The organism is Corynebacterium sp. Marseille-P4321, from assembly GCF_903645305.1.
Classification (GTDB): Bacteria; Actinomycetota; Actinomycetes; order Mycobacteriales; family Mycobacteriaceae; genus Corynebacterium.
In genome coordinates, this window is record NZ_CAHJXO010000002.1 from 230540 (window position 1) to 288210 (window position 57671).

Sequence of the window (57671 nt, forward strand, 5' to 3'; positions counted from 1 at the left end):
CAAAACTTTCCCCGGCATTTCCCCGCCATTTTCCCTTACGGGATGTGGCCTGCGCGTCGGAGCGGTCGGCTAATCTATTCCGGATAAATCCCCCGCGCAAGGAGTACACACGTGTCCGAGAATTTCTGGCTCGTCCTAGCCATCGTCCTGTATTTCGGGGTGATGGTGGCCATCGGGTTCTATTCGTGGCTGAAAACCAGCAAGTACGACGATTATGTGCTGGCCGACCGCGGCCTCAACCCGCTTGTGGCGGGGCTTTCCGCCGGCGCGTCCGACATGTCCGGCTGGCTGCTCATGGGACTGCCCGGCGCGCTGTTCGTCGCCGGGATGAGCGAGCTGTGGATCGTCATCGGCCTGTTCATCGGCACCTGGGCCAACTGGAAGTGGGTCGCGCCCAGGCTGCGCTCCTACACAGAGGTGGCCAATAACTCGATCACGCTGCCCAGCTTCTTTGAAAACCGCACGCACGACACCTCCCGGATCCTGCGCGTGGTGGCGGCGTTGATCATCATCTTCTTCTTCACGTTCTACGTCTCCTCCGGCATGGTCTCCGGCGGGCGGTATTACGAGTCCACGTTCGGCGGCGAGTACATGACCGGCATGCTCATCGTCGGCGCGATCACCGTGCTCTACACCTTCATCGGCGGCTTCCTCGCAGTGAGCTACACCGACGTGGTGCAAGGCGTGCTGATGTTCCTCGCGCTGATCACCGTGCCGGTGATGGCGCTTGCGGCAGTGGACAACCCGGGCGAGATCTTCTCCTACGCCACCGCGAACCCGTACGGGCCCTGGCCGGAAGGCAACCCGACGTACTTCAACATGGTGGCCGGGGTCTCCGCCGCCACCATCATCGGCAACCTCGCGTGGGGCCTGGGGTACTTCGGCCAGCCCCACATTGTCACCCGCTTCATGGCGCTGCGCTCCCCGGCGGAAGCGAAGTCGGCCCGCCGCTTCGGCATCGGCTGGGTGCTCATCTGCTACATCGGCGCCGTCTTCACCGCCCTGGTGTCCACCGTCTACTTCGGCACCACTTCGGCCAGCGTGACAGACCAATCCGGCTTCGAGACGATCTTCCTCGACCTCGCGCGGCTTTTGTTCCACCCGCTGATCGCCGGCATCATCCTCACCGCGGTGCTCGCGGCGATTATGTCCACCATGTCGTCGCAGCTGCTCATCACGTCCTCGGCGCTCATCGAGGACCTCTACCGCATCTTCAAAAAGGAGCCGAGCCAGACCAGCCTGCTGGTACTGTCCCGCTCCATGGTCGTGCTCGTCGCGGTGGTGGCCATGCTCATGGCGTTCAACCCCTCGGACACGATTCTGGGGCTGGTCGGCTTCGCCTGGGCGGGCTTCGGCGCGGCGTTCGGCCCCGTGGTCGTCGCGTCGCTGTACTGGAAGAAGCTCACGGCCCCTGGCGCGATTGCCGGCATGGTGGTCGGCGCGGTGACGGTGTTTGTGTGGGGCACCTTCTTCGGCGACATCATCTACGAGATTGTCCCGGGCGTGATTTTCGCCGCCATCGCGATGGTCATCGTCTCGCTGGCCACGAAGCCGAAGCCGGGCGTGGACCAGGAGTTCGACGACGCGGTCGCCGCCACCGATTACGCTCTTGCGCACCCGGAGGTCACCTTTGAAGATGCGCTGGGCAAGGTGCGCCGCGTGAAGTAAGCAGTTGCTTATCGACGGCTCCGCTTCAGGGAACCGGAGCCATACAGCCAACGTCTAATACCTATGACTTGGCTCCTTCCTGCATCTTGGCAACGCATCTACCTGGCAGTCCTCATCGTGGCCACCACGGCCGTGGTGCCCTTCCCTACTCCCCGCTCGCACATCGAGGCGCCCTTGGTCCCGCAGCGCGCCACGGTGGTGGGCTACGACCGTGCGGAGTTCGGCCCCGGCTGGGGCCGTGCGAACGGCGGCTGCACCACCCGGGAGGCCGTGCTCGCCGACGCCTACGGGCAGGAGTGCGCGGTTACGTGGATGGCCTGGGACACCGCCGAGATCGCAGACCCGTACACCGGCCAGCCGATGGCACCTGCAGATGTAGAAATCGACCACATCCTTCCGGTCTCCGCCGCATGGGACCTCGGCGCGCACACGTGGGCCCCACACGAACGGGCGGCGTTTTACAACGACCAGCGCAACCTCATCGCCGTATCCTCCAAAGCCAACCAGGCAAAAGGCGACAAACTGCCCAGCGAGTGGATGCCCACAGATCGGCGTGCGGGGTGTGCGTACGGGAGGAGGCTGGTAAACGTCGCCAAGCAATATGCCCTGCCGCTGCCCGAAGCAGACCTGAAGGCGGTGCGCCGCGCGTGCTCCGGAATTGCGGGGCTTGCCGCGCGGCGTGAACTGTGACGATTGTCTGCCCGTGCCGTAAGGTGGGGCCACATGACAACTTTCTTCACCATTCTCCACGTCGCGGCGGCGATTTTGCTGCTCGGCCCAGTGGTTGTTGCCACCTCCATGTTCCCCCGCGCGGCGGCTGAGGCGCGCTCCGGCAGCGAGGAGGCTACCGGCCGCGCCTCGGTGCTGCACCGCATCTCCAAGACGTACGGCCTGCTTTCCGCGCTGGTGCCGCTTCTGGGCTTGGTGCTGCTGGCGTTCGACTGGGAATCGCACAAGTCGAACTACTGGCTGCACACCGCGATCATCCTGTCGGTGATCGCGTGGGCGCTCCTGCTGTTCATGGTGATCCCGCAGCAGCGCAAGATGATGGGCAACCTCGGCGCACTGCCGGCGGCCGACGCGGACCCGGCCGATGCCACCTCGGACTTCGAGGGTTCCAAGGCGAAGGCGAACGCTGGTGCCGGCATCTTCAACCTGCTCTGGGTGATCATCCTGGTGCTCATGTACCTGCCCGCCCCGGCGTAACCCTACGTGCGTGCGGCCCAGCTTCCGAAGGTGGAGGCTGGGCCGTTTTCGTTGGTTGGGTTTACATGAACATGTTGGCCAGCTGGGCGAGGATCGGGATGACCACCGTGGCGATGCCCAGCACGATCGCGATGATCTCCCCGGCCGACAGCCCGGTGTCACCCACCGTCCCGCCGCTGGAGAGATCCGACTGCGACGAGGAGTTGGAGCTACCCATCTCGGAGCTGGCGTTGTTGGCAGAGCCGATGATCTCGTCGATCGCCCCGCCCTTTGTCAGGCCGGCAGTGCGCGTGTAGAGGTTCTCGGCTTCCCAGTCGCTGAGCTTGCGCCCGTCGCGGGGTGCCGCCATCCAACCCATTTCCTTGCCCTTCCAGCGGTACAGGCCGATGCGTGCGTCGCCGGATTTACCTTCGTAATTCGGGCCGATGGAGATTACGCCGAGAAACCCGCGCCCCGGTGCCCACACCGGTCCACCAGAGTCGCCCGATCGCGCGTTCTTCGCCCGCACTGTGAAGCTCTCCCCCGCACGGCCGAAGTAGGTCCCGCATTCCACATTTTCGGTGTTCATGTGGGAGGTCTGGCCGTGCCAGCAGACTTCGTCGCCGCGTTCCATCTCGTCAAGCGTGAGAACCGTATTCCCGGAAAATCCGTTTGACCCCAGCTTCACACCTGGGTCCCACTTGATAATGGCCCAGTCGTTGCTGTAGCCGTGGTCGTAGTTCTCAGACGGGTAGAACGTACCCATCGGGCGCGAGGTTCGGTTCGTCTGCCGGTCGATGAGCGCCACCCGCTGCCCCTTCCGGCCACAGTGCGCGGCGGTGTAGCTCACGCCGTTGACATGGTCGTTGTACCCGATGGTGCACGTGGAGAATCCGGTGGTGAATGCTCCTCCCTGTACGGGAACCGTCGGCGCAGCGGCGAGAGCGACGGCAGGCTGGGCGAGAATCGTGGCGGCTGCGACTGCGGCCGTGGCGTTGCGAAGAGTCTTCATGATGTGTGTCCTGGTGAGAGTTCTGGAACTAGGGAGCGGTTACATGAACGCCTGAGCGAGCTTGAGCACGATCGGCAGCACCGTGACCAGCACGGAGACGACGATCAGCACAATCTCCCCAGTCGACTTCTCGGAGCTCATCGCATCCGCATTACTGGACAGCGAATCCGTCTTCTCGGAAGACTTCGAAGATTTACCGTTCGGCGTTGGTTCGGGCGCAGGCGTCTGCGGGCTGGGTGCCTGGGGGCTCAACGTCTGCGGGCCGGGCGCCTGCGGGTTCACCCCGGCCCCAGGATTGTCTGGTGCTGACGGTGTCGGCGGGATCGACGGCACAAAAGGTGCAGGGCCCGAGGGAAACACTTCGTCCCATGGGAAGTCCTCAAACATCGGGTCATCCGGATCAAGCACGGCCCAACCAGGTGGGAGAAGATCTTGAACCTTCTGGTTAATCTTTGAAGCCTGTGCTTGAAGCAAGCCCACCTTCACGGGGTCTAGCGCCGCACCGTCTCGGGGAGCAGAACCCCACAGCACCGGGTCGCCCTCAAGAGCCATTCCATTAATAACGGGTGGAGCCCCAATCCCTGTCTTCGGAGTACCGGCCGAAACGACTCCGATGAAACCGCGGTCCTTGACCCAGATCGGACCACCAGAGTCACCCGGCAGTCCATCCGCGATGTCGGTAACGAACGATTCCTCGACGCTTCCCACGTACGAACCGCATGAGTCTTTGTTGGAGTCCCTGTGGGTGGTCTCACCGTGGTAGCAGACCACCTCACCCCGTTTCACCTGATCAAGAGTGAGCATGGTGTCTCCGGAGTACGGATTGGCCCCCAGCGTCACGCCTTTGTCCCAGATGATCTCAGCCCAGTCGTTCCCCAGCTGGCTGCTCACGTAACGGCTCGACGGCGTAATGGTTCCTAGGGTCCGGGATTTCTGCCCCGTACGCGTATTCACAAGCCGCACGCGATTGTTAACTCCGTTGGCGCAGTGCGCTGCGGTGTAACTGACGCCCCTGGCGTGGTCGTTGAAGCCGAGCGTGCATTCACTTGTCATTCCGATCGAAATGGTCATCCCCTGCACCGGTTGGGTGGGAGCGGCGGCGGATGCGGTGACCGGGCTCAGGACTGCTGCAGCGGTGGCCACGGCGGCCAAGCTTGCGCGGAACTTCTTCATTTGTGGAACCTTCTTCGGGAAGTAATGACTTCCTTATTCTAAGTCGCTCAACCCCTAAAAGACTTCACTTTTAGGGGCTAGTTGTGGCGATAAGGATCACACTTGAAGCGTTTGACGCATTTGCTTATCGACGTCTACCTCATCTGCATAAAGGCCGCACCAGCCAAACCAACGGCCGCGATGATCGCTACAACGATGCCGATAATCGCGCCGGTAGACAGGCTCGAGCCACCAGCGGAGGCGTTGCCCGTCGTGGCGGCCGTGTTTGGTGTAGTTGAGGTGGTCGTCGTTGCGGGAGCAACAGCGCTGGTAGAGGTAGACGCCACAACTGTCGGCGACGTTGACTGCTGCGGGGTCGGAGTCGGCGCGACGCGGGAGGTGGACGTCGGGGTCGGCGCGACCGGGTTGCGCGTCTCGTTATTTTCTGAAGTTGCCGCGGGCTTGGTTGTGGGCGCCACGGGTGCCGGAACCATCGGCGGGTAATCAGGAAGGTCGATCCGGATGTTCAGGTTATCCGGCAATTCCACGCCGCCGGCTTTGAGGGATTTCTTGACGTACTCCTGCTCACCCATGCGCTCACCGTCAAAAGGGGCAGCACCCCAAAGCACCGGTTTTGCCACCTTCTTTTCATCACCGATGGTCAGAGTAAAACCAGTACCGCCCACGGTCGACCCACCGGAAACGACGCCGATGAAGCCACGACCCGGGATCCACATTGGCCCGCCCGAATCACCGTGCGCAGCGCTTTTAATATTGGTGACAAACGATTGACCACCACGGTCGGAGTACTCGCCACACTCCACGTCATTCGAGTTCTCGTGGGTTACCTCGCCGTGGAAACAGACCTGCTCGCCCGCCCGCACATCATCGAGCGAGACGATCGTGTCGCCCGAGTAGACGTTGCCCCCGAGGGTCACCCCCTCATCCCACTTGATTCGACCCCAGTCGTTGCCCAACGGGAACTGGAAGTTTTCGGACGGCTCGAACGTACCAAGCATTTTTGAGCGGATGCCCGACTTCGTGTCTACCAACGCCACGCGGGCGCCTTTCTGAGCGCAGTGTGCAGCTGTGTAGCTGACGCCATTCCCGTGGTCGTTGTAACCGATCGTGCATCGCGTATTGTCCTCGAAAACAATGGTCGCGCCCTGCACAGGCTGGGTGGGCACGGCCGCGGACACGGTAGCGGGAGTGACAAGGAGAGTCAGCGCGGTAAGCGCTGCGGCGACACGGCGGAAGCCTTTCATTTGAATCTCTTTCTCGGGAATGCACAGACACATGCATCTTATCCTCCCGAGAAAGAAATCGCGACAACTTAGAGCATTGCGTAGAACACGTGAATAAGCAGCGGCGGAGCGACTACAACAACCGCGAGGACGATGAGCAGGATCTGCCACCACGTCAGCTCTGAGCTCCCGACCGTCTCGGCGGGCTCACCGGTGTGCGGGTCGGGATGATTGGAGGCGTGGGAAGCGGAGCCGTCGATAAGCTGCCCGCTCTGCTCGATTCCCGCCGCGGGCGCTGCGCCAAGCAGCACCACACTTGCGCATGCCGACGCCACCGAGGATTTCGCTTTCCGCATGTCTACCTCCGTTCCGAATAGCGACCATCCCCAATGTAGGCCACTGCGTCTACGCTGAGTACATGTCTCACTCTCGATCCCTCTCCCCCGCCCGCGTCGCCTGCGCCACGGTTCTGGCCAGCTCGCTCGCCCTCGCCGGGTGCTCCCAAGAAAGCGCCGACACCGAGCTAGACGAGCCCGCGCTCAGTGCCGCAACGACGGAAGCCGCCGTGGACGACTCTGCCGCCTCGACCACCGCCACCGGCGGGAAAGCGACCACCACGGAGGCAGCGGCATCGGAGGACACCACCACCTCAGAAACCGAAACCGCGAACGCCGATGGTGGGATGCGCAACTCGCAGGACTTCCTGATCGATGACGAGGCGGTCCCGGCCTACTTCTTCGAATTCGGCAACGGCAACACCTGCGGCTGGCTGGACGCGATGGACTTCCTCGAGTGCTCCATCGGCGGCGACGGCGAAGAACCACAAACCATCGGGTGGGTGCCGGATGAGTTCGTCGCAGACAACACCGCAGGCGGGCTTGCCGACGACACCAACCCGGAGACACTCAACCCGGGCGAGAGCGTCGTCTTCGGCCCCTACACCTTCACCTACGACTCGGGCGGCACCCTGCACGGCGAGCGCATGGGTCGCACCTTCACCGTCAGCCCGGAAAACGTGGTGACCACCACCGGCTAGCCGTAGTTCACCACCGTCGGCCCGGCCAACCCGATGCCGCTAAGCACGCGAAGGATCGCGTCCACAGCCTGGCGGATGACCTCCGCAACCGGTCCCGTGAGACCAGGCAGGAACGTGTTCTGGGCCCACAGGCCGACCAGGCGGATTTCGGGGACTGCGGCGCCATCGCGAGGCACCATGCCCACCACAAAGTCCCTTGACTTCACACCCGGAATTGGCAGGGAGCGCCACTTCGCCGACGTCACGCCCACGAACCCGCGGCCCGGCACCCACATGGGCCCGCCGGAATCACCTGGCCTGGTCAGTGGCGCGTCGATAAAAAACGTGTTGTCGGCGGAGCCCGCGAAGCGGCCGCAGGTCTCGCCGCCACCCGGGTGCGAAGTCTGGCCGAAATAGCAGACGCGCTCGCCGATGCGGATGTCGTTGGGATGCACCCACGCGTTGCCGGTGATGTGGTTTGCCCCGATGCGCACCGACGGGTCCCACTGGATGGCGGCCCAATCGTTGCCCAAGTGCGAGTCGTAACGCTTCGAACGGTAGAGCGTGCCCACAGGGCCGCTTCGCGCACCCGTACGCGGGTTATACAGCTCCACGCGGGACCCTTCCGCGCCGCAATGCGCGGCGACGAAGCTTCGGCGCCGCGCTGGCTCGTTGAAACCCACCGTACAAATCCCGCTGCCGTGCACTATCACGGATGCGCCCTGGCCCACCATCGGAGTTTGCGCCTGTGCCGGGGCTGCGGTGATGCTGAGCACGAGGGCCAGGGCGGCGCCGATGCGGGTGAAACGGGCCGGTGTAGTGATGCGCATGCGGCGGGCTCTTTTCCGGGGACGTGGTTGCGGTGGTGCGCGCATCACACTACCCGCCGGGCAGAAGCACAGCGGCGTTGGTTGAATCTCGGTGTTTTTCGGCTAGAAGTCGATATGGATAACGCCAAGCAGGAACGGCGCGGCCACCACACCGAGTGCAGCAAGCACCCCGATAACGATGCCGACGATCTCGCCGGGCGAGTACTTGCTAGACAACCGCGAATCCTCGGCGATGTCTGTCATCTCCGAGCTGAGCCGGCTGGAGAGGTCGGGCGTTTCTGGGTCGTCAGGAGTGCCCGGCTGCGGTGAGTCGGGCTTTGGGTGCTCGGGCTTCGGGCGCTCGGGCTTGGGTTGGTTTGGCCCCGACTCGCCCGGCTTCGACTGCTCGCGCTCCGCTCGGCGATCATCGATCCGGGAAGACAGGCTCTGGAACGCGTTGACGGCCGAACCGACACTGACGGGAACTCCCCCGATTTTGACGGTCACGTCAGCATCAACCGGTCTCGTCTGCGCGTGTGCCGGCGAGGCAATTAGAGTGCTGCCGACGGCCAAAGACACTGCGAGAGCTACTGCGGTACGGGATGAGTGAGAGGACACGGGCGCGCGCCTTTCTGCAAGAAAACTAGACATTCTCAAGCTACCGCATCGATCCATGGCGTGGGTCCGAAACCGGGCACCAAAAAGCCCGCCACGCACGTGGTGTGCACGGCGGGCTCAACGCGGCAGGGCTCAACGCATCCCCCAACGCAACGGCCTCAACGCCCCTCTCGAGCGTTAGTCGCGGTCGTAGCGACGTCCGCCCCGGCCGCCCCGGCCCCCGCGATCGTCACGGTCGCGGCCGTACCCGCCCCGGCCACCGCGTCCTCCGCGGCCGCCCCGGTCACGGTCAAAGTCGCGGTCACGGTCACGGTCGCGGCGGTCGTAGCCTCCGCGGCCCCCGCGTCCACGTCCACCGCGGTCGCGCGGCGGCGCACCGTGGTCGCGCTGGATGTTGATCAGCTGGCCGGAGATGCGGGTGTCCTCCAGGCGGTCGAGCACCGACTGGTCCAGGTTCTTCGGCAGCTCCACAAGGGTGAAATCGCCGCCGATGGTGATGCGGCCGAAGTCCTTCGAGTTCAGGCCACCCTCGTTGGCCAGCGCACCCACGATGGCACCCGGGCGCACGTGCTGGCGCTTGCCCACGTCCAAGCGGTAGGTGTCGAAGTTGGCGCTGTCCTCGTGGCCGCGCCCACCACGCCCACCGCGCCCGCCACGATCATCACGATCACGGCCACGCCCACCGCGGTCACGGTCGCGGCGGTCTTCGCGGTCCCAGCGGTCGCGGTCGCGGCGGTCGCGCTTGTCCTTCGGCGGCTCCTTCATCAGGAACTCGTCGCCGGCCAGGGCCTGCGTCGCAAGTGCTGCCGCGATGTCGTCCATCGGCACGTTGTTGTTCGCGGAGTACTCGCGGACCATCTGCTTGAACACCTGCAGGTCCGCTTCCTCCAGGGACTCGGTGATGGAGTCCATGAACTTGGTCTTGCGCGACTCGTTGACTTCGTCGACGGTCGGCAGGTCCATCTCCTCGATCGTCGCGTTGGTCACGCGCTCAATCGAGCGCAGCATGCGGCGCTCGCGCGGGGTGACGAACAGGATCGCCTCGCCGCTCCGGCCGGCACGTCCGGTGCGGCCGATGCGGTGCACGTAGGACTCCGTGTCGTTCGGGATGTCGTAGTTCAGCACGTGGCTGATGCGCTCCACGTCCAGGCCGCGGGCGGCGACGTCGGTGGCCACGAGGATGTCCAGGCGGCCGTCGCGAAGCTGATCGACGGTGCGCTCGCGCTGCTGCTGCGGAATGTCGCCGTTGATCGCTGCGGCGGAGAACCCGCGGGCACGCAGCTTCTCGGCGATTTCCTCCGTCTCGTTCTTCGTGCGCACGAAGACGATCATCGCTTCGAACTCGGTCACCTCAAGGATGCGGGTGATGGCGTCGAGCTTGTTGCGGTGCGCAGTGAACAGGTAACGCTGCGTGATGTTGGTGTTCGTGCGGGTCTCCGACTTAACGGTGACCTCTTCGGGGTCGTTCAAGTAGTCGCGGGAGATGCGGCGGATCGCGTTCGGCATGGTTGCCGAGAACAGCGCGACCTGCTTGGAATCCGGTGTGTCCTCCAGGATGCGCTCCACGTCTTCCTGGAAGCCCATGTTGAGCATCTCGTCCGCCTCGTCGAGCACGAGGAACTCGAGGTTGGAGATGTCCAGCGAGCCCTTTTCCAGGTGGTCGATCACACGGCCCGGGGTGCCCACGATCACCTGGGCGCCGCGGCGCAGCCCGGAGAGCTGAATGCCGTATGCCTGGCCGCCGTAGATCGGCAGCACATGGATGCCGCCGAGGTGGTCGGCAAACGACTGGAAGGAGTCGGAAACCTGCAGAGCGAGCTCACGCGTCGGTGCGAGCACCAGCGCCTGCGGGTAGCGCTTCTTCGGATCGATGTTGGACAGCACCGGCAGCGCGAACGCCGCGGTCTTGCCCGTACCCGTCTGCGCGAGGCCGACCACGTCGCGGCCTTCCATCAGAAGCGGGATGGTCTGCGCCTGAATCGGCGACGGCTGCTCGAAGCCGACTTTCTTCACCGCGACAACTACCTCGTCGGGCAGACCGAGGGTTTCGAAGCCGTTCTCGGGCTCCGCAGGTTCGGCGTCCCCGGTCGGCGCCTCAGCCTCAGCCTCAGCCTCAGCCTCGGCGGGAGCTTCGGCCTCCTCCAGGTCGTCGATCTTGATTACTTCGTTGGCCACGGTATCGTCGTCAAGCTTTGTGCTCTTCTCCGTGGCGCCGGTCTCAGCATCGCCCGCATCCCTGGTGTCCTCCACGACCGACTCAACGATCTCGGCCGCGACATCCTGCGGGGTTTCCTGATTTTCCGACTGGTTCACATCCGGCTCAATCTCGCCGCCGGTGGCGTTTTCGGAATTGCTCATTGCCGCTCAACCCTACGCCAGCACACCCGTATTCTGCTATTTTGAGCATTTGCCTATCGACGCCTCCGGGGAGCACTCCTCCACACCAGCCAACCGGCATCACCACCGGGCGTAGCATGCTGCGCATGACTTTCACCCCGCGCAAGCTCGCAATTGCAGCCGCGCTGAGCACCACAGCACTGTTTGGCACCGCGTGCTCCGCCGCCGATACGGAGCTCGCCGAGCCCTCCGCGACCGCATCAACCAGCGTCTCCGCCCACGGCACCGCGCCGGTGTCCGAGGTGGAAGAAGAAGCAGAAACCGCCGCGATGCTTGTCGACGAGCAGACCTCCGCCACGGCCGCACCCGCGCCTGCCGACGGCGGCCTCGTACCCCAGAACGCATCGCGCTTTGAGGCGGGCCTGGGCACCTACAACGTGCGCTTCTCCGAGGGCAACTGGTGCTCGTATTCCTCCATGGCAGGCAAGCTCGAGTGCGGGTTGGAACTCACCGGCACTCTGCCACCGTCCACGCAGCGCCTTGACATCGGCGGGCTACATACCATCCAGTACAGCCAAGACCGGGGCTTCTACTGGGGACGCGCGCTCGTAGGCACCATGCCAGACAAAGGCGACGACCTCGCCCCGGGTGAGAAGCTGGAGGCCCCCGGTGCGCTCTTCGAGCATCACCCGGACGGCACACTGCGCGTCGAGTTTGAAAACCACTGGTTCACTGTCTCCCCCGACGGGCAGTACGCCTCCGACACGTTCGATCCCGCGCAGTAATTCAGCCTTGGGCGCACAGCATGCCCAGTAGTGCTGCAACTAGAGCAGCTTGAACGGAAGGAGCGTCTCCGGGCCGAAGTAATAGGCCGGGTAGGAGCCGAGCTCTTTATCCCCCACCTGCCCGGAGTTCACGGCGACCAGGCCGCGACCCGGGATCCACATCGGGCCGCCAGAGTCTCCCTTACGCGTCGCGGTCAAACCGTTCACCACAATCTTGTGGCCGCGCACTGAGTGCAGCGGCGCGCACATTACCCGCTGGGTGGTTGCACCTACCGTGCAGACCTTCTCGCCAGGTCGCACAGCATGCGGGGCAACCATCGCGTCGCCCGAGAACGTGTTTTCACCCGCGCGGCCGACGGTGAGCTGGATGTAGGCGTAGTCGTTTTGTATCTTCGGACCGGGCGCCACTGCTAGCGACGCCACGTTGCCGATGTAACGGCCGTGCGCATCAGTCACCTTTTGCCCCGGGTAGAACGTGCAGTGCCCGGAGAAGATCGCCCGGTTCCTGTGTTTATCCACGTAACCCACAGTGCAGGCTCCGCGCGAGAACGAGGTGAGCGTGTACACCCGGTCACCCTGGTTCACTACCGGGCGAATGTCTGCCTGTGCCACACCCGCGCCAGCACTGGCGGCGAGGCCTGCGGTGAGCACCGCGGCAGCGATTCGTTTGAGCAGCTTCATAGCGTTTCCCTCCCGGCACGAAGACGCGCCACCACGGCAAGAGGTCTGAGAATCAAGAGACCTAAAAACAATGACATTTGAAACTTTAGACCGTCGATAAGCTCACCGCTCCCGAATGGGGATCTCTCCCCAGTGCGACGCGCCACACCACGGCCGCGCGCCTACCCTTACACCCATGAACTTCCGCAACACCGCGCGCGGCGCCATCGCACTGTGCGCCACTATCGTTCTCACTGGCTGCGACTCCCCCACGCCCGAGGAGGAAGCACTACCCGAGCCGATTCCCGTGACGTACACGGACGTCGACGCTGACCGTTTCAAGGAGGGCACGGGCTACGTTGTCGGTGGCGCGTCCGGAGTGCTGGGCTGCACGACGCTTTCCGACCCGAGCTACCCGATTACCTGCCAGATCGACTTCCACAAGCCGCTTCCCCCAGTCGAAGACGACGGCGGCGTACCCGGCGAAGTAGAAGCAAACATCGCGATTTTCAGCACGTCCGAGGGGCGCTTCGTCACGAACCACTCCCCAGGCTCACAGGGATACGCCACCCCGCCGACGCCATTGGAGAAGGGCGAGCGCGTGAGCTTCGGCGAGGCCACACTGACGCATCTTCACGACGGCGGCTTCCGCGTCGAGTACGCCGGCGACGCCTTCGAGGTGCACAACGGGGTGTACAAGCACGACTAGGTGCGGCTCACTCACTCGAACGTGGGCCGCAAGCGTTGAGCTCCTATTTCCCGCCCAGCTACTCCCGCCTCAAACAAGAGCTCAACGAAACCCCACACACCCGCGCCCTACAATAAAATGTATGCGCATTTCACGATCCATCACCGCCGCCCTCGTGGCAATCGCCCTCCCCCTCGCCGCCTGCACAACCGAGGATGAGCTCGCAGAACCGAAGCCCGTCGAATCCTCAAGCACGCAGACCGAGGCAGAGAAGTCCACAGAGGCCGAGGCGGAAGAGGAAACCGAGCCAGAAGAGGCCGCGCCAGAGACGTACAAGGATGTGGACCCCGCCATCTTCGACGAAGGCGGCGCTTACGTCGTCGGCGGTTCCTCCGGGGTACTCGGCTGCATGGCGAAACCGGGCACGGATTACCCATTCAATTGCCAGATCGCGTTTGCAGACCCGGTTCCCCCTGCAGAAGACCCGGACGGCTCGAAGTTCGGCTACCCACCCAACATTGCTTCCTACGACGAGCCGACCGGCCGCTTCCGCCCCGAGTTCTCGCCCGGTTCGCAGGGATACATGACCCCGCCGACGCCGCTAGAGCGGGGCCAGCGCGTGACTATCGACGGCGCCACGATGACACACCTGCACGACGGCGGCTTCCGCGTGGAATACAAGGGCGACTCCTTCGAAGTGCACAACGGTGTGTACTCCGGGACGCCAGCGCCAGAGGAGAAGCCCGCGGCGAAAACAGCATCCGGCACCGTGAACAAGGGTGAGCAATGCGGCACCTACACCCGCTTCGGCGAAGAGATGGGCGTGTATGCGCTTGAAGACGGCACCACGTGCGACCAAGCCATGAGCACACTGAAGGCATACTTCGTCGCTGCCGAAAACGGTGAGATACAGGGCACCGTCACTGCGTGGACAGACCCGCAGAACGGCTGGGGATGCTTCGGACGCTACCTGCTTCCGGGCGATACCGACGAGCCCGCGAACCGGAAGGTCTCCTGCGGCGATACGCAGATGAACGGCACGAAGGCGTTCGAAGGATCCGGTTCAGTGGCGCTGCTCGATCCGGCAGACGCCGCCCGCATCTAACCCCCCCATCGGGGGCACGGATGAATCTAATTCATCCCCAAAACTGGCGCGATTCGTTCATGCGTGTATATTCCCAACCATGACTTACAGCAACGCGTCTCAGAACCCGGTCGCCTCGGCCGTGCGTTCCGCGTTGCCGGGTACCTCCACTACCCAGCCGGCCCGTCTGCATCATCATCTGTAGCGCGGTGCCGGCCGACTCCAGCCCCCTGCGCTAACAGCCTCTGCTGCTCCAAGCGCAGGGGGTTCCTGTTTAGCCAGAGCCACCAAAACGGCAACCACAAGGGCTTATGTCGTTCGCGCCGTGCTCCCGGACACCATCCAAAACCGTCCCCGTGGCACGCCCTTCGAATGCGGAGCCCACAAACACAGGATGGTGAACCGGGAAGAAGCCGCCCAGACGGGCACCACTTCGAAAGCGTCGAAGCATCACTTCAAAGTTTGCAACATATCCACTGCCGTTTAAGATTCCATGCATATTTTGCCACTGCATGCAATAAACAGCATTGGGACGCGGAATATCAGTCAGATTGCAGGTGCGCCCTGCAACCCACATGAAAGTTCAAAAGGTCATGGCAACTATGACGGCTCCAGCCGAACGTAAACCGATTACCAAACCGCGTGGTCTCACGCACCGCCACATTCACTTCATCGCGCTCGGTTCCGCTATCGGCACGGGCTTGTTCTACGGCTCCGCCGGCGCGATCCAGGCAGCTGGCCCCTCCGTCCTTCTCGTTTACCTCCTCGGCGGCGCAGTGGTGTACTTCATGCTCCGTGCGCTCGGCGAGATGAGTGTGCGTAACCCCATCCGCGGCTCGTTCGCCGTGTACTGCCGCAAGTACCTGGGTGGCCTCGGCGGCTACATCACCGGCTGGATGTTCGCGTTCGAGATGATGATCGTGTGCTTGGCAGACCTCACCGCCATCGGCATCTACATGAAGTTCTGGTTCCCGGACACAGCCGCCTGGGTCTGGATCGCCGTAACCCTGCTGATCATCGGCGCCGCCAACCTGGCTACGGTGCGTTGGTTCGGTGAGCTGGAGTTCGCGTTCACCATCATTAAGGTCACCGCAGTGATGGCGATGATCCTCGGCGGCGCCGCGATCCTCGTCTTCAACCTCGGTCAGCAGCCCGAGATGACCGGTATCTCGAACCTGTGGAACGACGGCGGCTTCTTCCCCAACGGCATCCAGGGCATGATCGCGTCCTTCATCCTGGTGCTCTTCGCCTTCGGCGGCACCGAGATCATCGGTGTGGCTGGTGCTGAGGCGGAGGATCCGAAGCGTTCCATCCCGAAGGCCGTGAACACTGTGCCGCTGCGCATCCTGCTGTTCTACGTGCTGGCGATCTCCATCATCCTCATGCTCAACCCGTGGCGCACCATCACGGGCGAGGAGTCCCCGTTCGTGCAGATCTTCTCCACCCTGGGCGTGAACTGGGCTGCCGGTCTGCTGAACTTCGTGGTGATCACCGCCGCGCTGTCCGCGATTAACGCCGACCTGTTCGGTACCGGCCGCGTACTCACCGGTTTGGCGAAGGAGGGCTTGGCGCCGAAGAAGATGGCCCGCACGGTCCGCGACGTTCCGGTGATGACGGTGGCTTCCCTCCTCGTGGTGCTGGTGCTCGGCGTGTTCCTCAACGCCGCGTTCCCGAACGTGTTTGAAACCATCGCCGCACTTGCCACCTTCGCCACCGTGTTCGTGTGGCTGATGATCCTCTTCGCCCAGGTCGCCATGCGCAAGCAGATGACCCCGGCCGAGGAGGCGCAGCTGGAGTTCGCGGTGCCGTTCTGGCCGTACGGGCAGTACTTCGCCATCGCATTTATCCTGTGCACCTTCGGCATCATGGCGTGGCTGCCGGACTTCCGCCTGGCGCTCGGCATCGGCATCGCCTTCACGGTGATCATGACGGTGCTCTACTACGCCACCGGCCGCCCGCAGGTCATTGCGGCCACCGAGTATGAGGAAGTGCCCGCACAGTAGGAGCAATTGCTTATCGACGCTAAAGTCCCCCACCGCCAGTTCATCCCACCTGCGCGGCTGGGGGCTTTACCATGTACAGCGTGCCGTACACCGTGACAAAATCCCGACGCAAAATCCTCCGCGCCACCGCTGCCGCGCTCGCCGCGCTCAGCCTCGCCACCTCCTGTTCGCTGGCCAGCGACCTCGCCGAGCCCGACAAGCCGGTGTTCACCTCCATCGCGCAGACCGAGTCTGAGGAAGGAGAGTCCCCCACCACCGAATCGGAGGTCGATAAGACCACTGAAGCGGAGACAACCACCGAGGCCGGCAAGGAAGGCGAGTTCACCGAGGTGGATCCGGCCCGCTTCTCCCCCGACGGCATGGACACCCACCACGTGGTGGGGCTCTCCGGCACGGGATCGCTGGGTTGCAAGGTGACAGATAGCGAGCACTGGGACCGACCCGACCTGCTCTGCGCCGTCGATTATGCGGGCGAGGTCCCCGATTCGCCGTACAACTTGAACGTGAAGCCGAACGTGATGAATTACGAGCCGGTGCACGGTTTCTACTCGTTCCACCAGAACGAGGCGAACGAGATGACGCCGCCGTCGGAACTTGCGCCCGGCGAGCAGGTGACCGCTTCCGGCTTCACCTTCACCCGCCTCGACGAGGACACGGTGCGTATCCAGCGCGGCGCAAACACCGCCACCATCTCGGCCGGCGAAGTCACGGTCGCCTCCCCCGCGGACACCATCCTGGATAGGAAACCGGACATCGAGAAGAGCACCGACGCTGGCGAAGACGCTCTGTGTGGCACCGTGACCGATTTCTTCGACGAGACCGCGGGCGTCATCGCGCTCGAAAGCGGCACCGCCTGCCCCGCCGCCGCCAAGATCGCTGAGGAGTACTTCGACCCGGACACGCCAAAGGAGGGCTCCGGCGGTTTCTGGACCACAGCCCCGGACGGCTGGACCTGCGGCCGCGGCTACCTCGCTCCCGGCATGGAAGACGCAGGGGCAAACAAGCGCCCGGTGTGCTCCGCCGAAGGAAAAGGCAGCGTGGCCATCGTGAACACCACAGAGCTATAAGCTGGCCCGCATGAAGCGCACTTCCCACCTCCTCGCCGCCGTACTTTCGGCCAGCGCCCTGGCCCTCGCGGGTTGTTCCGGCGAAGACAGCTCGACGCAGTTCACGCCCGAAGAATCTCCCGCCGCTTCGCAGACCACAGCGGGCGAGGAGGGCACGGACACGGCTCACGAGGAAGACGACTCCGACGACGCCGTCGACCTCGACGAAGCGACGGAAGTCGACCCCGAGCGTTTCAAAGCCCACGGCGGCTACATCGTCGCCGCGTGGGACGCGGGGTTGCGCGGCTGCGCCATCGACGTCAGCGGCGACGTGGAGACGTTCCAGTGCGCTGTCGATTTCGCCGAGCCAGTAGGCCCCCACCAGTCCGACCATGTTGCCACCGAAGACGGCAACGCCTCCGCTATCCAGTACCAATCCGTCTACGGCTTCTACCCCGTCAGCGACCGCTTCGCCGGCGCCTGGACGCAAGACGACGTCGCCGAGCTCGCCGTCGGCGAGAAGGTGACCATCGGCGGATTCACCATCGAGCGCGTGGATAAGGATGCCGTGTTAATCGACCGCGGCGCCCACTGGTTCTGGATCGTCGACGGGATCTACCAGCCCTACAACTCCGCCGCCGGCGCCATCGAAACCGACCCGAGCGAGTACGAAATCTCCACTTCGGACAGCGCTCCTGAGGGTTCCATCTGCGGCATCATCGAGACCGAACCCGGCATCTACTCCTACGTCATGGCCATGGAACACGGGACCAACTGCCCCATCGCGTTCAATGTCGCCGAAGAGTACATGTCTCCCGACAGATCCGGATCCGCCCCGCAGGGCTCCGGCGGTTTCTGGGACGGCCCGCACGGCTGGTCGTGTGGCCGCGGTTACCTCTCCCCCGGCATGGACGACATCGGCGCCAACAAGATGCCAGTCTGCTCCGCAGAGAGCATGAGTGGCAAGCCGGGCAAGGGTTCAGGCTCGGTAGCCATCGTCGCAACGCCGTACTTGGGTTAAGGGGCATTTGCTTATCGACGAGCTCCGCCCCCGATCGGTCCGCTCGCACTTTAATCAAATAGCAAGCTTATTCGATTCAACCGAGCACGGATCGCTTCGGGAAATAAGATACTCGCTGAGACCGCAGAAGCAACGGTTCTTCGACGGCTGTGAATGTTACTTTATTAGCAACAAAACGAAATGGAGAGCATCGTGAGTCTTGCTGATTGGCTAAGTCCTGACCCTGATCTGGTGGAAGCGGTTGATAACTACCGTGAAACTTGTCTTTCGGTTTACGAACAGGATCCGAACCGAATCTTGGAAGACCTCCGGAAAGAGTACTCCATCGCTGAGGGCGGCTATGGACGCAAGCAGGTGCAAGAACTTCTTCAGAATGGCGCCGACGCTCTGCGCGAAGCGCCGGGGCGATTGGCAGTTCATTTAACCCACAATTGCCTTTATGTAGCGAATCAAGGTAAGCCCTTCACCGGCGAGGGACTCCGCGGCATTCTATATGCGCACCTGTCTGAGAAAACGGGGGAAGAAATCGGAAGATTTGGCCTCGGCTTCAAATCCATCGCCGGAATTTCGGCAAACCCGCAGATTTACAGCCAATCCGTCTCTTTCACCTTCGATCGCAGTTCGACCCATCAGACGGTGAACGAGCGAATCGATTCGACTCTCACGTTCGACGATGTCCCAGCGCTACGCATCGCATGGCCCATTGAGCCAGTTCAAGAGTTTGAAGATGACCCGATTCTCAGAAGCCTTGCCAAATGGGCCGCAACGGTAGTAAAAGTTCCGCTTTTTCAAGGTGCAGCTCGCGACCTTGACAAGGAGATCCAGGAATTCGACGAATCGTTCTGCTTATTCGTACCGGCAGTACGCGAACTGAGCATCAAGTCTGAAATTAGCGACACCTACAAGACGTACACCGTCATGCGTAGTGGCGAAGGCAGGCGCCAGGTCGAACTCCGTGACTCTGAAGGTCAAACAAGCCATTGGTATGTAGTCTCAAGAAAGCATGTTCCAAGTGAGTCAGCCCTTGAAAATGCAGGTCGCACCGCCAGACGGGAGACAGTCGACGTCAGTTGGGCGGTCCCCCTCGAAGGAAAAGTTAAGGTCGGCCAACTCTCGGCGTACTTTCCAATTAAGTCGGAGGTTTCACTCTCCGGAAAGCTCAACGCCCCGTGGAAGCTGTCCGATGACCGTATCGATCTAATTGAGGGCGCGTTTAACGAAGAGATATTGGCGAATGTGGTTCCAGAGCTAGTTTCGGAAGCTAGACAATTCCTCGGCGCTAAAGATCCGGGCCGTTACATCGACATCCTGCCGGCCCGTGGACGAGAATTGCGCAGTTGGGCGGATGGTGTAATCAACGAACCCATTTTTAGAAAGCTTCGCAGTGTACGCAGTCTTCCGAACGCTACCGGCGAAATGCGTTCCCCGAACACTCTCCGAATGACCCCTCAGATCATTCCAAATTATGTCGCTCAGGAATGGGTTGAGAAAGCTCTTTCTACTGAGGACTGGGTTCACCCGGACTGCACCTCCACGCAGGAACGGCGTTCAAAAACCCTCAGGTTGATGGGCGGAAAGACCCGAGATGAGTTGCACGGCCTCCACGAATGGCTCGAGTCCTTTTCAGTAGGCGACGGAGGTACCGCCACACCCGATAGATCAATCACTGCTCTGCACGCCGTCAACACGCTTCAGGACGAGGCTGAAATCCGTTTGATCGAGGAAATCGCTGACGTAGCCCGTTCAAGCCGAATAGTCCTCCTTGAGTCCGGAGCTCTTGCCCGCCCCAGGAGAGGCCAAGCAGTCTTACGATCAAACGAGGGGGACCGTGGCGAAAATTTTGTGCACCCTGAGGTGGCGTCGGATGAGAAGGCAAAGCGCACACTCATCGAATTGGGCGTCGCAGAATCCGAAGACACAGGTAAAATTGGGGATATCATCACCCAGCTTAGGATCGCGTCTGAGCTTCAATCCGATGACTGGTGGGACAACGCTTGGAGTATCTTTCGATCAACCAGCCACGATGAGTTGATAAGGGAGCTCTCGACCAATCTCGTGGGCGAGGTTTCGAAATTCATCAAGGTGAAAACTCTCGGCGGCAGTTGGGTGTATCCGAACGGCCAATATCTTCCGGGCAAGCTTCTGAAGCCGAATCAGGAGGACTCGTCGCTCCTTATTGACCCAGAGTTTCACGCATTAGACTACGACTTCTTGAAATTCCTCGGCATTACGGAAACCCCTTTTCTGTCAATGAACCATGTCTCGGAAAGATGGGTTCGCGATTATCACAAGGCCCATTTAGAAGAATTTGGAATTGCGCTTCAGCTCAACAAACGTAATTGGGACGAGGCCAAATTGGATCCACTTGTTCTAATGGGCCCATTGGATGACCTAGCCCAATTTTCACCGGCCAACAGGGCGCGTCTTACTAAGTATGTGCTGGAACGTTCCTACGATTCCACCGCTAAGATCCGATCCTCGAAAAACGCATTGGTTCACGAGGCATTTCATCCAGTTCTCTGGAAAATCGTCCAGGATGGTTTACTGAAGACCACCATCGGATACTCTCCCATTTCTGAGGCATTCCTGAGTTCGTCCGTCGACGAAGAACTACACGATGTGCTTCCGGTAGTGACCGATCTGGAGCTGCATGTCGACCTTCTGAAGGCTCTCCCGTTCCGTGGCGACCTCACCGAGTTATCGGAACGAGATTTTGAGCGTCTCGTTCTTTTCCACAAAGCGGCCGACGACGAAGGTTTGGTGGGAAAGGTTTACGGGTGGTACTGCTACCTTTTCACCGAGTCAGTTCCTAGCAGGTTGACCGTTAAAGTCGCAGATCAGTGGAAATCGGTTGAACCTACCAAGGTCGCTGTAACTGCTGACCCCTTAGAGGAACGCAACCTCGAGAAGTTCGGAGTCCCAACGCTACCTGTTCCTTCTCTTCAAGATGTCGAACTGTTAAACACACATTGGGAGCTCCTAACTTTCGACGAAATCCCGGTCGATGTTCAGTTTGTCCCCAGTGGTGACCGGCAACCGCTCCTTTTTGTTTTCGAGAATCTGCTTTCCTTGGCGGCAGACCTCGATGATGATTCGGTCATCGATCAGCTTCACTCCCTCGAGTTCCAGCCCTGCGAAAGCTTGGATTTGGTAAGCGAACTCCCCGGTCTTCCTCGTTCAAGGGAATCCGTTACCCGTGCTGTACGAGACAACGTTGTGTACGTTGTTGGGCAATCTACTCGAACAAAACTTGCCGGGGTGCTTGAAGCTCTAAACATAGACGTCGACGATTACCGTTTTGATCAGCTGGTTGAAGAGTCTGAATCCAGGCAACTAAGTATGGCCAAATCCGAGGTTAGAGCAGCCGAGACAGACGCGGACCGTCTGAGCATCATGTTTACCGACGACGAGATCGTCTCCCAGATCCCGTCACAAGGTCTGGAGTACGCCAAATCGAAGGACGGCATAGCTCCTAGCGGAAGCACCCTTGCTCAGATCTGCATCGACATGTTTGGCCCAGCCGCACTCGAAAAGTTGTGCCGACGTAAACAAACCTTGTCAGTTGGAATTCCACCTAAGAACTGGAAGGGGTCTTACACCACGCGAAAGTGGGTCAGGGAGCTTGGTTTCAGTGACGAATGGGCCGGGCGTAAAGGAGCTACTCGAAACACTCCAAATGAGGTCGTAAGTGGACCCGCGGAACCAGGTACTTTTCATGATTACCAGCACGCCGTTTCTTTGAATCTCAAACGGATGCTTCGGGGAGAATCGCCACATCGTGGCCTGATTACTCTTCCAACTGGAGCTGGTAAAACCCGTGTTGCCGTACAGACCATCATCGAATCAATTTCTGATGGAGAGATGGATCGAGATGGGGTTCCTTTCAATGGACCCATTCTTTGGCTGGTCAACAACGAAGAGTTGTGTGAGCAAGCTATCGACGCCTGGTCGTACCTCTGGAGCGCAGTAGGCAGACCTAATACAGCTCTGACCGTGAGCCGGCACTTCGGAACTTATAACGCGGAGGAAGAACCTAATGGTGTTCAAGTCGTCGTAGCCACCTACCAGAAGGCAGGGGGTTCTACTGAGAAGAGGGAGTACGACTGGCTCAAGGAAACCCCGCTGGTGGTAATTGATGAGGCTCACTCCGCGCTAGCCCCGACCTATACGAAAATTTTGAACTGGACGGGACGAAGCGCCCGTGAACGGGACAAACTGCTGCTCGGCCTAACCGCAACCCCGTACAGCGGCCGGTCAGATTCTGAACGTACCGAGCAATTGCTCAAACGATTCGACAACAACATTCTCGACGAAGGGGTGTTCGGTGATGAACAACCTATGATCCGGTTACAGAATGATCGGGTTCTATCGCACGTAACAATGGAAATTATTCGAACCGATTCGGCAATTGAGCTAACTGACCAAGAAAGAGAAGAGTTCGAAAAAAGCACTTGGCTTCCTCGGCAAAAGGAGAAAGCACTCGGCGAAGATCTCGAACGCACACTGCGAATCGTCGATTCGATCAAGAGTAAGCCAAGTGACTGGTCGATAATTGTCTTCGCCACCTCGGTAGAGAATGCTGAGACCATCGCGGCCATGCTTACGCTGGACGGGATCCCGTCAGCAGCGATCAGCGCGAACACTCCGGACTCAGAGCGTGCACTCGCTCTTGAGCGCTTCCGGTCAAAAGAACTGCGAGTGCTGACGAACTACGGCGTGCTATCTCAAGGATTTGACGCTCCTAAGACCGACGCTGTTTACATAACCCGCCCTACACAAAGCGAGGTCCGATACCAACAAATGATCGGACGAGGACTGCGTGGCCCGAAGAACGGAGGTACCGAAGACGTGCACCTTGTTAACGTGCTCGATAACATTCGCGAGTTCCCGCTAAGCATCAACTACAAGCCATTCGAGAAGCTGGCGGAATCGATTGATGGCAACTAAAAAGAAAATGCGTAAGGGACCTCAAAGAGGGTCAGCATTAGTTTTCGATGAGGCTCAGCGCGCCTATCTTGATTCCCCGTATCGAAGTAAGCAGATAGTTCTGGCAGGTCCTGGAACGGGCAAAACCACAGTCGCGATCCAGCGAGTAATCAACCTGGACGGGGCCTTGAATTCAGAGCAAGACCACCGCTACCCCGCTGCCGTGCTATTTTTGTCGTTTTCCCGCGCCTCTATACGAGCCGCGGCTAACTCAATGAACACTGACCTAGCGAAACTTGACATCGAATTCCAGTCCCAAACTATCGATTCATTAGCCTACGAGATCTGCCGTTACGACGGACAGATGAGCCTTTCGGAAATTGAGCGAACTGACTTCAAGGAACGGCTTCGGGTCGCGTCCGACATTGCAGATGAGCAAGGCACACACCTCACCTACGACCTGCGTCATGTTTTTATAGACGAGGCCCAGGATGTTTCCCCTGCTCAGGCTGAGTTTCTGAACCGCTACCTAACAGCTTTGCCCGACGAATGCGGTGTAACGGTATTCGCTGATCCGGACCAGGAGATATACCGATTTCTAGATTCGAATGGCGAATCCACACCTCGGTGGGATTTCTTCCATCACCAGCTAAAGGACGTCTTCTCGTGGGGTTACTTCGTTTTCCACGGACAGTATCGAGCCCGCAGCATCTTTATGAAGCGAATGTTCGATGATTTAAAGGGGGTTCGCGAAGAAGAAAACCCCGCACGAAAGGCGGTGCTGTTGGACAATCTTCAATCACGATTGCCAACGGTAACGCTCGAGCGTCTCGCATCATCGGTTTCTTCGCGAGCTTCCGACTCTGCGTTACTTGCTCGAACAAACGCGGCTGTAACAGCTTGTTTTGATTACCTAAGACGTACCGGATATACAAATCTATCTCCAGTTTTTCCATCCGACTGGCATGAGTCGTATCCGAGTTGGATTGGTGAAGTTGCTTGTTCAGTATCTGAGAACGAGTTTTCTTCTCACGAATTTAAAGCTGCGCTTGAGACAACCCACCTTCCTCGCCTCGATCCGGATCCAGTTTCTCACCTTGATCTCCTTTTACGGCATCAAATGACCTGGGAAGATGTTAAGCGGTCCTATGACGCAATCAACTTTCGCCAAACAACGACTGAACCTGGGCGATTGACGTTATCTACTATCCATCAGGCGAAGGGTCTGGAATTCGATGACGTTGCGATCCTGGAGCCTGAGGAGCTTCTGCTGCGCGAACCAGTTGAACTCGAAGTCTTGTTTGTCGCACTGAGTCGAGCGCACAACATGACGTACTCCGTGATTCCACCCGATGATCTTCTGAATTTCCGAATCCATGGCCGTCGTTTGGTGAAGCATAAATTCTCGGGGAAGCGTCGTTTGTTAACTCACATTTCCATTCTTCCCGGAGACATAACGGTCCCAGAATCGCTTGGAACTAAACGAGCAGACCACGTTAAACACTTAGATCGCGACTCCTTTGTCTTTTTTGAACCGATCCTGACTAGATCCATCTTTAGCTACATCTGCACGGTAGACGGAGAGCCGGTCGGCGAAACAACCGAGGATTTTGGCCGCCTCCTGCAACGAGAATCTGGTGCCACTACTCCCCCAACTTTGGGCAGCGTTCCCATTGCAGAGCTGGAAACACAGTTTTTCAGTGGGCGTATGGGTTTACGCCCTATTCTTGTTCCTATTCCATATGGCATTTCTGAAATTCGATATTCGTAAAGGACGCCACCGTGACACTCACCCTCAATCACTGGTATAACGCCCGCGAGAGCCTCGCCGCATACGTCGGTAGCGATCTACAAGGTGAACCAGGTGAGACTATCCAGGGGTGGCCTCTTAACCGCATGATCGTAGGAGTTCTACACCCTCAGCAATCCCCGGAAGAGGACCACGTTTCGCTCGAGATGGAGGGCGAAGAAGACCGAGAATACGGAGAAATAAAGACGCAGGTTGACGGGCGATTTACCGATGATTTTGGGGTTTCGCTATCGAATTCGTCTTTGCCTTCATCTATGGGTCTGACTGTCGCAGTCGACAGCTACATAACTTCGCGCATCGATTGTCGGTTTGAGGCAACCCGTTACGTCCGGTTCGAAGATACGGAGAACCGGACTCCTGTTTGGAAGCCAGAGCCGCTCTCCAAAACGGCAGAGATTCTTATCCCCAGAAATCAGACCAAGACGTTGAACCACACGCTGTTCGATGACGCCGAACGCGGCATCCGACTTACAGCCGTAGTCCGTCCTGCTCGGGATCGAAGAGTCAGTGTCACCATCAGCCTTGTCAATACCAACGTATCGATTCAAGGAGAGCGCAAAGACGCGCTCTGCTGGTTCCGCCCTCGCCTCCATCTCAGTCTTGCCGAAGGTTCTTTTGTTGAGGGCCGGCCCCATTACGAGATGTCTCACCGCAGCGAGGAACTGCGAGAACTTGACTTCCTCTATCGCAACGAGCCGAACCTCGCGTTGGGGCACGGATGTTCAGCAACGTGGGATCGGGACCCCGCGAATGTGACCGAAATATCGTCAACCTACTTCCCAACCTACGAGGTCTTGCTTGCCGACCCTAACAGGGGAGGAACGGGAGATCCGCTTGGTGAATATGATCTGAACATCGGGCGTCTGGCCGAAACCAAGGATTACTCAGAGCTTGACCGGGTGCGTGAAGCATATGATCGGTGGATTGAATCCCAGCGAGTCTTGCTCGAGCAAGAGAAATCTAACCTCAATGATCTTGAGTATCAGATCGGAGCAACGAACCTCAGGAAAGCCTCCGAATGCAGTGCTCGCATCGCTGCTGGCGTGAACCTGCTGAGAGCGAAAGAAAACGAGGACATCAGGCATGCTTTTCGTCTAATGAATGAGGCGATGCTAGAACAACGCCGCGATCCAAACCAGCCAGATTTGATTAAGCACTTCAAATGGCGTCCGTTTCAGCTCGCATTCATCTTAATGAACTTACCTGGTATTTCAGATCCAGAACACAGTGACAGGGACATAGCCGATATTCTCTGGTTTCCGACAGGCGGCGGAAAAACCGAAGCGTATCTGGGCTGTATTGCATACTCCATTTTTCTGCGACGCATCCGCCATCCGGAAGCTGGCGGTGTCTCAGCAATCATGCGTTACACTCTCCGCCTGCTCACTAGCGATCAGTTTGATCGCGCTGCCAAACTGATCTGCGCTATGGAGGTCACGAGACGAAAGAAGCTCTCACACACAACCGCGCCTATCTCTCTCGGAATGTGGGTTGGGCACAACACCACCCCCAACACCTACGACGATGTCCGCAAAGCACTAGACAATCGAAACCAAGTTTCCGCTCACAACATCAACAGGGAAGAATCTCTTCTATATCAAGTTCGCAAATGTCCCCAATGCGCAACATCGATCCCCTTCTCGGCATACCGTATAGAAAACGAAGAGTTACTGATTCCGTGTACTAATCCGAATTGCGCGTTCAAGGATGGGTTGCCGCTCTACTTTGTGGACGAGGATGTCTATGCAAAACATCCTTCCCTTCTCATCGGCACCGTGGACAAGTTCGCCCTAATGGCCTGGAAAGCCGAGGTTTCCGAGCTACTAACCTCCGAAGGCGATAACCTTGCGCCAGACTTAGTGGTTCAAGACGAGTTTCACCTGCTGTCAGGTCCGTTAGGAACAATGGTCGGCCTTTATGAATCGGCTATTGATCTCGCTCTAACCCAAAGTGGCGGTCACAAACCTAAGATCATCGCGTCTACGGCGACAATTCGACAGGCAGCCGAGCAAACAAGGTCCATTTTTAACAGGCAAGCCTTCCAATTCCCCCCTCAGGGGTTAGAACCTGGTGATAACTACTTTTCAAAAACCGCTCCGCGAGACGTTCAAGGTTCAAGGCGCTACGTCGGAGTGATAGCGCCAGGAACTTCGCAGGCGACGCTTCTCATTCGTTTATATGCCGCCCTTCTACAGGGAACAAGTGAACTTCAGGCACCGGAGGAACTCAGTCCCGAAGAATGGCATCAAGTTCTGGATACGTATTGGACGTTATTGGGTTACTTCAACAGCCTCCGAGTTCTAGGCGCCGCTAGTTTGCAAGCAGTAGATGATATTCCCCTTCGCATGAAGGCTATTGCCCAAAGACGTGGAGTTGATGTGCGACGTGGCCCATCGGAAACGCTTCCTTCGGAGCTGACTTCAAGGAAAAACTCGGGTGAGATCGCAAGCACCAGGGAGAATATGAAACGCAAGTACCCAGATCCAGCAACGCCGAATATTATCCTGGCTACCAACATGATCTCCGTAGGACTTGATATCGACAGACTTGGACTGATGGTTGTTGCTGGCCAACCCCAGAACGCATCTGAGTACATTCAGGCCACTTCTCGGGTAGGCCGCCAGCATCCCGGCCTAGTGTTTGTGGCCTTTAATCCCTACCGGACCCGCGATGTATCACATTTCGAAAATTTCGAATTTTTCCATCGCACACTCTATAGCTCTGTCGAGGCTACAACAGCTACCCCGTATTCACCCCGGGCACGTGATCGCGGTGCACACGGCGTTTTAGTTTCGGCCACGCGATTGCTCATCCCCGAACTACGAGCGGCTTCTTCAGCTGGTTCGATTCTGGAGCAGAAACACAGAGTTCAATCCGAGATAGTTGTTCCATTAGTGGAACGAGCCCGCGAGATTACTGGTGACTCCGCGGAGGTTTCCGCCCTGGAAACTCGGCTAAGTAGTTTGCTGGATGAATGGGTTAATTTTGCAAACGAAAACGAGCATCAGGACCAGCAAACTGAATACGGCAGAATGAAGGATCCACGAACCAGGTCTCGAAAGGTAACCGACGCCTCTTTGATGGTTCAAGCGGGGACCTTCGATGGCCCAGATCGCTTCAGTGAACGGCCATCCTGGGAAACCTTGACGAGTTTGAGAGACGTTGATTCCGAGACTCATTTAGTACTGCGTGAAGGAGGTCCCAAAAATGGCGATCGGCCGGACTAGAACAAACGATATGAAGAAAGAGCCGTTAACCACTGTGCGGCGTTCTCAAATGATTACGACATATGGCATTGGATCGCTCATCCCAGTGGAACAAGAAAGTTTCATCGTCCTTGGGCAGGATTCTTGGCCAGAGAAGTGGCTCACCGACAAGGATGATGGGTATTTTAAGAACGAGATCGTCAGTGACCGATTCGCTCAGGCATTGGGCGTCGAGAACCTTTTTGTGCCACCGTCTGATTCCTTTTACAAGCTGCCTGTTAAACGTTTCCCGCTCTACTACCTTTGTTCCAGGTGCAACCGTCTCGATTACTGGTCAAATATCGCTACCAGCAAAAGTAACGGCCAATCTACAAAAATTTGTGCCTATTGCAAGGATGAGTCAGCGATCTTGAGGCCTTCGCGCTTTGTAGCGGTCTGCCCCGACGGCCACATTCAGGAGTTTCCATATTTCAGTTGGGTGCATCGCGGCGAAGAAGTTTCCTGCGATCCCTCGAAGAACAAGTTGAGACTTTTCAGTGAATCGTCCGACGACAGCTTGAGGGGGCTAATTGTGCGATGCACATGCGGCGCCTCTAGGTCTATGGAGGGCGCTTTAGGCCGGACCAAGATTGGAAAATGTCAAGGAAAATACCCCTGGCTCTATCGGCCATCTGACCGTTGCAGCAGGGATTTGATCGGTCTCCAGCGCGGTGCGACAAGTGTGTGGCAAAGCATTGTCGAATCTTCCATTACCGTTCCCGAAGTAATCAGTAACGACCCCATACAACAGTTCGTCGATGACCACATTGGCGTTCTTCAGCGTCTCGGGGGTGACCTTGACGACTACCTCAGCATGAAGGCGCTGAAGGAAAATCTTGACTTCGAGCTTCTCAAGGCCAGTGCAAATAGGGCTCTTCAGCGGGAAAGTGATGAGGCTCTGGCCGAACTCCGCGACCGTGAGTACGCGGCTCTCCAGCAAGAATTCCGCGATGATGGTGGAGCCAACGAATTTCTATGTTACCCGCAGCCCGTGACTGTACCCACCACACAAGAAACTAAGATCAGCGGAGTTTCAGCGGTTCCACGGCTCCGCGAGATACGAGCTCTGACCGGGTTCTTCCGCGTAGAGCCCAGTAAAGACGACCACAAGAAACCCGCCAGGCTCCTTTCCAGTAGGCCTGAAAACTGGCTTCCGGCAATCGAGGCGTGGGGAGAGGGCATCTTTTTGCGTATTGATGAGGATATGCTTTCCGCTTGGGAACGACAGGAATGGCCAGAACAGCGGCTATTCCGGATTCAAAACGCATCGAGAACGACCATTGCAGGCACTGCGACAGTCCGCCAAATCTTGTTGCACTCGCTGTCCCATGTCCTTATCAACCAGTTGGCACTGCAAGCAGGTTATACAGCTTCGTCGATCCGAGAACGTGTTTACTCCAAACCCGGACAATCTGGGGTTCTCCTCTACACAGCTGGCACTGATTCAGCAGGTTCTTTAGGTGGCCTGGCAGCCCTTGGCACTCTAGAAAAGCTTCAGAGCATACTCCTGGGCGCTCTTGAAACAGCCCGATGGTGTACGGCCGATCCCGTATGCATAGAATCTGGAGTCCGAGGTCTCGACAGCTTAAATCTGGCAGCTTGCCACTACTGCATGTTCGTGCCAGAGGTTTCGTGTGAGCACAATAATGTTTTGCTCGATCGGGCACTGCTCATTGGGACACCGGAGGATCCTGCTATGGGATTCTTCTCAGATCTTTTCTAAGACGAAAGCGAACACCACATGGGTATCCGTGTCACGGACCTTTTCTCGGGCGCGGGCGGCCTCAGCCAGGGGTTGCGCGAAGCTAGCCCAAAGTTCGAGATGGTTCAGGCCGTTGAGATGGATATCGATGCCGCCCTCACCTACCAAGCTAACTTCGAAGCAGCCAACGTCGTTAATTCCCCAATTGAAGTTTGGTTGAAAGATGGAACGGTTGCCGATTGCGACGTCATCGTTGGAGGGCCACCCTGCCAAGGTTTTTCAACGCTCGGGAAGCAGATCGTCGATGACGAAAAAAATCTTCTCTGGCGCGCCTACGCTCAAGTCGTAAAGCAGGCGGGTCCCAAGTACTTCGTCATGGAGAATGTGCCTCAGTTTGTAAAGTCCCCGCAGAAGGACGTCTTTCTTGAGGAGCTCAACGACGGCATGCTGGAGAACTACACAGCATCGATCCATCAGGTCAACACTGCGGATTATGGTGCCCCCCAAAGCCGCAAGCGCATGATAATCCTGGGGTCGAGGAAAGATTGTCCCCAGCTATACATGCCGCTGCCGATCCTCTTCCAAACTGAATTAGCGACCGTCGCAGATGCGTTTCGCGGCCTACCTATGAAGGTCACTGATACGGACCTGCCAGAAAGATTCACCGGTCCGGGGGAAAACCGACGGCCTGGCCCCTTTTTTACACACGAGCTTCACCTCACCAGGCATTACGAAGAAATATCAAAGAAGCGGTTTGCTAACATCCCCGCTGGGGGAAACCGATTTAACCTTCCCGATGATTTGAAGTCCCCGTGTTGGCGTAAACACACGAGTGGTTCTGGGGACGTCATGGGCCGACTGCATTGGGACCGCCCTTCGGTCACAATTCGGACAGAATTTTTCAAACCGGAGAAGGGGCGATATATACACCCAGAAGAAGATCGCGCAATCACCCACCACGAAGCTGCCCGGTTGATGGGTTTTCCCGACAATTTCAAATGGGTCGGATCCAAGACTTCGATTGCCCGTCAGATCGGCAACGCCGTACCTATCCCCCTCGGTATCGCCATCGGTAACGAACTTCTCAAGCATTTCGACTGATTATGGCGCATAAGAGTCTCTCAACAGTTGAACGGCTGGAACGCTTTACAGATTCCGGGTGGTTGATGTTAAGGAAGATGCGGATCGCTCCAGTTCAGCGCCAAGTATAAAGAGTATAAAGTCGAGCAGTTGTATAAAGAGTATAAAGAATATAAAGAGTATAAAGCCTCGGTTGGTAACAGGAGGACCCTTGAATCCGTTCACTCCCACCTTCGGCGTCTCGCCCATCATCGTGATGGGACGCGCTCAGATCGTCGACCGTTTCTCTGACGGGCTACTTGGGGGTGCTGGCGATCCGCGACGCACACTGCTCATCTCGGGCCCAAGGGGAATCGGCAAGACTATTACGCTCAATGAAATTGAGGATGCCGCGGCAAAAGTCGGCTGGGTTGTCGCGCGAGCTCAACCGCACAGTCTCATCAAGCCCCTCGTAGATTCAACGCTGCCCCAGGCAATCCAAACGCTACGTCAGGACGGTTCCAATCCGCGACGGGTCACCGGCATCAACGTTGCAGGCATCGGCGGGATCTCCACTGAAACAACCGAAGCGGAAAAGCCGGTCCCGTCACTGATCGCTCGACTCAACACGCTTTGCGATGCCGTCGGTGCACAGTCTGGCGTCGTCATCACATTGGACGAAGTGCAAAGCACAAACCCCCAGGAACTCTGGGAGCTTTCTTCTGCTATCCAAGACCTCAGGCGTGACAACCGGAATATCGCCTTCGCTGCTGCCGGGCTCCCTGACGGTATTGCCCAGTTGCTTAAACATCCAGGGACGACCTTTTTGCGACGTGCCCAGCACGTGAGTCTCGCACCAATGTCGCCTGCGGAAACTACCGAGGTCCTTCGCTCGACGGCAGCAGAAGGAGACGTCTCTTTCAACTCGGAGGCTCTGGAACAAGCTACCTCCATAACCCGCGGTTACCCGTTCCTGATTCAGCTGCTCGGTTTCCATCTGGTTGAGGAGGTGCGCGACAGAGCGGAGAGGAAGATTCAGGTAGCGGATATCCAGACAGTCTCCCCGACCGTTTTGGACACCCTAGGTCAGCTGGTGCACGAGCCGGCACTTGCGGGTGTCCCACACTCCCAGATTGAGTATTTGGCTGCAATGGCTGAGCTTCAGAAAGACATGTCGCCTGTAGATACCGGGGATATCGCAGCCCACCTTGGAAAGCGTCCTCAAGAGTTGACTATGGCTCGGCAAGGCCTAATTCAAAGAGAGCTGGTGTACAGCCCGCGTCGAGGAACCCTCAACTTTGTCATTCCGCACATGGCCCACCACCTGCTGCACGGCGGCATCCGGGATACCGGCTGGGACTAAGCACCCAACCACACCGTCTCGAGCTCGGCGTACTCCCCCACCTCCGCGGCGAAGGTCTTGTCATGGCAGGTGAGGATCACGGCCTGGCTGGCTTGAAGGCCTTCGGCTATGACGGCGTGGGCACGGTCGCGGGTGGGTGGGTCGAGGCCGACGTCGGGCTCGTCGAGAAGCACAAGCTCCCGCCCCTGCCCGAACACCTGCTTTAGCTGCGCGAGGCGCAGGTGCGCGGCTGGCAGGTCCAGGGGGTGCATCTCCGGGTCCAGGCCCAGCTCGGAAGCTAGCCCTGGGCTGCCGAGGAAATCGCCCACCGTGGATTCGGCGAGCTGGTCGGCGGCGCGCTGCAACGCGAGCGAGGTGGGCACGCCGACGCCGGGGTTGCCGTCCAGGCCGGCCATGGCGCGAAGCAGCGTCGTCTTGCCCGAGCCGTTCTCACCACGCAGCCACACCACCGCCCCAGGCTGTACTTCCAGGTGCACGGGGCCTGCGGTGAACTCCGGCGCGGAGCGATCGCGGAATTGCCACCACTTGCGCGCTTCCCCGCCACGGGTTGCGGACACCTCGCCAAGGTCGAGGGGCGCGGCCTGCGAACGTGCCACTCGGGGCGGCAGCTTACGCGTGTGTGGGGTGGGAAGATCGCTGGTTAGGGAACCGTCGATAATGCTAAGCACTACCGAATCGATGTCGCGCGGCCTGTTGCCCAGCACAACGATTTTCGACGGCAGCGCCTCGAGCAGTTGCGTGATCTGGGTTGCGGAATGGGGGTCGAGGCCGGCGAAGGGGTCGTCGAGAAGCAATGTGCCCGGCTCAAGCACCGCCACCGCAGCGATAGCCAGGCGGCGAGTCTGGCCGCCGGAAAGCTTCGCGGGATTGCGCTCAGCGAGCGTGTCCAGGCCCGCGGCGGCGAGGATCGTCTCGCACCGCGCCTGTATCTCCTCGCGGGGGACGCCGTGTTGCTCGAGGCCTATCGCCACCTCTTCAATCACCGTTTCGCGCAGGTACGTCACGTGCGCCACCGGGTCCTGCCCCACCACCTTGGCGTCCGGCCAGGTTTCGTGCACTTGCTTTGCGACGCTGCTTAGCCCCGCCCCCGAATCCGCCACCACCTGCACCGTGTTGTGGCCCTCGAGTGCGCGCGAAAGAAGATCTAGATCCACACGACCACCGCCACACACAAGATGGGTACGGACCAGCGGATGAGCTGCTGCAGGCGGGAATCGTGTACCGGGCGAAGCACGGTGCGGCGGCCCACCAGGTCGTATCCCGCCGTCTCAAGCGCCTGGCCGCGCGCCGCGCCCACAGTGAGCAGCTCCGTGAGCATGGGCATGATGAGGTGCGGCACCGCCGTTTTCAGGGTGACGGGGCGATTCTTGAGCCGGTTCGCGTCGCGGACAATGCGCACCCGGTCCGTGCCCTGCGGGAAAAGCTGCAGCGTGGAGCCCGCGAGGTAGGAAATGCGGTTGCCGCCCGGCAACACCTGCAGTGCTTTGGCGAGGTCCGGCACGCGGACGAACGCGGACGCCGCGAGCAGACTGGAGATCAGCGCGGTGAAACGCAGCGCGAGCTCGCCCGCGACACGCAACCCGTCGGCGGTGAGCAGCGGGGCGATGCGCTCCTCACCATAGGGCGCGTGGATGAGCACCATGGAGGCCACCACCGGCGCGGCGAGCAGACCGACGGCCACAATGAGCGAGGCGTTGCGCGTCTTGGCGGTGCCGACGATGAGCGCCGCGGCAATCACCGCGGCGGAGACCACCGGGGTGTTTAGGCCCATCACCAGAATCCAGCCGGAGAACCCGACGCTCAAGGCGGTGAGGGGGTTGACCACAGTGCTGGGTGAGTTACTTCTCGGTGGCCGCGACGGCGCCGCGCGCGCCGAGGCCTTCCTGCGGGGCGAACGAATCCACCGTGCGGCGCGGAAGTGCCTTCACCGCCGCGTACGCGATGAGCATGACCAGCACCTTATCCACCGGGTCCGAGATAAACGCCTGCGAGGTGACGGATGCGAGCAGCGAGCCACCCATCTCGCGGAACAGCGACACCAGCGCGCCGGTGCCCACGCCTGCGGTGCCGCCGTACACGAAGGCCGCCACCGGGGCCGCGACCATGCCGCCGATAATGCCAAGCACGATGCCGTAGAGCACCACAAAGCCGACGTTCTTGAAGGCGTTGAAGCGGTGGATGAACTCGCCCGAGAGGTAGCCGATCAGCGCCGCACCCGCCGCGAACGGCAGCGCTGCCGGGTTGAGCAGGCCCCACACCACGTTGTTCAGCGCGCCGGTGGTCATGCCCGCGATCGGGCCCGCCAGAGCCGCGACGAGCACGGTGCCGATGGAATCCAAGTACAGCGGCAACGGCGAAGAACCGACGAGCTCGCCGACTGCGGAGTTGATGATCATGGCGATCGGGATCAACCCGAGCGTGCGCGCCGGCAACACAGGCACCGCGGCCACGAGCAGGCAGATCGTGCCGATGCCGTAGCCGGCGAGCGTGATGATGCCGGAGGTGGAACCGGTCACCGTATCCCAGTCAGTCGGGCGCGCGAGCACGAGGTAGAGCCAGGTCGCGGCGATGATCACAGCGCCGGCGATGATGAGCGCACGGCGGGCGGGCGTCCACTCAGCGGTGGCGCGGGTGGGGTTCGAGGTAGACATAGCGGAGACTCCCTAGGAGATCGCGGAAATAAATGTGCGTTGAGTTCACCCCGCATCATCACCTATGTCACCTCGGCCGGGGGCGTACCGGTGGGGAATTCTAGCAGGGCGGGGGCACCATACCCGGCCTAGTCGTCCGCGCGCAGGTGGCGGGAGCGCTCAATGTCGGCGTCCCCCGCGGCGGCGCGGGCGAGCACCTCGCAGGACTCGGTGAACTGGGCCCAGGCGGAATCGATGTCCGCGTCGGTGAGGATGCGGGCGTTGGGCTCTCGGCCCCAAAATCCGCCGTCCGCGTCGGAAAGGGACGTGCCTCGGGTTAAGGGCGAGTCGGCTTCGACGTCTACCGTCGATAAGCAAAATGCCCCTGTGCCGCCAAGCGCAACGATGACGGTGAGCAAGTCGTGGATCTGCGCGCGGTAGCCCTCCCCCACCTCCTGGTGGAACTCGAAATAGAAACGCGTGATGGGCTCCATATGCCGCGCAATCTCCGCCTGCCCAAGGGCAGCGATGTGGCGCCGCAACGCGTCGGGGGTAAGCAGCATGCGCTCCGTGACGTTCAGCGGGCAGACGGTGAGCTCAGTGCGCGCTTGGGCAAAGACCGCGGCCGCTGCGTGTGGATCCACCCAGAAGTTCCACTCCGCGCTCGGCGTCGTGTTGCCCGGGTAGTTGAAGGCGCCGCCCATCACGGTGATGCGCTCGAGTGCCGCGAAGTGCTCCGGGTAATTCGCGGCGAAGACCGCCAAGTTCGTCATGGGGCCAGTGACAATGAGGTGTAAGTCCTGCGTGCCACGCGAAATGGCATCGAGCCACAGCTCCTGCCAGTCCGTGTCGATGTGGCGCTGCGGAGCCTGCGCGTACCCCAAGCCGAAGTCCCCGTGCGTCTCCGGAGTGGTGGTCAGCTCCCATTCCACCGGCTGCGGACAACCCGCGGCGATGGGGATCGTGTGCAAACCGCACAGGGAAAGCACCCACGCGGCGTTCTGCGCGCACTGCACGGCGCCGACGTTGCCGGCGGTGGTGGTCACGGCCTCCAACTCGAGCTCGCCCGTGTGGTGCTTCGCCGCGAGGTGGATTAGGGCGTACGTGTCGTCGATGCCCGGGTCGCAATCAAGGATCACTCTCACGCTTTGGCTCCTTTCACCTGCTTGGCCGGGCGGGTTTCTGTGCCGACGAACAGCCAGACCAGCAGCGCCGCGGCCGAGAGGACGCCGCATATGCCGAACGCCCAGCTAAAGCCCGCGGCCTGCGCGACTGCGCCAAGCAGGATCGGCGCGAGGATCTGGCCGGCGTCTTGGGTCATCTGGAAGGTGGACAGCACCTTGCCGCCCGAACGGTCGTTGCCAATGATGTCCGCCAGCGACGCCTGCACCGCCGGGCCCATGAGCCCGCCGCCCACGCCCGCCATCGCGGAGAGGATGAGCAGCGGCCAAAAGCTCGTGGCGAACCCCAGCACGCCGGTGAACACGCCGGAGACCACCAGGCCCGCGATGATGAGCGGGCGGCGCCCAATGCGGTCGGTCAACGCGCCCGAGACCTGCAGCATGATAGCCATGCCCAGGGCGAACGCGGTGAGCGCGAAACCGGAGGCGGCGGCGCCGTGCTCGAAGACGGATGCGGCGAATAGCGGCAGCACCGCCACGCGCGCACCGAAGTTCACAAACCCGTTGACAAACGCGCCGGAGAGCAGCGCCTTGTATGCGGGTTCGCGCCAGGCCTGCTTGAGCCGCATCGCCGGCTTGTCCAGAGTGGTGGGCTGCACGCCCGGCTTCGGGTGCGTGAGCGACCAAACGATGAACGCCGCCAGGCCCACGCCCACGCCGTAGATAGCAAACGGCAGGCGCTGACCCGCGAACGACAGCACCGCGCCCAGCACCGGGCCGAGGATGTTTCCTAGCAGGAACGCCGTTGCGTACAGCGCGTTGGCGCGCCCGCGAATGGACGGGTGCGTCACGCGCACAATCAGCGCCTGGGCCGAAAGGGTGAACATGGTGGAGCCGAAGCCGGCGATAAACCGCAGCAGCAAAATGTGCCAGTACGCCTGCGCGAACGCCACCATAAACGTAGACACCGCCACGATGAGCAGGCCGGTGAGGTAGATCGGGCGGGAGCCAAGCTTATCGACGAGCACGCCCGCCCCCGGCGCACCCAGCAGGCGCGCCAGAGCGAAGACGGACACTACTGCGCCAGCTGCCGCCATGGAGACGTTGAAACTGCCCGCGAACTGCGGCAACACGGGCGCGATGATCCCGTAGCCCAAGGCGATGATGAAGGCGGCGCACACCAGCACCCAGATCGTGCGCGGGATGGCCGGGCCGCGGCCTGTCGACGACGCTGAGCGTGTCGACGCCATGTTGTGTGCTCGCTCAGCGTGTTGCTCCATGACCCGCAAGAGTAGACCTTCGAGGGCGGAGAGGTTACCTCGTGTCAAAGTTTCGAACATTTGTTTGTCGGGCGAGTTTTCGTGTCGAACCGGGGTTCTAGGGTTTGCGCCATGATCAAGTTCAACACGCACAACCCGTTCAATGTCGTCCGCTCCCACAATCGCACCCGCGCCGCGTTGGCTCCCGAAGCTGCGGCCGCCCAGCTGCGCGACCGCCACGCCGAAACCCTCGACGCAGTCAACGCCGTCCTGCACCACCCGCGCTCACTATCGCGCCCCACAGCTTCTTGGCGCCCGCCGGTGGTGAAGCTGCCGCGCACCGACTTCGGGCCGCAGCTTTCCGTGGCCGTCACTCGTCGCAGGGTCGGTCCACGGGCGAGGGCGCGGATACAGGGCTACGGCGAAACACAGGTACCGGCCTACCTGGTGGAGATGAGGATCTCCGAGGCCTCGGGCGTACCGGTGGACACCGAGCTCACTGAGGCGTGGGTGCGCGCGATGGTGCCTGAAGACCACGCGCACGCGGTGCACGAGCTGCCCGCGGCGCGCGCGGTGAGCTACGTGTGGCTGGTGGACGGGACGTTTACCCCGATCGCGTCGCCGCCGTCCATGTTCGAGGGCCTCACCGCGGCGTAGGACGCGCCGCGGCGGAATCGGCGGGGCTAGTCCTCGTCGTCGAGGTCGGCGTCTTCGAGGTCGGCAAGGTCCTCGTCCAGGTCGGCGTCGACCTCGTCCTCGACGTCATCTTCAACGTCGTCCTCGATGTCGTCTTCCTCGATGTCGTCCTGGCCGAAGATGTCGTAGACGTCTGGTTCCTCGAAGTCTTCGTCCACGGGCAACAATTGTGCTTCCCAGTCCCCAGCCTGGTCGGCGGCGAGCGAAAGCACGTCGAAAAGCCTGTCAAAATCGGTGAAGCTGCCCAGCTCCAGGCGCTCCGCGTCCGCGACCGCCTCGTTGTGGATCGCGTCGAACAGTCGCGCGCGGTCCTCCTCCGTGAGCTCGGCGTCGCCGTCGGACTCCCACAGTTCGCCCTCGGCGTCCTCGATCACATCGTCGTAGTCGTCCGGCAGCGCCACGAAGGTCACCTTCGCGCACGGCACGCCGTCGACGGCCTCAACAACCACCTGCAGCTCGGCGTTCTCCCCCACCTCGGCGCGCACCTGCTGCGGGTTAAGGTGGTCCTGGAAGAACTCCAGGTCGCCGATGCGCTCGTCGGTGCCCTCGAGCAGGTCGCGCAACACGGTGACCACCTGGTCGGTGGCCATGTGCTCCGCCACCGCGGCCACGGCATCCTCCACGGAGAACACCACGGCCACCAGCACAGCCTCGAAGTCTTCGTCGTCCTCGTCCACATCCGCCGCCGCGATGTACACGTTCGCGGCTGGCAGGTGCGGGTCGATCTCCACAAACTGGATCTCCAGCGCCGCGGTCATCGGGACGAACATGGTGTCGCCGCCCACGCGCGACTCAATACCTTCGCGGTCCAGCGCGGCCGCGATGTCCTCGAAAAAGCTCATGGCAAACGGTTCCTTTACGCCTCGCACCAAGGGGACTGCCCCAGCCTAGCCACTCACGCCCCGCTGCGCGCACAACGCGCGAAAAAACGCCCGCTACTTCCCAGCCTTTTTACCCGCCGCTTTACGGTCAGCGCGCGGTGTGCACCGCCGCGCCTACTCGGTGCCTAGCTCATCCTCGGTGGGCAGGTCCGGCACATCCACGCCGAAGAACTCCGCAGCCGAATCGATGAGATCCTGGCGGTTGTTGCCCCACTCGCGCATGTCGAAGGATTCCCACGCCAGTCGTTGCGACGCCTTCGGGTCGTACTCCACGCGCGGCTCTAAATCGAACACGGCGGTCGCGCGGCCCGGTTTGTCGTCGCTGCGGAAGCCGTACACCGGCCACTCCGCACCCGGCGCGCCCGTGTGAAAGAAGCTGCCCCAGTGGTATTGCATCACCCGGCTGACCTCCTCGAACGCTTCCTTCGAGCCGAAGCGGTCCAGCTTGCTTGCTCGCGTGGCGTTCGCGTCGCCGAACACCGCCACCAGGTCGGCGGTGTGCATCGCGCCAAGGCCGAGCCGGCGCATGGTGGCGGACGCGTACTCGAAGCGGTACATCCACGTCGGCGCTTTACGACGGTGCGCGGTCGCCAAAATCACCGACGGCGCCCAGAACACCGCGTCCGCGATGAGGTCCGCGAAGTCGCCGCGTTCGCCCACGTAGCCGTAGGCGCGAAGCACGTCCAAGGCGTTTTCCGCGTCGAAGTTCTCCAACGCGCGTCGCGCGGCGCGCTGGCGCTGTTTCGTCGTTTGGTAAATCGCCTTGGCGAAGCTCGCCTCGTCGGAGTTCGTGCCCACGATCAGAGGTACCGCGGCCTGCTCGCCTTCCTCGAAGGTGTCGATGGGGTGCTTCGGCATCGTCGCGCCGTCGACGGTGGGCATGAAGCTGGAGTTCAGCTGCACGAGCTGCTTACCGTTGAGCAGCATGGACTGCCCGGCGCGGACGAGTTCTTCGGCGTCTACCTCGCGGAGCTCGTCGATAGTAGTTGTGCGCGGCAGGCCGAGTCTGTTAATCAGCTCGCGCACCCACATCGCGGCTTGCAGGCGCGAGTGCACGCTTGCTGGCGGCGGCGATTGCGCCACGGCGTGGTGGAACAGCCCGCGCGCGGCCGGGGCGCACATTAAGTGCATCACCGCGGCGCCGCCAGCGGATTCGCCCATGATGGTCACCTTGTTCGGGTCGCCGCCGAAGTTGGCGATGTTGTCGTGGATCCACTCCAGCGACAAGATCTGATCCATAATCGCCGGGTTAGCCACGCAATCCTTGCCCACCGAGCGGAAATCCAAATACCCCAACACGCCCAGCCGGAAGTTCACCGAGACGTACACCACGTCAGTGGCCTTGGCCAGGTAATGGCCCTGCAGCACCTTCTCGTTGCTCGCCCCTGTGACGAAGGTGCCGCCGTGGAAGTACACCACCACCGGCAGCACGTCGTCGGTGTCCGGCCGCACGATGTCCAGGGTGAGGCAGTCCTCGGTGCCCACCACCGCGTCGCGCCAGCCGAAGGTGCCCTGCATCGCGGGCGGGGCGAACGTTGTGGCGTCGCGCTCCCCCGCCCAGCGGCCGACGGGCTGCGGTGCGCGGAAACGGCACGCGCTGGCGGTGGAGGCGCCGTACGGGACACCGCGCCAGGTGCGCACGCCCGTGAGCTCGTCGACAATACCGCGCACTTTCCCCGCCGCCGTGTGTGCGACTGGATTCTTGGCGGCAATCATGCAGTAAACCCTAGTCTGTGCCCGGCGCGAGACAAGTAGCCGGAGGACAGGGCCTTAGGCCGCGACATCGGGGAATGCAGCGGGCACTGAGGCGTTGACAGGTGTACGGCTGCACGGTTTCCGTAGACTGAACCGGCAGCGCGCACGGCGGAAGTTCAAAGCCCGTGCGCTTTCACAGGCAGGCCCCAACGTTTGCGGAGCGGGCCGCGGACGTTGAAGGAGAAAACATGGTGTTTGGCCGCAAGAAGAAGCGCGACGCGGAGCTGGAAGCCGAGATCAACGCCGCCCGCGAGGCGGATCCGCGCCAGCTGGAGGAAGACGCCGGGATGCTGGGCAAGGCGTTTATCGGAGCCGTCGATAAGGCAGTGCACCTGCAAACCGGCACAATCCGCACCTACGTCAACTGGCTGCGCCGCCAGGACCCGGAGGCGAGCCCCGCGGAGATTCAGAAGCGGATGGATACCCACTTAAAGCGCGTGGTGTCCGGCACTGGTGCTGGCGCGGGTGCTGCGGCCGCGGTGCCGGGTGTCGGCCTGATTACGGGTGCCGCGGCGATCGCCGGCGAGTCCGCGCTGTTTCTAGACCTCGTGGCGTTCTACGCGGTGGCTTCTGCCTACCTGCGCGGCGAGGACATCAGCGACCCGGAGCGCCGCCGCCAGCTCGTGCTCTCAGTGCTCATGGGCGCAAAAGGCGTGGCGATTGTGGACGCGCTGGTGGGTGACGACGCCGAGCGCGTACCAGGCCGCGCCACCATGGCGAAGTTCTCAGGGCCCACACTCGTGGAAACGAACAACGTCATGCAGAAGATGATGATGCGCTCCCTGTCGAAGCAGATGCGCCGCGCGTTCCTGGGCAAGATGCTGCCGCTCGGCCTCGGCGCGGTGGCGGGCACGGCGGCGAACCGCAAGCTTCTAGACAAGGTCATCGAGAACATGCAGGGCTCCCTCGGCGCACTGCCCGCCGACTTCGCCACCCCGCTGCCGGAGAAAGAGTCGGACGAGGAAAAGGAGCTGGGCAAGCGCCTGAGCGCGAAGCCGCAGGAGTTCGCGGCGTGGTTCAAGGAGCACATGTCGCTTAACGACGGCTCCGCGGACGAACCCACCACCGACACCGACACCTCGGACGACGCCGACAACTCGGACGACGCCGACACCTCGGACGATACAGACGCCTCGGACGACACCGACACCTCGGACGACACCGACGCCTCGGACGACACCGACGCCGAGAAGCGCAACCCGCTGCGCGCCCTGCTGGGCCGCCGGAAGAAGGAGGACGAGGAAGACGACACTGAAGACACCGAAGAAGACACCGAGTAACCCCAGCCTGCTGCGCCGCTCCTTCGCGGCGAACCGCGGCGCGGCGGTTGCGGCGTTTCTCGCGGCGGCGATCGCCGCGCTCGCGCAGGTGGCGCAGCCGGCTCTGACGGGCCGGGCCATCGACAATGCCACCGGCAACGCGCAAGGCTCCGTAACCCGGGTGGCTTGGACCATGGTGGCCGTGGCTGCCGTGGGCTACGCGCTGTCGTTTCTGCGGCGCTTGAGTTCGGGCCACCTCGCGTCGCGCTCCCAGCACTGGCTGCGCACGGAGATCCTGCGCACGCTGCACCGCCTCGACGGGCCGGGCCAGGACCGAATTGTCACCGGGCAGATCGTCTCGCGCTCGATTTCAGATTTGAACCAGTACCACATGGTGCTGGGCAACACCCCAATGTTCTTCACGCGCGTGGTCACCCTCGCCGCGACGCTTTTCGTGATGCTGCGGATGAACGCGTCGCTCACCGTCCTCTCCCTCGCCCTGTTGCCGCTGATTTTGTGGGAGGCGAACCGCTCGCGCAAGACCCTTTACGCGGCAACCTGGGTGAACCAGCACGCCACGGCGGAGCTGGCGGAGCACGTGGAGCAGACCGTCTCCGGCGTGCGCGTGGTGAAAGCGTTCGGGCAGGAAGCGCGCGAGATAGACACGCTCGATTCCCTGGGCCGTCACCTCTATGCCGTCAAGATGCGCGCGGCGAAGCTCACGGCGCGCTTCCAGCCGGTGCTTACTCAGCTGCCGAAGGTGGCGCTAGTGGTCACCATCGTCGCCGGCGGTGTGTTGGCGGTGCGCGGGACGATCACCATCGGCGAGTTCGTGGCGTTTACCGCGTATCTCACCTCCATGACGTCCACAATGGCCATGCTGACCAACCAGTACGTGCGCCTGCAGATGGGCATGAGCTCCTTCGACCGTCTCGACGACGTGCTCAAACTCGCACCCGAGGACTCCCCTACTGAGCCCGCGCCGCCAGGCCCGGTGGGGCTGCGCTTTTCCGACGTGCACTTCGACGACGTACTTAACGGCTTCGACCTCACCGTGCACCCGGGCGAGACTGTGGCCATCGTCGGCCCGCCCGGCGCGGGCAAAACCATGGCGGTGCAGCTCGCCGGCGGGTTCTACCAGCCCGACGCCGGCGCCGTGAGCCTCTGCCCGGCAGCCCCAGACGCGCCGCCACTGAAGGATTCCGCACAGGGCCCGGAATCGTCCTGGGAAAATGAAGGATTTAACGCGCCGATGCAGAATCCTTCAGTGGCTGCTTCACGGGCGGCGTCACCAGCGGCGTCAGCGGCTCCACCAGCGGCGTCACCAGCGGCGTCACCAGCGCCTTCACCAGCGCCTTCACCAGCGGCCTCACGGCCATCAAGCACCCCAGAACAAACCTCCCTCCGCCAGAAGGTCACTTGCGTGTTCGACGACGCGTTTTTGTTCTCCTCCAGCGTCTTCGACAACATCGCCCTCGGCGCGAAAGACACCCGCAATCTCAAAGCCCGCGTGCACGAGGCGGCCCGGCTCGCCTGCGCGGACGAGTTCATCGAGCGCCTGCCCGAGGGGTTCGACACCCAGGTCGGCGAGCGCGGACTGACTTTATCCGGCGGCCAGCGCCAGCGCATCGCCCTCGCGCGTGCGCTCATGAGCGCGCCAGAGGTGCTTGTGCTTGACGACGCCACCAGCGCCATCGACGCCGTCACCGAAGCAGAGATCCTGGCCAACCTGCGCAACCATTTGGGCTCCGACGTGGCAGTGCTTACCGTGGCGCACCGCCAGTCCACCGCGGATCACGCGGACACTGTCGCCGTGGTGCGCGACGGGCGCGTGGTGAGCCAAGGCCCACGGGAGAAAATCACGCGAACCGAGGATTACCGGGCGATTATGAGTGCGGAGGTGGGGCGGGAACTCGTCGATAAGCCAGCCCCCGATGCGCTGTGGCCGGAGAACGCCGAACCTGAGCAGGAACGCGTGCTGGTGAGCACCTCTGGGCGCGCCTCCGGCGCTGTGAATGCCACCCCGGAGCTGCTCGCGCGCGTGGAGCGACTGCCTGAGGCGCGCGAGGAGCCCGGGCTGGCGGAAGAAACGCTGCACCGGCTGCGCACCCCGTCTAGCGAGTTCCGTGTCTCGCACCTGTTCCGCGCGGTGCGCTGGCTCATCGCGGCAACCGTCGCGCTGCTGGTCGTGGGCGTGGTGGCGGACCTGGCCTTCCCCACCCTCGTGCGCGCCGCGATCGACCGCGGCATCGCGCCCGCCGACACCGGGGCGCTCGCACGCACCGGTGTGGCGGCGCTCGCAGTGGTGATTGTGGCCTGGGCGTCCTCGGCAGCGATGACGGTGCTGTCCGCCCGCTCCGGCGAACGGCTGCTCTACGGCCTGCGGCTGCGCTCCTACGCGCACGTGCAGCAGCTCGGTCTGAGCTACTTCGAGTCGCGGCTGTCCGGCAAGATCATGACGCGCATGACCACGGACATCGACACGCTGTCCAGCTTCCTGCAAACGGGGCTTGCGCAGGCGATTGTTTCTGTGGCAACGCTCACCGGCGTGACCGTGATGCTGGTGGCCACCGACGGCCAGCTCACCCTCGTCGCGCTCGCTGCGGTGCCCGTGATCGTGGCCGCGACCTGGCTCTTCCGCCGCTACTCCAAACGCTTCTACTCCGCGGCGCGCGCGCAGATCTCGGAGGTCAACGGCGAGTTCGCCGAGCTGATCGGCGGCATCCGCGTCACCCAGATGCACCAGGCGGAGGCCCGCGCGGAGGCGCGCTTTAGCGAAATGAGCGACCTCTACCGCCGTCTGCGCCTGCGCTCCGCCGCGCTCGTGGCCGCCTACTTCCCCGGCATGCAGTTCATCTCCCAGGCCATGACGGCGGCCATTGTCGGCGTGGGCGCGGCCCGCGTGGCAGAGGGCACCCTATCTGTCGGCGTGCTCGTGGCGTTCACCATGTACCTCTCCCAGCTCTATGGCCCGATCCAGCAGCTCGGCCAGATCTTCGATTCCTGGCAGCAGGCCACGGTGAGCTTCGACCGCATCCGCGAGCTCCTCGCGGAGACCACCACGGTGCCGGACACGGGCACGGACCCCGGCGCGCAGGAGGCGGTGCGCGGCCCGCTCACGCTCGAGGGCGTCAGCTTCGCGTACAGCGAGGGCGCCGACCCGGTGGTTGAGGGCATGGACGTGCGCATCGAACCCGGCACCACAGTGGCGCTGGTGGGGCCGACGGGGGCGGGTAAGTCGACCGTCGTCAAGCTGCTTGCCCGCTTCTACGACCCCACCTCAGGCGCCGTGCGCGCCTCCGGCACCAACATCGCCGACTTCCCGCTTGCGCAGTGGCGCCGCGCCGTCGCGCAGGTGCCGCAGGAGTCCTACCTTTTCCCCGGCACGGTGGCCGACAACATCGCCTACGGCGTGCCCGGCGCCACCAACGCGCAGGTGCAGGAGGCAGTCGAGCGCATCGGCGCGCTCGGCGTCATTGCCACCATCCCCGGCGGCTTCAACGCGCGCGTCGGCGAGCGCGGACGGGGTCTAAGCTCCGGGCAGCGCCAAATCATCGCGCTGGCACGCGCGGAGATGCTCAAGCCGGGGGCTTTGCTTCTCGACGAAGCCACCGCCACCCTCGACCCCGCCACCGAACGAGCAGTGCTCGACGCCTCCGACCGCGCCGCCGAAGGCCGCACCTGCGTGGTGGTCGCGCACCGGCTCGCCACCGCGGCGCGCGCCGACCGCATCCTTGTCATTGACGGCGGCGAGGTGGTCGAAGACGGACCGCACGACACCCTCCTCGCCAGCGACGGGCGCTACGCGCGCATGTGGGCCGCCCACCGTTAAGAAATCACCTTTAGCAAACTCGGGACCAGGCAGTGTTACTTGGGGTGGGAGGACGTATCATAGGTGCTGGCTGCCACGCACCTCTGCTACACCCAAACGGCGGGGGTGGCGTGGACGACTATTACAGTCAAAGACACGTTCCGCGACAACAAACCTAAAGGAAGGCGAGAACCTGCCGTGAGCAGCGAAAACACTTTCGGCCAGAACAGCTGGCTGGTTGACGAGATGTTCCAGCAGTACAAGGAGGACCCCAACTCCGTGGATGCAGAATGGCGCGAGCTGTTCGACCAGAAGGGTGCTCCGAAGACCGCGAAGGGCACGCCGACCGTCACTCCTTCCGACGAAGGCGCGTCCACCCCCAAGACCGACCCGAAGGTTGCGCGCACCACCGGCGCCCCGTCCCAGGACGGCCGCGAAACCAAGGTGGACGAGGCAGCGGCGAAGGTTGCCAACAAGCCGGCGAAGAAGACCGCGCCGAAGGCGAAGACTTCCCCGCTGGACAACATCGCAGCCGTCGAGGTTGAGGCGGGCGAGACCCAGCTCAAGGGCGCGTTCAAGGCGATTGCGAAGAACATGAACGAGTCGCTCGAGGTGCCCACTGCAACCACCGTGCGCGACATGCCGGTCAAGCTCATGTTTGAAAACCGCGCGCTGATCAACGACCACCTGAAGCGCACCCGCGGCGGCAAGGTGTCGTTTACCCACATCATCGGCTACGCCATCGTGCAGGCCACCAAGCTCCACCCGGACATGAACAAGTACTACCGGGAGGAGGAGAAGAAGCAGTTCGCGGTCCAGCCGGAAAACATCAACCTGGGTCTGGCTATCGACCTGCCGGGCAAGAACGGTTCGCGCAACCTGGTCGTCGCCGCGATCAAGGAGTGCGAGAAGCTGTCCTTCTCCGAGTTCGTCGACGCGTACGAGGACATCGTGGTCCGCGCCCGCGACGGCAAGCTGACCATGGACGACTTCTCTGGCGTAACCATCCAGCTGACCAACCCGGGCGGCATCGGCACCCGCCACTCCATCCCGCGCCTGACCAAGGGCCAGGGCACCATCGTCGGTGTCGGCGCGATGGACTACCCGGCGGAGTTCGCGGGCGCCTCCGAGGACCGTCTCGCCGAGCTCGGCGTGGGCAAGCTGGTCACTTTGACCTCCACCTACGACCACCGCGTGATTCAGGGCGCGGAGTCGGGCGAGTTCCTCCGCGACATCTCGCAGTTGCTTATCGACGATAAGTTTTGGGACCAGATCTTCGAATCCCTCTCCATCCCGTTCGCACCGCTGCGTTGGGCACAGGACCTGCCGAACACCGGCATCAACAAGGACACCCGCGTCGCCCAGCTCATTGAGGCGTACCGTTCCCGCGGCCACCTGCTGGCGGACACGAACCCGCTGCGCTGGCACCAGCCGGGCCTGCCGAAGCCGGATTCGCGCGACCTGCTCATGGAAACCCACGGCCTGACTCTGTGGGACTTGGACCGCACCTTCCACGTCGGTGGTTTCGGCGGCAAGGAGACCATGACGCTGCGCGAGGTAATGACCCGCCTGCGCGCCGCCTACACCCTGCACGTCGGCTCCGAGTTCGCCCACATCATGGACCGCGACGAGCGCGAGTGGCTGCGCGACCGCGTCGAGGCTGGCATGCCGAAGCCGACGGGTGCGGAGCAGAAGTACATCCTGCAGAAGCTCAACGCCGCTGAGGCGTTCGAGAACTTCCTGCAGACGAAGTACCTGGGCCAGAAGCGCTTCTCGCTCGAGGGCGCGGAGACGCTCATCCCGCTGATGGACGCCATCATCGACACCGCCGCCGGCCAGGGGCTGGAAGAGGTTGTCATCGGTATGCCGCACCGCGGCCGCCTGAACGTGCTGTTCAACATCGTCGGCAAGCCGGTTGCCACCATCTTCTCCGAGTTTGAGGGCAACATGCAGTCCGCTCAGCAGGGCGGCTCCGGCGACGTGAAGTACCACCTCGGCTTCGAGGGCGAGCACATCCAGATGTTCGGCGACGGCGAGGTCAAGGTTTCCCTGGCCGCGAACCCGTCCCACCTGGAGACGGTCGACCCGGTGCTGGTGGGTATGGCCCGTGCGAAGGAAGACCTGATCAAGATGGAGTCCGGCCGCGAGGACCACCCGGTCATGCCGCTGATGCTCCACGGCGACGCCTCCTTCACCGGCCTGGGCGTGGTCCAGGAGACCCTGAACCTGTCGAAGCTGCCAGCCTACACCGTCGGCGGCACCATCCACATCGTGGTGAACAACCAGATCGGCTTCACCACCACCCCGGATTCAGGCCGTTCCTCCTTCTACGCCACCGACCTGGCCAAGGGCTTCGACTGCCCGGTGTTCCACGTCAACGGCGACGACCCGGAGGCCGCCGCTTGGGTTGCCCAGCTTGCCGCGGAGTACCGCCGCGAGTTCGGCAAGGACGTCTTCATCGACCTCATCTGCTACCGCCTGCGCGGCCACAACGAGGCCGACGACCCGACGGTGACCCAGCCGCTGATGTACGACCGCATCGAGTCCCACCCGTCGGTGCGCACCCGCTACACCCAGGACCTCATCGGCCGCGGCGACATCACCGAAGATGATGCACAGCGCGCTGCGCAGGACTTCCACGACCAGCTGGATTCCGTCTTCTCCGACGTGAAGAGCGAGGCGGGCCAGCCCTCCGAGCAGACCGGCATCACCGAGGCGCAGGAGCTCACCCGCGGCCTGGACACCTCCATCTCGGAGGAGCAGTTCGCCCGCCTCGCGGATGCGTACGCAAACCTGCCGGAGGACTTCACGCCGAACAAGCGCCTGAAGAGCGTGTTGAAGAAGCGCGGGGGCTCGCTTACCGACGGCGACATCGACTGGGGCTGGGGCGAGCTGCTCGCCTTCGGTTCGCTGGCCGAGCAGGGCAAGTTTGTCCGCCTCGCCGGTGAGGATTCCCAGCGCGGTACCTTCACCCAGCGCCACGCGGTGCTCTACGACCCGGATTCGGCCGAGCCGTTCAACCCGCTGGACTACAACGCGCAGGAGGCCGGCAACGGCGGCCGTTTCCAGGTGTGGAACTCCGCCCTGACCGAGTACGCAGGCATGGGCTTTGAGTACGGCTACACCCTGGGCAACCCGGACGCAGTGGTGAGCTGGGAGGCGCAGTTCGGCGACTTCGCCAACGGTGCCCAGACGATCATCGACGAGTACCTGGCGTCCTCCGAGACCAAGTGGGGCGAGCTGTCCTCCCTGATCTCGCTGCTGCCGCACGGCTACGAGGGCCAGGGCCCGGACCACTCCTCAGCCCGCATCGAGCGCTACCTGCAGCTCGTCGCCGAAGGTTCGATGACCATCGCCCAGCCGTCCACCCCGGCGAACCACTTCCACCTGCTGCGCCGCCAGGCACTGGGTGACATGAAGCGCCCGCTGGTGGTCTTCACCCCGAAGTCGATGCTGCGTAACAAGGCCGCTGTGTCCCAGCCGTCCGACTTCACCGAGGTGGACCGCTTCCAGTCCGTCATCGACGACCCGAACTTCGTTGAGCGCGGCAACAAGAAGGTCGGCGATACCGACAAGGTTGAGACGATCCTGCTGTGCTCCGGCAAGATCTACTGGGAGCTGGCGAAGAAGCAGGCCGAGGACGGCCGCGACGACGTTGCCATCATCCGCGTGGAGATGCTGCACCCGATCCCGTTCAACCGCATCGCCGACGCGTTCGCGAACTACCCGAACGCGAAGCAGGTGCGTTGGGTGCAGGACGAGCCGGCGAACCAGGGTGCGTGGCCGTTCTACAACGAGCACCTGCGCAACTTCGTGCCGGACATGCCGGAGATGGTCCGCGTGTCCCGCCGTGCACAGTCCACCACCGCCACCGGTGTGGCCAAGGTGCACCAGCAGGAAGAGAAGCAGCTGCTTGAAGAGGCGTTCGCGCCGCTCGAGGGCTAACCCGCTGCCCATAGCGCTCTAGAAAAAGGGGCCGGGGCCGCCAGCACGCATCACGCGCGTTGGCGGCCCCGGCCCCTTTGTTATGCGGTGTCCCCCCGGTGTTGTTCGGTGGCTAGTTAGAGGTTGCCGAGTCCAAGTCCACCGGATCCACCGGGTCGCCCGCGTAAACGTCGATCTGGGCGTACTCGAGCAGCCAGTCACGCACGCAGTCACGCAGCGGGGTGCCGTCTTCGTACTCTTCGACCATCTCGGCGATTTCGTCGGTGGCCATCACGCGGGTCATGAAGTTCACGCGCTGCACCTCGCCGCGGTCCAGGATGCCTTTGCTGAAGAGGGGGATGATGTTCTGCGCCAGCTCGTCGTCAAGCTTGCCCTTTGCCCCGCACCCCTGCGCGGGCGAGGGGTCCACCGACTGCACATCGCCCGGCAGCGTGGCCACGGCCTGGGCGTAGACCCTGTCCGAATACGGCGCGTCCGCCTCCGCGCGTGTCTGCTCGCTCTCCCCCGCCAGCCGCTTAGCCGCCTCCGGATTCTGCGCCTCGAGCAGCTCGCCGCTGCACGTGATGGTGAAATCCACGGGGGCGCGCTTGAGCATATCCAGCGCGTCGGTGTTGCCCTCGAAGCCGGCGAGCGCGGTCACGCTCACCGGGCGGCCCTGCGCCGTGAGCACCCGGTTGTAAATCTCGGCGAGAATAATCTGTTCCGTGTCGGTCGCGTCGATGCCGATGGCCACCGCGGGCTTCTCCTGCGCCGAGAGCGAATCTGCGGCCGAGCAGGCAGTGGTGCCGGCCGCGAGCGAGAGCGCGGCTAACGCGGCGAGGCGGTGCTTCAGTGGCATGGGCAAGCTTCCTTCTTCCCCGGGCGCGGGGGTTCATCGGGTGTGTACAGAAAACGGGCCAGCCGAATCCGGCTGGCCCGCTGCGGCGCGGCTACGCCTCCGGGGCGGTGCCTTCCTCCCGCGGCTGCTGCTGCACCGGCGGAGTGGCGCCCGCTGCGGCGATCATGTCGCGCGCCTGCGGGGCAACGTCCGGCTCACACAACACATCGTAGCGCCCGGCCACGATGGCAGTTGCAGAGGAGAAGTCGCGGTTGCCGCCGGAGAACGCGTAACCGATGCCGGCGAAGATCACGCCGAAGATCGCACCGATCAAAAGCGCCCAGAAGAAGATGCTCCAGCCAGTGCCTGGCACGGCGAACAGCGCGAAGATCAGGCCGATGAACAGACCCATCCACACGCCGGACAGCGCGCCCGCACCGAGCACCTTCGGCCAGGTCAGGCGGCCGGTAATGGATTCCACCTGCATGAGGTCCACGCCGACAATCGTCAGCTTCTGCACGGGGAACTCCTGGTCCGACAGGGAGTCCACGGCGCGTTGCGCCTCCGCGTAGGTTTTGAAGCTTCCCACGGGCCAGCCGGTGGGCACCTGGCGCGATGCGGGGGTGTTCATCGGGCGAGTCATCTAACGAACCAAATCCTTCTACATATCTGTTTCAGGGTTACCGACGCAATTGTATCGGCGCGTGCGAGAAGTTGTGATTCTTGGTCTGCAAGTTTCCGGGTTTCCGGCGCGTGCAGCTGCGGGCTTATACTTGCGGGCACCATGGCTACCGCACATCAAGTATCAGAAGAAGTTGTGCGCGAGGCGCTCTCGCGCGTGGATGACCCAGAGATTGGCAAGCCGATCACGGAGCTGGGCATGGTCGAATCCGTCACCGTCTCCGGCGGGGACGTGAAGGTGGGCATCTATCTCACCATCGCGGGTTGCCCGATGCGCGAGACGATTCAGTCCGACGTACGCGCCGTCGTCGAAGAGCTCGAAGGCGTTGAGCGCGTCGAGGTGGAGATGCACACGATGAGCGACGAGCAGCGCCGCGCCCTTTCGGAGAAGCTGCGTTCCGAGCAGACCGGCCCCGTCATCCCGTTCGCGGACCCGGATACGCGGACGCGTATCTTCGCGGTGGCCTCGGGCAAGGGCGGCGTGGGCAAGTCCTCGATGACGGTGAACCTGGCCACGGCACTCGCCGCGCAGGGCTTGAGCGTGGGCATTGTCGACGCCGACATTTACGGCCACTCCATCCCGGGGCTCATGGGCTCCGTGGACAAGGCGCCGACGGTGGTGGACGACATGATCATGCCGCCGATCACCCACGACGTGCGCCACATCTCCATCGGCCAGTTCGTGGAGGGCAACGCGCCGGTGGTGTGGCGCGGGCCGATGCTCACCCGCGCGATCCAGCAGTTCCTCGCGGACGTGTACTGGGGCGATCTGGACGTGCTGTTCATGGACCTGCCCCCGGGCACCGGCGATGTCGCGATTACGGTCGCGCAGCTGGTGCCGAACGCGGAGCTGATCATCGTCACTACCCCGCAGGCGGCAGCGGCCGAGGTCGCGGAGCGCGCGGGCACGATCGCGCAGCAGACCGATCAGAAGATCGCGGGCGTGATTGAGAACATGTCGGGGCTTTTGCTTGACGACGGCTCCGTGCTCAACGTCTTCGGCGAAGGCGGCGGCCAGCAGGTGGCCGAGCGCTTAAGCCAGCTCACCGGCAACCCGGACGAAGAGGTGCCGCTGCTCGGCTCCGTGCCGCTCGACCCGAAGCTGCGCGAGCACGGCGACACCGGCTCCCCCATCGTCATTTCCGAGCCGGATTCCCCGGCAGCGCAGGCGATCAACAAAATCGCGGGCCAGCTCAAAGTGCGCCGCGACTCCCTCGCCGGAAAGAGCCTCAACCCGCAGGTTAGGTGATATCCGCCCAGGAGAAGCCGCCCCCGCCCTCCTTCGGCTTGGGTTGCGACGGCTGAGCGGGCGGCGGCGCGGGCGGGCGCGGCTTCGAACCGCTGGGGCGCGGGCCCGACTTCACCGGGCCGGTGTTCCCCTGCATCATTTCGCGCGGGTCGAAGCTGTCCAGGTAGCTCTCGTCGCCGTCGAAAAGCACTTTTGCCACTGCCCGCTTCGGCCCCATCGCCGCGTACTGCGTGACGGTGTCCATCGAGCCTTTGAACTCCTCGAAATCCTCCCCCAGCTCCCCGTTGAGCTCCGCCTTCGCGTTGTTGATGGCCTTGCGCGCCGCGTAAATGGCCGCGCGCACGTCTTCCACCACGCCCGGGAGGCGCTCCGGGCCGATGATGATCAGCCCCACGATAAGGACGGTAAAAATCTCGCCCCAGCCGATGTTGGAAAACACGGCCCTTACCTTACCCCCGCGGCTTGAAGGCGCGAAGCGCCGCCTCCAAGCGGTCGAAGACGCGGCTGCCGGTGCGCTCATCTACCTCGTCGCCCGGAAAATCCGCGGCTTTTAGCATGGCCAACCGCGCCACCAACTCCGCGGGGGCGTGCACGTCGTCGCTGTTGCAGCACAACCGGTCCGAGGCGCCGCGCTGCGCTTCCACCTCAGCGCGGCACTCCTCGCACACGTGCAGGTGCTGGGCGGCGCGCACCACGGCAGACTCAGGCAACTCGCAGTCCACCCACGCCGCGATCGCCTCAGTGCTCAAGTGGTCCGTGGAGTGGAACGTCTGCTTGCCCGTCCGGTCCGACATCGCATCTCCTCCCTTCGGCGTTCAAGCCTAGCGGGCGCGGATGAGTTCCTTCGCCGCCGCGTCGTTTGCCGCCTGAGCTTCGAGCGACTCGCGCAGCTGGGCGCGGCCGCGGTGGATGCGCGAGCGCACCGTGCCCATCTTCACGCCGAGGGTCTCCCCGATCTCCTCGTAGCTCATGCCCACGACGTCACACAGCACCACGGCCACGCGGAACTCAGGGCTCAACTCGTCCAGCGCAGACTGCAGCACCGGGTCAAGGTTCGCCGCGGTGTACGCCTGCTCCGGCGTCATGTCGGTGCCCGCCACGCGCTCGTAGTCCTCCGGCAGCGCCTCCATCCGGATCTTCGCGCGGCGGCGCACCATATCCAGGAACAGGTTGGTGGTAATGCGGTGCAGCCAGCCTTCAAACGTGCCGGGCTGGTACTTCTTCAGGTTCTTGAACACGCGCATGAACGTCTCCTGCGTGAGGTCCTCTGCGTCGTGCTGGTTGCCGGACAGGCGGTACGCGAGGCGGTAGACGCTGTCGGCGTGCTCGGCCACAAGTTCCGCCCACGACGGCATGGGGGCCTGGCCAGCGTCGAAAGCCGCGGTGCCGGTGAGCTCCCCGCCCTCTACCTCATCTGTCGGCACATCCGCGCCAGCGCTCTCGCGTGTCATGGCTGGTATTGTCTCACGCCTACTTCCGGCGCACCAGAAAAGCGGCTGGGAACTTGCTGGGCACCCGTGAGGCGCCCGGCGGGTGGCTATGATGTCGGGTGTGACTGAGACCGCGTATGCCGAAATGACCGCCTACATCGCCAACCGCAGCGACGCCGCCGAGCACCTGCCGCCCGAGGTGGCCCAGGCGGTGCGCAACGCGCGCGAGGACGCCGCCGAAAACGGCGTGCCCGCTCCCTCGCCAGCCGTGGGCGACCTGCTGACGGTGCTCGCCGCGGCAAGCGGCGCAAAGGGTGCCCAGGGTGCCGTGGCGGTAACCCCCGCCGCAGGCGTCGTCGGCTTGCACCTGCTCGCGGGCCTGCCGGAGAAGGCAACGCTGACCTGCATTGAGCCGGAGGCCGCGCTGCAGGCGGGCGCGAAGGACTTCTTCCGTTCCGCCGGCTACGCGTCCTCGCGCGTGCGCTTCCTCACCGCGCGCCCCCTCGATGTGCTCGGCCGCCTGGCCAACGGCGCGTACCAGCTCGTCTACGCCGACGTCGCGCCCACGGAGCTCACCACGTTCATCGAGCAGGCCTGGCCGCTGCTCGCCCCCGGCGGCACGCTAGTTATCGCAGGTTCGCTTCTCGACGGAACCGTGGCGGACCACACCCGCCGCGACCGCGCGACGGAGGCGGCTCGGGAGGCGGAAGCCTTCGTCGATAAGCAATCGCTCGAACAAGGCGCAGCCGTCGCCCGCCTGCCTCTCGACGGCGGGCTGACGCTGCTGACAAAAACCGTCTAGCGCCGCAGCGCTACACCACCTCGCCCTTGCCTACAACCACGACACCGTTGTCGGAGACGGTGTAGCGCTCGCGGTCGCGCTCCGGATCCACGCCAATGATCTCGCCGTCGGAGACGTAGACGTTCTTGTCCAAAATGGCGTGGCGCACCACCGCGCCCTTGCCCACGCGCACCCCCGGCATGAGCACCGAGCCCTCCACCGTGGCGCCCTCCTCCACGCGCACATCCGTGGAAAGCACCGAGTTACGCACCGTCGCGCCCGAGACAATCGAACCCGAAGCGATGATGGATTCCTGCGCGATGCCGCCCATCACGAACTTCGCCGGCGGCAAGTTGTCCTCTTCCGTCGCGTGAATCGGCCAAGCCTTGTTGTACAGGTTAAACACCGGGTGCGAGGAAATGAGATCCATGTGCGCCTCGTAGAACGAGTCGATCGTGCCGACGTCGCGCCAGTAGCCCTTGTCGCGCTCCGTGGCGCCCGGCACCTCGTTGGAGGAAAAGTCGTACACATTCGCCTCGCCCTGGGAGACGAAGTACGGAATGATGTCGCCGCCCATGTCGTGGTCCGAGTCCTCGTTCTGCTCGTCCTCCAGCAGGGCCTTGATCAGCGCCTCGGTGGAGAAGCAGTAGTTGCCCATCGACGCGTACGTCATCTCCGGGTCATCCGGGGTGCCCGGCGGGTCGGCCGGCTTCTCCAGGAACTCGGTGATCGTGCCGTCGTCGTCAGCCTCGATGCAGCCGAACGCCGTCGCCTCGGAGCGCGGCACGCGGATACCGGCCACCGTGGCGGCCTTGCCGGAGGCGATGTGGTCCTCCACCATCTGGGAGGGGTCCATGCGGTAGACGTGGTCCGCGCCGAAAACCAAAACGTAGTCCGGCATATCGTCGTAGATCAGGTTCAGCGACTGCACGATCGCGTCCGCCGAGCCGGTGTACCAGCGCTTGCCGCGGCGCTGCTGCGCCGGCACCGACGCGATGTACTGCGGCGTTGGGCCCGAGACGTTCCAAGCCGTGGCCACGTGGCGGTCCAGCGAGTGCGACTTGTACTGGGTGAGCACCGCAATACGCAGGTAGCCCGCGTTGACAAGGTTGGACAACACAAAGTCGATGAGACGGTAGTTGCCGCCGAAAGGAACGGCGGGCTTGGCGCGGTCTGCGGTGAGCGGGAAAAGGCGCTTCCCCTCGCCGCCCGCGAGAACAATGGCAAGAACTCGAGGCGTGGATTTCATGGCCCCCAGGATATTGAGACTTGAGCGTCCGTGCAGCGAAACCGGAACGTGGTTAAGCTCGGCGGGCATGAAAGTCGGAATGCTGACCAGAGAGTACCCGCCGGAGGTCTACGGTGGCGCCGGCGTCCACGTCACCGAGCTCACCCGCTTCATGCGCGAGATCGCGGAGGTGGACGTGCACTGCATGGGCGAACCGCGCGACGAGGCCGGGGTGTTCGTGCACGGCGTCGACCCGGAGCTGGCAGACGCCAACGGGGCGATCAAGACCTTGTCCACCGGACTGCGCATGGCGGAAGCCACCGCGGGACTGGACGTGGTGCACTCCCACACCTGGTACGCGGGCCTCGGCGGGCACCTGTCAGGCTTGCTGCACGAGATCCCGCACGTGGTCACCGCGCACTCGCTGGAGCCGGACCGCCCGTGGAAGCGCGAGCAGCTCGGCGGCGGCTACAACGTTTCGTCGTGGAGCGAGAAGAACGCGATGGAAAACGCCGACGCCGTCATCGCCGTGTCTTCGGGTATGAAGGACGCGATTTTGCGCGCCTACCCGGCCATCGACCCGGAGAAGGTCCACGTGGTGCTCAACGGCATCGACCCGGAGAAGTGGTACCCGGGCTCCGGCACCATCGCCGACGAGCTCGGGGTGGATTCCTCGCGCCCGGTCGCCTCGTTCGTCGGACGCATCACGCGCCAGAAAGGCGTGCCGCACCTGCTCAAGGCAGTGCGCCAGTTCGACGAGGACATCCAGCTCATCCTGTGCGCCGGCGCGCCCGACACAAAAGAGATCGCCGCCGAGACGCAGCAGCTTGTCGACGAGCTCCGCTCCGAACGCGACGGCATCTTCTGGGTCGAGGAAATGCTGCCGCCTGAGAAGATCCGGGAGGTCTACGCGGCCTCCGACGTGTTTGTCTGCCCGTCGATCTACGAGCCGTTGGGCATCGTGAACCTGGAGGCGATGGCGTGCGGCACCGCCGTGGTGGCCTCGCGTGTGGGCGGCATCCCCGAGGTTGTGGTGGACGGGGAAACCGGCGTGCTGGTTGACTACGACGCCGACGACGCCGAAGGCTTCGAGCGAGACATCGCCGAGGCCGTGAACGCCGTCGCCGCGGATTCGGAGCGATCCACCGCAATGGGCAAGGCGGGCCTGAATCGCGCCCGTGAAGAGTTCTCTTGGCGCACCATCGCCGAGCAGACCGTGGACATTTACAAGACGCTGATTTAGGAAGCAAGATTGATGACTGTGTACCGCCCCGAACTTCACGTCACCGCCGAACGCGGCATCCTCGAAGGCCCGGCAGGAGTGTTCCGCTCCGGCGGACCCGAGGCCCGCGTGTGGCACATGTTTTACCAGTACCGCCCCGCACCCGGCGAGGCGAGCCGCTGGGGCCACGAGATGAGCGAGGACGACCCGTTTTCCTTCCTCGACTGCAACGACGTCATCGTCCCCGTCGGCGGCGAGACCAACATCCGCGCCGGCGCGGTCACCGAGTCCAACGACGGCAACGGCGTCGACCTGTACTTCTCCTCCGAAACCGCCGCGGGCAACACCGTGCAGATCGCCCACGTGGACAACATCGACGAGCTGTGCGACTTCGACGACGAAGAGTTTGAAGGCGCACCCAACCAGTCCGAGCTGCCCGCCACTCGCCTCGGCGCGGTAGTGGAAGATACCGAC

Annotated in this window: 45 protein-coding genes (1 of these 45 cut by a window edge); 24 read left to right on the forward strand and 21 right to left on the reverse strand. The window is 62.5% G+C overall.

The genetic code is table 11. The features are described from left to right. Positions 1-111 precede the first annotated feature (111 nt). The 3 genes from putP (at position 112) to HWX32_RS06385 (ending at position 2874) form a co-directional block, all read left to right on the forward strand. Positions 112-1668 (forward strand): sodium/proline symporter PutP, encoded by a 1557-nt coding sequence (gene putP / locus HWX32_RS06375; protein ID WP_175935214.1) that lies wholly within the window; start codon positions 112-114, stop codon positions 1666-1668. 63 nt (positions 1669-1731) lie between these two features. Continuing rightward, positions 1732-2358, forward strand: a complete 627-nt coding sequence (locus HWX32_RS06380) for a DUF1524 domain-containing protein (RefSeq protein WP_075467334.1) — start codon at positions 1732-1734, stop codon at positions 2356-2358. A 33-nt stretch (positions 2359-2391) separates the two neighbouring features. Continuing rightward, positions 2392-2874, forward strand: coding sequence for a DUF2269 domain-containing protein (locus HWX32_RS06385; protein ID WP_075467331.1), 483 nt, complete (start codon positions 2392-2394; stop codon positions 2872-2874). A gap of 61 nt (positions 2875-2935) precedes the next feature. On the opposite strand, the gene HWX32_RS06390 is transcribed toward HWX32_RS06385, so the two are convergent. From HWX32_RS06390 to HWX32_RS06405, 4 genes are all read right to left on the reverse strand, one after another. After that, positions 2936-3865 (reverse strand): trypsin-like serine protease, encoded by a 930-nt coding sequence (locus HWX32_RS06390; protein ID WP_175935215.1) that lies wholly within the window; start codon positions 3863-3865, stop codon positions 2936-2938. A gap of 39 nt (positions 3866-3904) precedes the next feature. Next, positions 3905-5038 (reverse strand): trypsin-like serine protease, encoded by a 1134-nt coding sequence (locus HWX32_RS06395; protein WP_175935216.1) that lies wholly within the window; start codon positions 5036-5038, stop codon positions 3905-3907. A 134-nt stretch (positions 5039-5172) separates the two neighbouring features. Then, positions 5173-6282 carry a trypsin-like serine protease gene (locus HWX32_RS06400; protein WP_175935217.1) on the reverse strand — a complete coding sequence of 370 codons (1110 nt, stop codon included), beginning with the start codon at positions 6280-6282 and terminating at the stop codon, positions 5173-5175. 68 nt (positions 6283-6350) lie between these two features. After that, entirely contained in the window at positions 6351-6617 is a 267-nt protein-coding gene (locus HWX32_RS06405; RefSeq protein ID WP_175935218.1) for a hypothetical protein, read from the reverse strand. A 62-nt stretch (positions 6618-6679) separates the two neighbouring features. Here HWX32_RS06405 and HWX32_RS06410 point away from each other — a divergent pair, with 62 nt between their 5' ends. Continuing rightward, complete coding sequence (locus HWX32_RS06410; protein ID WP_175935219.1) at positions 6680-7297, forward strand: hypothetical protein; 618 nt, start codon at positions 6680-6682, stop codon at positions 7295-7297. Here the strand turns inward: HWX32_RS06410 and HWX32_RS06415 are convergent. From HWX32_RS06415 to HWX32_RS06425, 3 genes are all read right to left on the reverse strand, one after another. Beyond that, on the reverse strand, positions 7294-8106 hold the full coding sequence (locus tag HWX32_RS06415; protein WP_175935220.1) for a trypsin-like serine protease: 813 nt from the start codon (positions 8104-8106) through the stop codon (positions 7294-7296). The two genes, HWX32_RS06410 and HWX32_RS06415, sit on opposite strands and share 4 nt — an antisense overlap. 102 nt (positions 8107-8208) lie before the next feature. Further along, positions 8209-8703, reverse strand: coding sequence for a hypothetical protein (locus HWX32_RS06420; protein ID WP_175935221.1), 495 nt, complete (start codon positions 8701-8703; stop codon positions 8209-8211). A 177-nt stretch (positions 8704-8880) separates the two neighbouring features. Continuing rightward, positions 8881-11061, reverse strand: a complete 2181-nt coding sequence (locus HWX32_RS06425; protein ID WP_175935222.1) for a DEAD/DEAH box helicase — start codon at positions 11059-11061, stop codon at positions 8881-8883. A 125-nt stretch (positions 11062-11186) separates the two neighbouring features. Here HWX32_RS06425 and HWX32_RS06430 point away from each other — a divergent pair, with 125 nt between their 5' ends. Then, positions 11187-11825 (forward strand): hypothetical protein, encoded by a 639-nt coding sequence (locus tag HWX32_RS06430; protein WP_175935223.1) that lies wholly within the window; start codon positions 11187-11189, stop codon positions 11823-11825. 39 nt (positions 11826-11864) lie between these two features. Here the strand turns inward: HWX32_RS06430 and HWX32_RS06435 are convergent, their stop codons facing one another. Beyond that, positions 11865-12506, reverse strand: a complete 642-nt coding sequence (locus tag HWX32_RS06435) for a hypothetical protein (protein ID WP_175935224.1) — start codon at positions 12504-12506, stop codon at positions 11865-11867. 175 nt (positions 12507-12681) lie between these two features. On the opposite strand from HWX32_RS06435, the gene HWX32_RS06440 reads away from it, so the two are divergent. The 11 genes from HWX32_RS06440 (at position 12682) to HWX32_RS06490 (ending at position 32432) form a co-directional block, all read left to right on the forward strand. Further along, complete coding sequence (locus HWX32_RS06440) at positions 12682-13194, forward strand: hypothetical protein (RefSeq protein ID WP_175935225.1); 513 nt, start codon at positions 12682-12684, stop codon at positions 13192-13194. A 121-nt stretch (positions 13195-13315) separates the two neighbouring features. Next, positions 13316-14278, forward strand: coding sequence for a hypothetical protein (locus HWX32_RS06445; protein WP_175935226.1), 963 nt, complete (start codon positions 13316-13318; stop codon positions 14276-14278). Positions 14279-14859: 581 nt separating this feature from the next. Further along, on the forward strand, positions 14860-16260 hold the full coding sequence (locus HWX32_RS06450; RefSeq protein WP_175935227.1) for an amino acid permease: 1401 nt from the start codon (positions 14860-14862) through the stop codon (positions 16258-16260). Between the two features lie 80 nt (positions 16261-16340). Next, the gene (locus tag HWX32_RS06455; RefSeq protein ID WP_175935228.1) at positions 16341-17327 is read left to right on the forward strand and encodes a hypothetical protein; all 987 of its coding nucleotides are present in this window, start codon (positions 16341-16343) and stop codon (positions 17325-17327) included. Positions 17328-17337: 10 nt separating this feature from the next. Next, entirely contained in the window at positions 17338-18327 is a 990-nt protein-coding gene (locus HWX32_RS06460; RefSeq protein ID WP_175935229.1) for a hypothetical protein, read from the forward strand. A gap of 192 nt (positions 18328-18519) precedes the next feature. Beyond that, complete coding sequence (locus tag HWX32_RS06465; RefSeq protein WP_175935230.1) at positions 18520-23274, forward strand: DEAD/DEAH box helicase; 4755 nt, start codon at positions 18520-18522, stop codon at positions 23272-23274. After that, the gene (locus tag HWX32_RS06470; RefSeq protein WP_175935231.1) at positions 23264-25024 is read left to right on the forward strand and encodes a UvrD-helicase domain-containing protein; all 1761 of its coding nucleotides are present in this window, start codon (positions 23264-23266) and stop codon (positions 25022-25024) included. Before HWX32_RS06465 ends, HWX32_RS06470 begins: the two co-directional genes overlap by 11 nt. An 11-nt stretch (positions 25025-25035) precedes the next feature. Continuing rightward, positions 25036-28290 (forward strand): helicase-related protein, encoded by a 3255-nt coding sequence (locus HWX32_RS06475; protein WP_175935232.1) that lies wholly within the window; start codon positions 25036-25038, stop codon positions 28288-28290. Between the two features lie 10 nt (positions 28291-28300). After that, positions 28301-30031 (forward strand): DUF1998 domain-containing protein, encoded by a 1731-nt coding sequence (gene drmB / locus HWX32_RS06480; protein ID WP_175935233.1) that lies wholly within the window; start codon positions 28301-28303, stop codon positions 30029-30031. An 18-nt stretch (positions 30032-30049) separates the two neighbouring features. Beyond that, the gene (locus tag HWX32_RS06485; protein WP_175935234.1) at positions 30050-31111 is read left to right on the forward strand and encodes a DNA cytosine methyltransferase; all 1062 of its coding nucleotides are present in this window, start codon (positions 30050-30052) and stop codon (positions 31109-31111) included. Positions 31112-31301: 190 nt separating this feature from the next. Next, on the forward strand, positions 31302-32432 hold the full coding sequence (locus HWX32_RS06490; protein ID WP_175935235.1) for an AAA family ATPase: 1131 nt from the start codon (positions 31302-31304) through the stop codon (positions 32430-32432). Here the strand turns inward: HWX32_RS06490 and HWX32_RS06495 are convergent. From HWX32_RS06495 to HWX32_RS06515, 5 genes are all read right to left on the reverse strand, one after another. After that, complete coding sequence (locus tag HWX32_RS06495) at positions 32429-33586, reverse strand: ATP-binding cassette domain-containing protein (protein WP_175935236.1); 1158 nt, start codon at positions 33584-33586, stop codon at positions 32429-32431. The genes HWX32_RS06490 and HWX32_RS06495 overlap by 4 nt on opposite strands. After that, positions 33577-34257 carry an energy-coupling factor transporter transmembrane protein EcfT gene (locus HWX32_RS06500; protein WP_254868310.1) on the reverse strand — a complete coding sequence of 227 codons (681 nt, stop codon included), beginning with the start codon at positions 34255-34257 and terminating at the stop codon, positions 33577-33579. The genes HWX32_RS06495 and HWX32_RS06500 overlap by 10 nt, the downstream gene beginning before the upstream one ends. Before the next feature lie 13 nt (positions 34258-34270). Continuing rightward, on the reverse strand, positions 34271-35083 hold the full coding sequence (locus HWX32_RS06505) for an ECF transporter S component (protein ID WP_175935237.1): 813 nt from the start codon (positions 35081-35083) through the stop codon (positions 34271-34273). A gap of 128 nt (positions 35084-35211) precedes the next feature. Beyond that, entirely contained in the window at positions 35212-36207 is a 996-nt protein-coding gene (locus HWX32_RS06510; protein WP_254868311.1) for a nucleoside hydrolase, read from the reverse strand. Continuing rightward, positions 36204-37463 (reverse strand): MFS transporter, encoded by a 1260-nt coding sequence (locus HWX32_RS06515; RefSeq protein ID WP_242648237.1) that lies wholly within the window; start codon positions 37461-37463, stop codon positions 36204-36206. The genes HWX32_RS06510 and HWX32_RS06515 overlap by 4 nt, the downstream gene beginning before the upstream one ends. 111 nt (positions 37464-37574) lie before the next feature. On the opposite strand from HWX32_RS06515, the gene HWX32_RS06520 reads away from it, so the two are divergent. Further along, positions 37575-38099, forward strand: coding sequence for a hypothetical protein (locus HWX32_RS06520; protein WP_254868312.1), 525 nt, complete (start codon positions 37575-37577; stop codon positions 38097-38099). A 26-nt stretch (positions 38100-38125) separates the two neighbouring features. Here the strand turns inward: HWX32_RS06520 and HWX32_RS06525 are convergent, their stop codons facing one another. Together HWX32_RS06525 and HWX32_RS06530 are read right to left on the reverse strand one after the other, a co-directional pair. After that, positions 38126-38980 carry a hypothetical protein gene (locus HWX32_RS06525; protein WP_175935239.1) on the reverse strand — a complete coding sequence of 285 codons (855 nt, stop codon included), beginning with the start codon at positions 38978-38980 and terminating at the stop codon, positions 38126-38128. A gap of 153 nt (positions 38981-39133) precedes the next feature. Beyond that, positions 39134-40735 (reverse strand): carboxylesterase/lipase family protein, encoded by a 1602-nt coding sequence (locus HWX32_RS06530; protein ID WP_175935240.1) that lies wholly within the window; start codon positions 40733-40735, stop codon positions 39134-39136. A 227-nt stretch (positions 40736-40962) separates the two neighbouring features. On the opposite strand from HWX32_RS06530, the gene HWX32_RS06535 reads away from it, so the two are divergent. From HWX32_RS06535 to HWX32_RS06545, 3 genes are all read left to right on the forward strand, one after another. Further along, positions 40963-42054 (forward strand): hypothetical protein, encoded by a 1092-nt coding sequence (locus HWX32_RS06535; RefSeq protein WP_175935241.1) that lies wholly within the window; start codon positions 40963-40965, stop codon positions 42052-42054. Between the two features lie 10 nt (positions 42055-42064). After that, positions 42065-45865, forward strand: a complete 3801-nt coding sequence (locus HWX32_RS06540; RefSeq protein ID WP_368485906.1) for an ABC transporter ATP-binding protein — start codon at positions 42065-42067, stop codon at positions 45863-45865. 177 nt (positions 45866-46042) lie between these two features. After that, complete coding sequence (locus HWX32_RS06545; protein ID WP_175935243.1) at positions 46043-49789, forward strand: multifunctional oxoglutarate decarboxylase/oxoglutarate dehydrogenase thiamine pyrophosphate-binding subunit/dihydrolipoyllysine-residue succinyltransferase subunit; 3747 nt, start codon at positions 46043-46045, stop codon at positions 49787-49789. A 112-nt stretch (positions 49790-49901) separates the two neighbouring features. Here the strand turns inward: HWX32_RS06545 and HWX32_RS06550 are convergent, their stop codons facing one another. Together HWX32_RS06550 and HWX32_RS06555 are read right to left on the reverse strand one after the other, a co-directional pair. Then, the gene (locus HWX32_RS06550; RefSeq protein ID WP_175935244.1) at positions 49902-50627 is read right to left on the reverse strand and encodes a hypothetical protein; all 726 of its coding nucleotides are present in this window, start codon (positions 50625-50627) and stop codon (positions 49902-49904) included. Positions 50628-50718: 91 nt separating this feature from the next. Next, on the reverse strand, positions 50719-51249 hold the full coding sequence (locus HWX32_RS06555; protein ID WP_175935245.1) for a general stress protein: 531 nt from the start codon (positions 51247-51249) through the stop codon (positions 50719-50721). A 141-nt stretch (positions 51250-51390) separates the two neighbouring features. Between HWX32_RS06555 and HWX32_RS06560 the strand changes: the two genes are divergently transcribed. Next, positions 51391-52536 (forward strand): Mrp/NBP35 family ATP-binding protein, encoded by a 1146-nt coding sequence (locus HWX32_RS06560; protein ID WP_175935246.1) that lies wholly within the window; start codon positions 51391-51393, stop codon positions 52534-52536. On the opposite strand, the gene tatB is transcribed toward HWX32_RS06560, so the two are convergent. The 3 genes from tatB to sigE are packed head-to-tail and all read right to left on the reverse strand — an operon-like array spanning position 52529 to position 53987. Continuing rightward, complete coding sequence (tatB, locus tag HWX32_RS06565) at positions 52529-52975, reverse strand: Sec-independent protein translocase protein TatB (protein WP_175935247.1); 447 nt, start codon at positions 52973-52975, stop codon at positions 52529-52531. The two genes, HWX32_RS06560 and tatB, sit on opposite strands and share 8 nt — an antisense overlap. Positions 52976-52985: 10 nt before the next feature. Further along, positions 52986-53330, reverse strand: a complete 345-nt coding sequence (locus tag HWX32_RS06570) for a hypothetical protein (RefSeq protein ID WP_175935248.1) — start codon at positions 53328-53330, stop codon at positions 52986-52988. 27 nt (positions 53331-53357) lie between these two features. Further along, positions 53358-53987 (reverse strand): RNA polymerase sigma factor SigE, encoded by a 630-nt coding sequence (gene sigE, locus HWX32_RS06575; protein ID WP_175935249.1) that lies wholly within the window; start codon positions 53985-53987, stop codon positions 53358-53360. A gap of 100 nt (positions 53988-54087) precedes the next feature. Between sigE and HWX32_RS06580 the strand changes: the two genes are divergently transcribed. Further along, complete coding sequence (locus HWX32_RS06580; RefSeq protein WP_254868313.1) at positions 54088-54768, forward strand: O-methyltransferase; 681 nt, start codon at positions 54088-54090, stop codon at positions 54766-54768. Positions 54769-54778: 10 nt separating this feature from the next. Here HWX32_RS06580 and glgC read toward each other — a convergent pair whose 3' ends face one another. Then, positions 54779-55996, reverse strand: coding sequence for a glucose-1-phosphate adenylyltransferase (gene glgC / locus HWX32_RS06585; protein ID WP_175935250.1), 1218 nt, complete (start codon positions 55994-55996; stop codon positions 54779-54781). A gap of 67 nt (positions 55997-56063) precedes the next feature. On the opposite strand from glgC, the gene glgA reads away from it, so the two are divergent. Beyond that, on the forward strand, positions 56064-57218 hold the full coding sequence (glgA, locus tag HWX32_RS06590; RefSeq protein ID WP_175935251.1) for a glycogen synthase: 1155 nt from the start codon (positions 56064-56066) through the stop codon (positions 57216-57218). Positions 57219-57230: 12 nt separating this feature from the next. Beyond that, on the forward strand, positions 57231-57671 hold the 5' portion of the coding sequence (locus HWX32_RS06595) for a GH32 C-terminal domain-containing protein (protein ID WP_175935252.1). The gene runs 984 nt beyond the window's last position; only the first 441 of its 1425 coding nucleotides appear in the window; it begins with the start codon at positions 57231-57233; its stop codon lies off the right edge, out of view.

Coding starts and splice junctions, on each gene's coding strand:
- glgC (WP_175935250.1), bottom strand. CDS start 55,996: ATGAAATCCACGCCTCGAGTTCTTGCCATTGTTCTCGCGGGCGGCGAG.
- HWX32_RS06505 (WP_175935237.1), bottom strand. CDS start 35,083: ATGTCTACCTCGAACCCCACCCGCGCCACCGCTGAGTGGACGCCCGCC.
- HWX32_RS06485 (WP_175935234.1), top strand. CDS start 30,050: ATGGGTATCCGTGTCACGGACCTTTTCTCGGGCGCGGGCGGCCTCAGC.
- HWX32_RS06535 (WP_175935241.1), top strand. CDS start 40,963: ATGGTGTTTGGCCGCAAGAAGAAGCGCGACGCGGAGCTGGAAGCCGAG.
- HWX32_RS06440 (WP_175935225.1), top strand. CDS start 12,682: ATGAACTTCCGCAACACCGCGCGCGGCGCCATCGCACTGTGCGCCACT.
- HWX32_RS06550 (WP_175935244.1), bottom strand. CDS start 50,627: ATGCCACTGAAGCACCGCCTCGCCGCGTTAGCCGCGCTCTCGCTCGCG.
- HWX32_RS06380 (WP_075467334.1), top strand. CDS start 1,732: ATGACTTGGCTCCTTCCTGCATCTTGGCAACGCATCTACCTGGCAGTC.
- HWX32_RS06415 (WP_175935220.1), bottom strand. CDS start 8,106: ATGCGCATCACTACACCGGCCCGTTTCACCCGCATCGGCGCCGCCCTG.
- HWX32_RS06390 (WP_175935215.1), bottom strand. CDS start 3,865: ATGAAGACTCTTCGCAACGCCACGGCCGCAGTCGCAGCCGCCACGATT.
- HWX32_RS06555 (WP_175935245.1), bottom strand. CDS start 51,249: ATGACTCGCCCGATGAACACCCCCGCATCGCGCCAGGTGCCCACCGGC.
- HWX32_RS06450 (WP_175935227.1), top strand. CDS start 14,860: ATGACGGCTCCAGCCGAACGTAAACCGATTACCAAACCGCGTGGTCTC.
- HWX32_RS06560 (WP_175935246.1), top strand. CDS start 51,391: ATGGCTACCGCACATCAAGTATCAGAAGAAGTTGTGCGCGAGGCGCTC.
- HWX32_RS06425 (WP_175935222.1), bottom strand. CDS start 11,061: ATGAGCAATTCCGAAAACGCCACCGGCGGCGAGATTGAGCCGGATGTG.
- HWX32_RS06470 (WP_175935231.1), top strand. CDS start 23,264: ATGGCAACTAAAAAGAAAATGCGTAAGGGACCTCAAAGAGGGTCAGCA.
- HWX32_RS06395 (WP_175935216.1), bottom strand. CDS start 5,038: ATGAAGAAGTTCCGCGCAAGCTTGGCCGCCGTGGCCACCGCTGCAGCA.
- glgA (WP_175935251.1), top strand. CDS start 56,064: ATGAAAGTCGGAATGCTGACCAGAGAGTACCCGCCGGAGGTCTACGGT.
- HWX32_RS06515 (WP_242648237.1), bottom strand. CDS start 37,463: ATGGAGCAACACGCTGAGCGAGCACACAACATGGCGTCGACACGCTCA.
- HWX32_RS06530 (WP_175935240.1), bottom strand. CDS start 40,735: ATGATTGCCGCCAAGAATCCAGTCGCACACACGGCGGCGGGGAAAGTG.
- HWX32_RS06385 (WP_075467331.1), top strand. CDS start 2,392: ATGACAACTTTCTTCACCATTCTCCACGTCGCGGCGGCGATTTTGCTG.
- drmB (WP_175935233.1), top strand. CDS start 28,301: ATGAAGAAAGAGCCGTTAACCACTGTGCGGCGTTCTCAAATGATTACG.
- HWX32_RS06570 (WP_175935248.1), bottom strand. CDS start 53,330: ATGTCGGACCGGACGGGCAAGCAGACGTTCCACTCCACGGACCACTTG.
- HWX32_RS06430 (WP_175935223.1), top strand. CDS start 11,187: ATGACTTTCACCCCGCGCAAGCTCGCAATTGCAGCCGCGCTGAGCACC.
- HWX32_RS06400 (WP_175935217.1), bottom strand. CDS start 6,282: ATGAAAGGCTTCCGCCGTGTCGCCGCAGCGCTTACCGCGCTGACTCTC.
- HWX32_RS06520 (WP_254868312.1), top strand. CDS start 37,575: ATGATCAAGTTCAACACGCACAACCCGTTCAATGTCGTCCGCTCCCAC.
- HWX32_RS06445 (WP_175935226.1), top strand. CDS start 13,316: ATGCGCATTTCACGATCCATCACCGCCGCCCTCGTGGCAATCGCCCTC.
- HWX32_RS06410 (WP_175935219.1), top strand. CDS start 6,680: ATGTCTCACTCTCGATCCCTCTCCCCCGCCCGCGTCGCCTGCGCCACG.
- HWX32_RS06405 (WP_175935218.1), bottom strand. CDS start 6,617: ATGCGGAAAGCGAAATCCTCGGTGGCGTCGGCATGCGCAAGTGTGGTG.
- HWX32_RS06525 (WP_175935239.1), bottom strand. CDS start 38,980: ATGAGCTTTTTCGAGGACATCGCGGCCGCGCTGGACCGCGAAGGTATT.
- sigE (WP_175935249.1), bottom strand. CDS start 53,987: ATGACACGCGAGAGCGCTGGCGCGGATGTGCCGACAGATGAGGTAGAG.
- HWX32_RS06435 (WP_175935224.1), bottom strand. CDS start 12,506: ATGAAGCTGCTCAAACGAATCGCTGCCGCGGTGCTCACCGCAGGCCTC.
- HWX32_RS06460 (WP_175935229.1), top strand. CDS start 17,338: ATGAAGCGCACTTCCCACCTCCTCGCCGCCGTACTTTCGGCCAGCGCC.